Origin of the sequence: Halorhabdus amylolytica, from assembly GCF_004944975.1 — an archaeon.
Lineage (GTDB): Archaea > Halobacteriota > Halobacteria > Halobacteriales > Haloarculaceae > Halorhabdus > Halorhabdus amylolytica.
On the sequence record NZ_SPQG01000004.1, the window covers coordinates 114796 to 162558 of the forward strand.

At 63.6% G+C, this 47763-nt stretch carries 47 protein-coding genes and 1 pseudogene (1 of these 48 only partly in view); 29 read left to right on the forward strand and 19 right to left on the reverse strand.

Annotated elements, in window-relative coordinates:
• From E3374_RS07435 to E3374_RS07445, 3 genes are all read right to left on the reverse strand, one after another.
• Positions 1-144 carry the 5' portion of a zinc ribbon domain-containing protein gene (locus E3374_RS07435; protein ID WP_136688447.1) on the reverse strand. 75 nt of this gene lie to the left of the window's left edge, so only the first 144 of its 219 coding nucleotides appear in the window; it begins with the start codon at positions 142-144; its stop codon lies beyond the left edge, outside the window.
• 150 nt (positions 145-294) lie between these two features.
• Positions 295-747, reverse strand: a complete 453-nt coding sequence (locus tag E3374_RS07440) for a hypothetical protein (RefSeq protein ID WP_136688448.1) — start codon at positions 745-747, stop codon at positions 295-297.
• A gap of 20 nt (positions 748-767) precedes the next feature.
• Positions 768-1964 carry a phospholipase C/P1 nuclease family protein gene (locus tag E3374_RS07445; RefSeq protein WP_136688449.1) on the reverse strand — a complete coding sequence of 399 codons (1197 nt, stop codon included), beginning with the start codon at positions 1962-1964 and terminating at the stop codon, positions 768-770.
• 404 nt (positions 1965-2368) lie between these two features.
• On the opposite strand from E3374_RS07445, the gene E3374_RS07450 reads away from it, so the two are divergent.
• From E3374_RS07450 to E3374_RS07460, 3 genes are all read left to right on the forward strand, one after another.
• Complete coding sequence (locus E3374_RS07450; protein ID WP_136688597.1) at positions 2369-3253, forward strand: IS1595 family transposase; 885 nt, start codon at positions 2369-2371, stop codon at positions 3251-3253.
• Between the two features lie 178 nt (positions 3254-3431).
• Positions 3432-4058 carry a GTP-binding protein EngB gene (gene engB / locus E3374_RS07455; protein WP_136688450.1) on the forward strand — a complete coding sequence of 209 codons (627 nt, stop codon included), beginning with the start codon at positions 3432-3434 and terminating at the stop codon, positions 4056-4058.
• A 158-nt stretch (positions 4059-4216) separates the two neighbouring features.
• A complete protein-coding gene (locus E3374_RS07460) occupies positions 4217-5128 on the forward strand; it encodes an NAD(P)/FAD-dependent oxidoreductase (RefSeq protein WP_136688451.1) in 912 nt (303 codons plus the stop codon).
• Positions 5129-5210: 82 nt separating this feature from the next.
• Here the strand turns inward: E3374_RS07460 and E3374_RS07465 are convergent, their stop codons facing one another.
• Complete coding sequence (locus E3374_RS07465; RefSeq protein WP_136688452.1) at positions 5211-5756, reverse strand: hypothetical protein; 546 nt, start codon at positions 5754-5756, stop codon at positions 5211-5213.
• Between the two features lie 128 nt (positions 5757-5884).
• Here E3374_RS07465 and E3374_RS07470 point away from each other — a divergent pair, with 128 nt between their 5' ends.
• Positions 5885-6295 carry a helix-turn-helix domain-containing protein gene (locus E3374_RS07470; protein WP_136688453.1) on the forward strand — a complete coding sequence of 137 codons (411 nt, stop codon included), beginning with the start codon at positions 5885-5887 and terminating at the stop codon, positions 6293-6295.
• Positions 6296-6400: 105 nt separating this feature from the next.
• Here the strand turns inward: E3374_RS07470 and hisG are convergent, their stop codons facing one another.
• Positions 6401-7249 (reverse strand): ATP phosphoribosyltransferase, encoded by an 849-nt coding sequence (gene hisG / locus E3374_RS07475; RefSeq protein WP_136688454.1) that lies wholly within the window; start codon positions 7247-7249, stop codon positions 6401-6403.
• Between the two features lie 147 nt (positions 7250-7396).
• Here hisG and E3374_RS07480 point away from each other — a divergent pair, with 147 nt between their 5' ends.
• Complete coding sequence (locus E3374_RS07480; RefSeq protein WP_136688455.1) at positions 7397-9025, forward strand: sensor histidine kinase; 1629 nt, start codon at positions 7397-7399, stop codon at positions 9023-9025.
• A gap of 85 nt (positions 9026-9110) precedes the next feature.
• A complete protein-coding gene (locus E3374_RS07485) occupies positions 9111-9269 on the forward strand; it encodes a ribbon-helix-helix protein, CopG family (RefSeq protein WP_136688456.1) in 159 nt (52 codons plus the stop codon).
• 62 nt (positions 9270-9331) lie between these two features.
• On the opposite strand, the gene E3374_RS07490 is transcribed toward E3374_RS07485, so the two are convergent.
• Positions 9332-10543 (reverse strand): MFS transporter, encoded by a 1212-nt coding sequence (locus tag E3374_RS07490; RefSeq protein WP_248299412.1) that lies wholly within the window; start codon positions 10541-10543, stop codon positions 9332-9334.
• Between the two features lie 89 nt (positions 10544-10632).
• Here E3374_RS07490 and E3374_RS07495 point away from each other — a divergent pair, with 89 nt between their 5' ends.
• From E3374_RS07495 to E3374_RS07505, 3 genes are all read left to right on the forward strand, one after another.
• A complete protein-coding gene (locus tag E3374_RS07495; protein WP_136688457.1) occupies positions 10633-11922 on the forward strand; it encodes an amidohydrolase in 1290 nt (429 codons plus the stop codon).
• A gap of 154 nt (positions 11923-12076) precedes the next feature.
• The gene (locus E3374_RS07500; protein ID WP_136688458.1) at positions 12077-13012 is read left to right on the forward strand and encodes a hypothetical protein; all 936 of its coding nucleotides are present in this window, start codon (positions 12077-12079) and stop codon (positions 13010-13012) included.
• 58 nt (positions 13013-13070) lie between these two features.
• A complete protein-coding gene (locus E3374_RS07505; protein ID WP_136688459.1) occupies positions 13071-14348 on the forward strand; it encodes an adenosylhomocysteinase in 1278 nt (425 codons plus the stop codon).
• 17 nt (positions 14349-14365) lie between these two features.
• Here E3374_RS07505 and rdgB read toward each other — a convergent pair whose 3' ends face one another.
• Both rdgB and E3374_RS07515 read right to left on the reverse strand, forming a co-directional pair.
• Positions 14366-14938 carry an RdgB/HAM1 family non-canonical purine NTP pyrophosphatase gene (gene rdgB / locus E3374_RS07510; RefSeq protein WP_136688460.1) on the reverse strand — a complete coding sequence of 191 codons (573 nt, stop codon included), beginning with the start codon at positions 14936-14938 and terminating at the stop codon, positions 14366-14368.
• Positions 14939-14986: 48 nt separating this feature from the next.
• Positions 14987-15277 carry a DUF5808 domain-containing protein gene (locus E3374_RS07515; protein ID WP_136688461.1) on the reverse strand — a complete coding sequence of 97 codons (291 nt, stop codon included), beginning with the start codon at positions 15275-15277 and terminating at the stop codon, positions 14987-14989.
• A gap of 296 nt (positions 15278-15573) precedes the next feature.
• Here E3374_RS07515 and E3374_RS07520 point away from each other — a divergent pair, with 296 nt between their 5' ends.
• From E3374_RS07520 to E3374_RS07550, 7 genes are all read left to right on the forward strand, one after another.
• Positions 15574-16734: an extracellular solute-binding protein gene (locus E3374_RS07520; RefSeq protein ID WP_211194928.1), complete on the forward strand. Its 1161-nt coding sequence runs from the start codon at positions 15574-15576 to the stop codon at positions 16732-16734.
• Positions 16731-18368, forward strand: a complete 1638-nt coding sequence (locus tag E3374_RS07525) for an ABC transporter permease (protein ID WP_136688462.1) — start codon at positions 16731-16733, stop codon at positions 18366-18368. The genes E3374_RS07520 and E3374_RS07525 overlap by 4 nt, the downstream gene beginning before the upstream one ends.
• The gene (locus E3374_RS07530; protein WP_136688463.1) at positions 18365-19504 is read left to right on the forward strand and encodes an ABC transporter ATP-binding protein; all 1140 of its coding nucleotides are present in this window, start codon (positions 18365-18367) and stop codon (positions 19502-19504) included. Before E3374_RS07525 ends, E3374_RS07530 begins: the two co-directional genes overlap by 4 nt.
• Positions 19504-21531 (forward strand): DUF7846 domain-containing protein, encoded by a 2028-nt coding sequence (locus E3374_RS07535; RefSeq protein ID WP_136688464.1) that lies wholly within the window; start codon positions 19504-19506, stop codon positions 21529-21531. The genes E3374_RS07530 and E3374_RS07535 overlap by 1 nt, the downstream gene beginning before the upstream one ends.
• Positions 21528-22073 carry a gluconate 2-dehydrogenase subunit 3 family protein gene (locus E3374_RS07540; RefSeq protein WP_136688465.1) on the forward strand — a complete coding sequence of 182 codons (546 nt, stop codon included), beginning with the start codon at positions 21528-21530 and terminating at the stop codon, positions 22071-22073. The genes E3374_RS07535 and E3374_RS07540 overlap by 4 nt, the downstream gene beginning before the upstream one ends.
• Positions 22070-23695 (forward strand): GMC family oxidoreductase, encoded by a 1626-nt coding sequence (locus tag E3374_RS07545; RefSeq protein ID WP_136688466.1) that lies wholly within the window; start codon positions 22070-22072, stop codon positions 23693-23695. Before E3374_RS07540 ends, E3374_RS07545 begins: the two co-directional genes overlap by 4 nt.
• 63 nt (positions 23696-23758) lie before the next feature.
• Entirely contained in the window at positions 23759-24508 is a 750-nt protein-coding gene (locus E3374_RS07550) for a dolichyl-phosphate hexose transferase (protein WP_136688467.1), read from the forward strand.
• 105 nt (positions 24509-24613) lie between these two features.
• Here the strand turns inward: E3374_RS07550 and E3374_RS07555 are convergent, their stop codons facing one another.
• Both E3374_RS07555 and E3374_RS07560 read right to left on the reverse strand, forming a co-directional pair.
• Positions 24614-26233: a methyl-accepting chemotaxis protein gene (locus E3374_RS07555; protein WP_136688468.1), complete on the reverse strand. Its 1620-nt coding sequence runs from the start codon at positions 26231-26233 to the stop codon at positions 24614-24616.
• A gap of 3 nt (positions 26234-26236) precedes the next feature.
• Positions 26237-26545 carry a hypothetical protein gene (locus tag E3374_RS07560; protein WP_136688469.1) on the reverse strand — a complete coding sequence of 103 codons (309 nt, stop codon included), beginning with the start codon at positions 26543-26545 and terminating at the stop codon, positions 26237-26239.
• Between the two features lie 389 nt (positions 26546-26934).
• Between E3374_RS07560 and E3374_RS07565 the strand changes: the two genes are divergently transcribed.
• From E3374_RS07565 to E3374_RS07575, 3 genes are all read left to right on the forward strand, one after another.
• Positions 26935-27681, forward strand: a complete 747-nt coding sequence (locus tag E3374_RS07565) for a helix-turn-helix domain-containing protein (protein WP_136688470.1) — start codon at positions 26935-26937, stop codon at positions 27679-27681.
• 179 nt (positions 27682-27860) lie between these two features.
• Entirely contained in the window at positions 27861-28631 is a 771-nt protein-coding gene (locus E3374_RS07570; protein WP_136688471.1) for a creatininase family protein, read from the forward strand.
• 118 nt (positions 28632-28749) lie between these two features.
• Positions 28750-31245 (forward strand): heavy metal translocating P-type ATPase, encoded by a 2496-nt coding sequence (locus tag E3374_RS07575; RefSeq protein ID WP_136688472.1) that lies wholly within the window; start codon positions 28750-28752, stop codon positions 31243-31245.
• Here E3374_RS07575 and E3374_RS07580 read toward each other — a convergent pair.
• The 3 genes from E3374_RS07580 to E3374_RS07590 all read right to left on the reverse strand — a co-directional run bounded on the left by E3374_RS07580 (position 31208) and on the right by E3374_RS07590 (position 34465).
• A complete protein-coding gene (locus E3374_RS07580; RefSeq protein ID WP_136688473.1) occupies positions 31208-33196 on the reverse strand; it encodes a PAS domain S-box protein in 1989 nt (662 codons plus the stop codon). The two genes, E3374_RS07575 and E3374_RS07580, sit on opposite strands and share 38 nt — an antisense overlap.
• A gap of 137 nt (positions 33197-33333) precedes the next feature.
• Positions 33334-33969, reverse strand: a complete 636-nt coding sequence (gene thiE / locus E3374_RS07585) for a thiamine phosphate synthase (RefSeq protein WP_136688474.1) — start codon at positions 33967-33969, stop codon at positions 33334-33336.
• A gap of 61 nt (positions 33970-34030) precedes the next feature.
• Complete coding sequence (locus E3374_RS07590) at positions 34031-34465, reverse strand: GIY-YIG nuclease family protein (protein WP_136688475.1); 435 nt, start codon at positions 34463-34465, stop codon at positions 34031-34033.
• A gap of 162 nt (positions 34466-34627) precedes the next feature.
• On the opposite strand from E3374_RS07590, the gene E3374_RS07595 reads away from it, so the two are divergent.
• Genes E3374_RS07595 through E3374_RS07610 form a run of 4 tightly spaced genes read left to right on the forward strand, consistent with a single transcriptional unit; the run spans position 34628 to position 37630 of the window.
• Entirely contained in the window at positions 34628-34858 is a 231-nt protein-coding gene (locus tag E3374_RS07595) for a FeoA family protein (protein WP_136688476.1), read from the forward strand.
• 2 nt (positions 34859-34860) lie between these two features.
• Positions 34861-36765 (forward strand): ferrous iron transport protein B, encoded by a 1905-nt coding sequence (gene feoB, locus E3374_RS07600; protein ID WP_136688477.1) that lies wholly within the window; start codon positions 34861-34863, stop codon positions 36763-36765.
• Positions 36762-36974, forward strand: a complete 213-nt coding sequence (locus E3374_RS07605; RefSeq protein ID WP_136688478.1) for a hypothetical protein — start codon at positions 36762-36764, stop codon at positions 36972-36974. The genes feoB and E3374_RS07605 overlap by 4 nt, the downstream gene beginning before the upstream one ends.
• Positions 36975-37015: 41 nt before the next feature.
• Entirely contained in the window at positions 37016-37630 is a 615-nt protein-coding gene (locus E3374_RS07610; RefSeq protein ID WP_136688479.1) for a rhomboid family intramembrane serine protease, read from the forward strand.
• On the opposite strand, the gene E3374_RS07615 is transcribed toward E3374_RS07610, so the two are convergent.
• Positions 37631-38386 carry a ribonuclease H-like domain-containing protein gene (locus E3374_RS07615; RefSeq protein WP_136688480.1) on the reverse strand — a complete coding sequence of 252 codons (756 nt, stop codon included), beginning with the start codon at positions 38384-38386 and terminating at the stop codon, positions 37631-37633. It lies immediately after the preceding gene.
• A gap of 91 nt (positions 38387-38477) precedes the next feature.
• Here E3374_RS07615 and E3374_RS07620 point away from each other — a divergent pair, with 91 nt between their 5' ends.
• Both E3374_RS07620 and E3374_RS07625 read left to right on the forward strand, forming a co-directional pair.
• A complete protein-coding gene (locus E3374_RS07620; protein ID WP_136688481.1) occupies positions 38478-38705 on the forward strand; it encodes a DUF7557 family protein in 228 nt (75 codons plus the stop codon).
• The gene (locus tag E3374_RS07625; RefSeq protein ID WP_136688482.1) at positions 38702-39112 is read left to right on the forward strand and encodes a type II toxin-antitoxin system VapC family toxin; all 411 of its coding nucleotides are present in this window, start codon (positions 38702-38704) and stop codon (positions 39110-39112) included. The genes E3374_RS07620 and E3374_RS07625 overlap by 4 nt, the downstream gene beginning before the upstream one ends.
• A 134-nt stretch (positions 39113-39246) precedes the next feature.
• Here E3374_RS07625 and E3374_RS07630 read toward each other — a convergent pair.
• Positions 39247-39788, reverse strand: a pseudogene (locus E3374_RS07630) (hypothetical protein).
• A 6-nt stretch (positions 39789-39794) separates the two neighbouring features.
• Complete coding sequence (locus E3374_RS17145) at positions 39795-39968, reverse strand: hypothetical protein (RefSeq protein WP_169051796.1); 174 nt, start codon at positions 39966-39968, stop codon at positions 39795-39797.
• A 562-nt stretch (positions 39969-40530) separates the two neighbouring features.
• On the opposite strand from E3374_RS17145, the gene cas6 reads away from it, so the two are divergent.
• Genes cas6 through E3374_RS07650 form a run of 4 tightly spaced genes read left to right on the forward strand, consistent with a single transcriptional unit; the run spans position 40531 to position 43515 of the window.
• Entirely contained in the window at positions 40531-41343 is an 813-nt protein-coding gene (gene cas6 / locus E3374_RS07635; RefSeq protein ID WP_136688483.1) for a CRISPR-associated endoribonuclease Cas6, read from the forward strand.
• A complete protein-coding gene (locus E3374_RS07640) occupies positions 41330-41551 on the forward strand; it encodes a hypothetical protein (RefSeq protein ID WP_136688484.1) in 222 nt (73 codons plus the stop codon). Before cas6 ends, E3374_RS07640 begins: the two co-directional genes overlap by 14 nt.
• Positions 41552-41590: 39 nt before the next feature.
• Positions 41591-43108 carry a hypothetical protein gene (locus E3374_RS07645; RefSeq protein WP_136688485.1) on the forward strand — a complete coding sequence of 506 codons (1518 nt, stop codon included), beginning with the start codon at positions 41591-41593 and terminating at the stop codon, positions 43106-43108.
• Between the two features lie 38 nt (positions 43109-43146).
• Complete coding sequence (locus tag E3374_RS07650) at positions 43147-43515, forward strand: hypothetical protein (protein ID WP_136688486.1); 369 nt, start codon at positions 43147-43149, stop codon at positions 43513-43515.
• A 29-nt stretch (positions 43516-43544) separates the two neighbouring features.
• Here E3374_RS07650 and E3374_RS07655 read toward each other — a convergent pair whose 3' ends face one another.
• The 3 genes from E3374_RS07655 to E3374_RS07665 all read right to left on the reverse strand — a co-directional run bounded on the left by E3374_RS07655 (position 43545) and on the right by E3374_RS07665 (position 47651).
• Positions 43545-43991 (reverse strand): TIGR00725 family protein, encoded by a 447-nt coding sequence (locus tag E3374_RS07655; RefSeq protein ID WP_136688487.1) that lies wholly within the window; start codon positions 43989-43991, stop codon positions 43545-43547.
• Positions 43992-44240: 249 nt separating this feature from the next.
• Positions 44241-45887: a thermosome subunit beta gene (gene thsB / locus E3374_RS07660; protein WP_136688600.1), complete on the reverse strand. Its 1647-nt coding sequence runs from the start codon at positions 45885-45887 to the stop codon at positions 44241-44243.
• Positions 45888-46106: 219 nt separating this feature from the next.
• Positions 46107-47651 carry an alkaline phosphatase family protein gene (locus E3374_RS07665; protein WP_136688488.1) on the reverse strand — a complete coding sequence of 515 codons (1545 nt, stop codon included), beginning with the start codon at positions 47649-47651 and terminating at the stop codon, positions 46107-46109.
• Between the last annotated feature and the right edge of the window lie 112 nt (positions 47652-47763).

The following is a 47763-nucleotide window of genomic DNA, read 5'->3' on the forward strand; positions in this document are numbered from 1 at the left end:
GGTACAGGAAACGACCTTGAAACTGTTCGTCTGGATATCGAACATCTTGCTAAGCCCGCCGCCGGTCGTCGAGATTTCACCGACCTCGGTCTCTTCGTGACCACACTTCGGACAGCCGCGTTCGGAATCTGATTCGGGGACCATACAGGGGCGTATTCAACGGTCCAGCAAAAACTTTGTCACCTCCCAAGGCCATATCGACGCTGCTTCCGCAGAGCTACGTGGCGATTTCGCTCGATCACGATCACAGTATCACAATGGTCTCCACCAAGTGCAAGTGGGGGGAAAAGGCTGTCAGGTATCCACGATCGTGACGTTGACTGTATCGATGACGGCATCCGATCCGTTCAGGGCCTCGACTCGGTACCGGTATTTGTCAGTACTGGGGTAGATGGGGGTTTCTAGACCGAGCGTGTCGTCCTGGTCGAAATCTGATCGATGGGTTACGTCATGTACTTTTGTATCATTCTCTTGAGTTTTGACTATTCGTATCGAAGCCAATGCTTCCGTTTGATTCGGTAACTTGAATCCTACCTCTCCGCCAGTTTCGTGGATGCTTCCGATCGAATATATCCCCTCGAAGATCTCGCCAGTCGTCGGTTCGCCGATGGTGAGATTATAGCCCCCCAGTTCCTGTGGGCCAGGTGATTCATCCACCTCCATCTGGACTCCTGCACAACCAGTCAGGGCGACCACACTACAGATCATGGCGGCGATTACCAATCCCCTCCATCCAATTGTGCTCATAGTATTCATGATCTGAACAGTTACGCATACAGCGGGTGAATCTCCCCAATCAATCCCATGGAGTATGTCGTCGTTTTCTCGAGGACTGATTGGGTATCGGTGACTAACTCATCACTGTTTGCCAGCGGGTCTTCACCCTCATGTTCCATGATGATGGTAAGGAAATCAGATGCATAATTTGCAGAGAATGTCGCTAATTGGTGTCCATGTTCGCCCCACTTCGAGCCTTCCCATGGGAGGGGATCCGGGACAGGATTGTAACCCTCTAAGTTCTCAACATTTTCCGTGAGTATATGTCCGTCTTCAAGATACTCCGCAACTTTCCGTTCGTATTTATAGTGGACCCACTCATTCAGTTTTTGTTCCAGAAACATATTAGTGTGTAATGGATTTCCGAGATCTTGGAGAAAGTGCATAGCATAGCCGACTTCTTGATACCGTTCGGTACTCTCTTCAGCGTGATCTACCGCATTGTTCATTCGCTCGTCTAAGAAATGATCAGCATGACCGATCTTTGTCAACGGATTCCAGGCATGTGCATATGAGTGGGCTCGGTCATTTCCAGTCGGTGGATCTTCGAATCTCTCTGGGATCTTCGGGAAATCATAGTCCCACCCATCCGGCTTTGGGGCATTGTTAAATAACGCATCAGATAAATCGTCGTCAATATTCATATTCTTTCCCGCCCAACGCGCGAGATAATTGTGCCCCTCATGCTTATCTTTGGTTCCACGCTTCCATTGAGGTGATATGTTTTCGGAACCTTCTTCGTTTTCACCAGATGAGGTCGCACCCGATTCAATCACGCTTGATAGATTTGCCAGAGATTCTGCGTCCTGGGTTGTAGCCACAGAGACAGCTCCGGTTTGACGGACTGTTCGTTCGGTATCTTCCAACACCGTCCTTACCTTCTGTTTGTCTCCTTTCAATTTGTAGACTGTCGTTGTATCATCACGCCGGATTTGGGGCTTGGCGTTGCCGCCTTTCTGGGACTTCTGTCTCTTCTTGTGGCCTTGCCCCCCTCGTCGGTCGCTGTCGTGTGTATTCGGTTTCTCTCGTCGCTCTTTTTCACGTTGTTTCTGGATTACATGCCAGGGCTTGGTCTTGGATTTGATCTCAACTTCTGCCCAGATGTCTTTCAGAGATTCGCGGGCCGTCCGTTTCTGTTCCCGGCTAACTGTGGCATCGTCAACGTAGCCGGTGAGTGCGTCGGCCATCGAATCTCGCTCGTTCCCAAGGAGGATCGGCCAGTTGAACTCGCGGAGATCTGGCGCGATGTGAATAGCAGGTGCAGGCGCAGGCTCGGGATCACTGACGGGCTGTGGACGCGATCCCTCGGCACCTCGACCGAGCGGTGCCAGTGAACTCACTCCTGAGAGCCCGGCGATCGAAGCCGCAGTTGTCTTGAGGACCGTGCGTCGACTCGTTTCGCGGGACCAATTCTGTTCAGACATTCTGAACAATCAATCTTCCATTCCAGATATAGGTATTTATATTTTGATGTTTGGCAGTCCTAAACCTTCGAAATAATAGTAAACGCTCTTGCGAAGTAGATTGTTGATAGCGAGAGTTGCGGCTGAAAGTCGAAGAGGGCAAGGGCACCGCGCCAGCGGTGCCCGATATGTTCCCAATAAGCCGGTTCGTGTCGGAATCGGCTGCAGCGGACCTGCTCCAACAGGTTCGCTGGCGTGATGGCGTCGAGTGCCCCCGCTGCCGTTCTGACCTGACGGTCAGAAACGGCAGCTATCGGGAGTATCAACGGTATCTGTGTAAGAATTGCGGTCGGACGTTCAACGACAAGACCGGCACGATCTTTGCTCATTCGAAGCTCTCACTGAAAGAGTGGTACTTCACGATCTACGTGTTCTTACGGTTCAACACGAGTATTCGGCAGATCGAGGCGGAGCTCGATCTTTCGTACAGAACGGTGAGACGGCGCGTCGAGCGCTTCGCCAGCGCGCTCGACGCGCCTTCGATCACACTGTCTGGACCGGTCGAAATCGACGAAGTGTACGTCTCGGCCGGCCTGAAAGGCCGCGAGCGCGACCAGGAGTCGCGCTCGCGTGGCTTATCCACGCGTGGACGAGGTTCGTACGACGGCGACAAACCGCCGGTGTTCACGCTGGTCGATCGTGGCTCGGACGAGCGCTATGTCGTGCCAGCGAAATCCGCTGACGAATCGACGATTCGACTCCTGCTTGCTGACCACGATGAGGAGTCGCTGACCGTCTATACGGACGGATTTCGATCGTACGAACCGCTCGAAGAAGACGACGCATTCACCCGCAAATACGTCGTCCACGGCGACGGCGAATACGCTGACGGCGACATCCACGTCAACACCTGCGAGAGCCACGCGTCGCTGACGCGACGGTGGCTCTCGCCCCACCGAGGAGTGTCAAAAGACAAGCTAACACCGTATCTTAGAGCCTTTCAGCTCCGCCGCGAACTCTACAGAAAACCTGGTGACGAAGCACTCAAACATGCTCTCGACGCCGCTCTCTGAAAATCAACAACGTGCTTCACAAGAGCGTTAGTAAAAATCATCCTCAAATCACGTGAGTGGTTCGATCTGCACGCTGGTTCGAAATGTCGGAAACAATCCGAACCGAGTCACCTCTCCGGCCAGAACGGTTCTGCCGAGGGATCGCGATCCCTTTCCCGCCCCACGTTGTAGCCCGGGTATGTTCGAGACGCGGCCGGATCGCGATAGTGAGGTCGTCCTCCTCGGGCGGTCGAACGTGGGCAAATCCACGCTCATGCGGGAGTTGACCGGCCACACCTTCGACACCGGCCAGCGCCCCGGCGTGACCCGCGAACCCAACCACTACGACTGGACGAGCCAGGACTTCGTCCTGACGGATCTGCCAGGGTTCGGTTACATGGAAGGCGTTCCCGACGACGCTCGCGAGGAGATCAAAACCGACGTTATCCGTTACGTCGAGGAGTACGCGGAGAATATCTTGGTCGGCGTGCTCGTCGTCGACGGCAAGAGCGTCATCGACATCATCGATCGCCATTCCGGTCCCGACGAGATCCCCCACGACGTCGAACTGTTTCACTTCCTTCGAGACGTGGGTATCCCACCAGTCGTCGCTGTCAACAAGATGGACAAGGTCGACGACCGCGACGACCGCCTGAACGATCTCTGTGATCGCCTCGGCCTGCATCCGCCCTGGAAACAGTGGCAGGACACCATCGCGCCGATCACTGCCAAACGCGGATCGATCGATTCACTGAACGAGGCCGTCCGGACGCACCTCCACGAGGCCGAACGCGACGACCTCTTCCAGTTCTTCCCCGTCGGGTGAGGCTTTGTCTCCCGGATCCGATGCGGATTGTATTTCATTTATTGTCCATTACTGTTCGTTCGGCTTGGTGGGATATACGAATCAATTGCAGCACGTGAGTGACACACTTGCGTGGATCGAGGCGTTTATATCCCGTAGTATTGTACAATAGGCACACAATGGCAGATGTTGCAATCATCGGTGGTGGGCCGGCCGGCCTGGCCGCTGGCGTCTACACCGCACGCGCAGATCAGGAGACGCTCGTCTTCGACAAGGGCGACGGAACGACCAGGGACGTCGACTGGATGGAGAACGTCTATGGCTTCCCGGAGGGTGCAAGCGGTCCGGAACTCGTCGAGGCGGGCCAGGAACACGCTACCAAGTTCGGCGCGGAGATCGTCGCCGAGGAGGTCGTCCGCGTCGCCGAGGAGGGCGACGGGTACGTCGTCGAGACGGAAGCAGGCGAGTACGAGGTCCGCGGGATCGTCCTCGCGACCGGCGCATCCTACGAGAGTCCGGCGATCAAGGACGTCGACGAATACGAGGGCGGGGGCGTCTCCTACTGCGTCGAGTGTGACGCATTCTTCTATCAGGATTCCCCGGTCGCAGTCGTCGGCGCCGGCAACTACGCCGCCAAGGAGGCCGAGATGTTGCTGGACTACACCGACGACGTGCGCGTCCTGACCAACGGCAACGACCTGGAGATGGACGACGCACTGATCGAGCGCTTGGCGGAGCAGGGCATCGAGATCATCGAGGAGCCGGCCAAGCGAATCGTCGGCGACGACGTCGTCGAAGGCGTCGAGTTGAAGTCCGGCGACGTCATCGAGGTCGAGGGCGTCTTCGTCGCACTGGGTGCCGCGGGCGGAACTGACATCGCGGACATGCTGGGAATCCCCCGAGACGGCGACTATCTCGACGTCGACAGCGAACAGTACACCGGCGTCGATCGGGTTTACGCAGCGGGCGACATCACGGGCGGTCAGCGTCAGGTCAACGTCTCCGTCGGCGAGGGCACGACGGCGGCGATCAACTTACTCGAGGACTTTCGCGGCGGCGAGTACGTCGACTACAAGAAGATCGAAGCCTAGGACGGACAGCGATCGGTTCGGGTCTTGAACTGAGACAGGATTTTCGACGGCCAGCAGCCGATCTCCGGACGGGACCGCGATCTCAGGGGAGTGACTCCCCAGCACTGACGAGTTCGTCCTCGGTTCGCCAGCGGTACAGCCGTCCCTCGTGCTCGAACAGTTCGAAGACGCCGTCCTGCATCCAGCCGAACGGGTGCTCTGTGTCGTCGTACTCGCGTTTGAGGACATGACTCTTCGAGAAGTACTCCGTCGTGCCGACAAGCAACCCCTGCTCGACGAGGAAGTCACTTGGCTCCTTCTCGGCGACGCCGACGAGAAACGTCACGATATCCGCGATCAGACAAAACTTCTGAATGCTGTTGTCCCACTCGCCCCTGACATCGACCATCCGGAAGGCGTAGGCGTCTTGCCGGCGGTTGAGGCGGTCCACGACCAGGTTGAGTCGCCGGATCGGCTCTCGATCGTAGTTCCCGAGCACGAAGTACGATCGGTCGTTCTCATAGATGGGCGTCAGCTCGCTCAGCGCGTGGAGAATCTCTTCGTTATCCGAAAGCGAGAGTTCTTCCTCGTCGAGTTGCTCCGTCGCACTCGTGAGGGCGTCCGCTGAAACTTGTGGTTCTTCGGACATACCCCACTCTCTCGACACCGGAAAATGTAGTTTACGGATTAATTAACTAACGACATCAGGATGTTGTTTATCCTGGAGTAGTTTACTTGAGAGTAAACTACTTGTCGTCAGGGCACGAATTGTGACGTATGAGTACAGACCTGGAAACCGGGGAGGAGATTGAAACCCGCGAACTCGTCCACTTCGTCACTCAGAAGACTCGGTTCGCGCTCGTCAATAACATCCTCCAGCATCCCGAACAACTCCCCTCGATGTACGAACTCGAGGAACTCAATCCCAGTGTGAGCGAAGCCACTGTCTATAAGCACGTCCAGAAACTCATCGACTCCGGCGTCGTCGAGGAAGTCGTCCTTGCGGACGACCGGCGACGGCAGGGGTATCCCTGGAAGTTCTACGGTCTGACCGAGGAGGGTCAAGCATTCCTCGAGGAGCACAACCTGCTCGCAGCCGAGGTGACGCTCCAACGAATCTACGAGACCATTTCCGACAAACCCGAGAAGATGGTTAAATACGAGAACGCACCACGTCCTGGGACGTGACGTACAGCACCGACGGCGATTAACTTGCTAGAGGACTTTCGCGGCGGCGAGTACGTCGACTACAAGAAGATCGAAGCGTGAGCAGGCTGGAGGACGACCGGTAACTCACTCGACGAGCCGTTCTATCTCCGTGACGAGCACGTCGCTGGCACCGAGTTCTTTCACCCGGTTGATGGTCTCGAAGACCGCCCCCTCCTCGACTACGGCGTGGACAGCGACGTCTTCGGTCCCGGCGATGTCCATCACTGTCGGGCCACCCATCCCCGGCATGACGTCTTTGACCGCTTCGAGTTGGGATTCGGGGACGTTCATCATGAGGTAGCGTTTGTTCTCGGCGGTCAACACTGATTCGAGTGCCATCCGGATCTGTTCGACCTTCGGGTCGGCGGCGACATCCTCGCGGGCGACGAGCCGGACGGAACTGTCGAGGACATCGTCGATGATTTCGAGGCGGTTCATCCGCAGGGTCGTGCCCGTCGAGGTGATGTCGACGATACCGTCGGCGATGTCGACGTGTGGCGTGAGTTCGGTTGCCCCCGAGACTTCGGTGATCTCGGCGTCGATACCTTCGTCGTCGAGATAGTTCCGGGTCACGTTCGGGAATTCAGTGGCGATGGTGCCACCGTGGAGGTCGGCTGGTTCCTCGACGTCGCTGTCCTCAGGGGCGGCGAGGACGAGCTTGCACTCGCCGAATTCGAGGTCGAGCAGATCGACGAGGTTGTCCCGATCGGCCTCCCGTATCTGGTCAAATCCCGTGATACCGACGTCCGCGGCGCCGTCCGAGACGTATTCCGGGATGTCGGCGGCGCGGGCGTACAGCACGGTCACGTCCTCGTCGACAGTGTGCGCGTAGAGCTGTCGGTCCGCGCCGTCGACGAGGTGAAGCCCGGCGCGTTCGAGTACGTCGACGCTCGGGTCGTGGAGCCGGCCCTTGTTGGGCAGGGCAATGCGCATACCTCCCCTGGGAACGAGAGCCGCAACTGTCTTTCGACACGCTTCGGCCTTTCGACACGACTCGACGGACCGTTCCGCCGGAAGATACATTCATTACGATGGCTACGGAATATTTCCCATGGGAAGGACAGGTGAGTCGAATCACCGATGATCGACGGAGTTCCGGCGATCGGCGGGCGGTTCTGGTACCTGGCGATATTCGGGCTTTCGGCCGTCGCTACGTTCCTCAGTGCCGTCCGGGTCAACCGGATCGCCGAAGGCGACACCCGGCGCGGGCTGGTCGCCCTCCTGCTCACCAGCGGGGGATGGGCGCTGGCACATGTCGGCTACCTGGCGACGACGAACGAACAACTCGGCGTTCTCCTGTATCAGATCGGCCTCGTCGTCGGCCTGAGCACGATCGGCGGATGGCTGTACTTCTGTTCGGCCTACACCGGTCGGTCGTTGCACCGTGATCCGAGGATCCGATGGACGGCGATCGTCGTCTTTCTCGCCATCGTCGCCGTAAAACTAACCAACGGCGTCCACGGACTGTACTTCACGAGCGAGGTCGTCTCGACGCCGTTCACCCACGTCGCGATCGAGAGTACCACCTTCCACTGGACAGTCATGGGGGCCAGCTACGCGCTGGCGACAGTCGGGTATTTCATGCTCTATGAGCGTTTTCGGCAGGTGAGCCACGACGCGCGTCCGCTGTTGGTTTTACTCGGGCTGACGGCCCTGCCGATCGTATTCGACATCCTCGGGCTGGTCGTTCCCGGACTGATGGAGATCACCTACGAACCGATCGGCGTTGGGACGTTCGCCGTCGGCCTGACGTTCGTCTACTTCGAACGCTTCCGGACGATTCGACTGGCCGGCGATCGCGACGATCCAGTCATCGTCCTCGACGACAGCGGCCGGATTCAGGACTTCAATCGCGCGGCGGCACGGCTCGTCCCGGCACTGGCCGACCGATCGGTTATCGGGGAGAAGTTCGCGTCGATCGCCCCCCAGTGTGCGGAAAAGATCGAGGCGGACGAGCCACTCGTCATGGTCCATCGGGACGGAGAGACGCGCTACTACCGCGTGACCGAACAGCAGTTCTCGGCGTCCCAGGCCACTCTCGGACGTGCGCTCGTTTTCACCGACGAGACCCACCGCGAGCAGTACCGCAACGAACTCGAACGCCAGAACGACCGGCTAGATTCGTTCGCCAGTATGCTCTCTCACGACCTCCGGAACCCGCTGAACGTCGCCCAGGGACGGCTCGAACTCGCCAGAGACGAACACGACAACGAACACCTCGAAACCGCAAGCGAGGCACTCGACCGCATCGAGGCCCTCATCGAGGACGTCCTCCAGCTGGCTCGCCAGGGACAGCCAATCGAAGAACGCGAACGCGTCAGCCTGGGGGCGATGGCACGTGACGCCTGGGGGATGGTCGAAACCGCCGACGCGGAACTGATCGTCGACGGCGATCGTGACCTCCTCGCCGATCCGGAGCGCTTCCAGCGACTCTTCGAGAATTTTTTCCGGAATTCGGTCGAGCACGGAGGCGAAGACGTGACCGTCTCCGTCGGCACTCTCGACGACGCGGCGGGGTTTTACGTCGAAGACGACGGCGCCGGAATCCCACCGGAAGAACGCGAAAACGTCTTCGAATCGGGATACAGCACGGCAGAGGACGGAACCGGGTTCGGACTCGCGATCGTCGAGCAGATCGTCGCCGCCCACGAGTGGGCGATCGACCTCGTCGACGTCGAGACGGGGACGCGTTTCGAGATCCGTACGTGAGCCAGTGAGCATTCGAATCTCGTGCCGGGCGTCGGACGACTGGCTGACGAACCTATTAGTCGGTGCCGTCCCCCGGTTATGGACAATGAACGATGTCCTTGGGGACATGGAGGAAGTGACCGTCGCGTTCGACGAGGAGACCCTCGAGGCCCTCGATGCGAAGGCCTTCCGGGACCACCGTGACAACCGCGAGGCGGCGATCCGGGAGTGTCTGGATCAGTGGCTGAAGAGACGGGAGGGGTGAGGGGAGGATAGTGGCTGAAGCAGACAACCGCGAAACGGGGGGAGTGAGGGACAGTCGAGGCGTCAGCTCGCGCCGCTCGGCCGGGCGCGGGCTGGCAACGTCAGGAAGATAACGGCCGCAAGCACCGTCAGGGCCGCCAACAGGTAGAACGCTTCGTCGAACAGCGCCATCGTCGCAAGGACGCCAACAACTGTCGAGCCCAGCGAGCCGATCGCGAAGAACCCGGTCCGGAGCAAGCCCCAGGCGGTCCCCTCGACGTCGTCAGGCAGTGTCCCGACGATGTAGGCGTTGATAAGGGGGCCGACACTCATCCGGACGCCCGTCAGCGAGCCGACGACTGCCAGTGCCAGACGTCCGTCGAGATTCGGCAGGGCGAGAAGCGGCGGCACGCTTACGATCGCGATCGCCGCCAGTGTCCGGGACTGGCCGAAACGATCGGCGACGAGGCCCCCACCGGCCTGGGAGAGAGCCCCGACGACGAACAGCCCGCTGAGGATCGCCCCCGCAGTACCCGTCGAGAGGTGCTTTACCTGGTGGAGATACGTGACGAGAAACGCGGTCAACGCTTGAAAGCCGAACAGCATCAGTGTCGCCCCAGTGACGGCGAGGACGATCCGTCGGTCGTGAAACGACGCCACGAGTCGTCGAACGGTCCGCCGGACGCCTGGTCCCTCGTGGGTACCGTCGTCCCGTGGCGGGACCGTCATCCACAACACGATGGCGACGAGGGCAAACAGTGGGACGACCGCGACCATGGCCGCCCGCCAGCCATAGACTGCGGCGACGAGCGTGGCGAGCAGCGGCAGTGCCGCCGCCCCGACGCTCCCCGCACCCAGCACGGTTCCGAAGGCCGCCCCTTCCCGGTCCGTGAACGTGCGAGATAGCAGCGTCCCGCGAGAAGGCCCGTAAAGCCCGGTCCCAAGGCCGAACAGACCGGTCGCAACGAGCACGAGCGTGAACGTCGGGGCCACCCAGTAGGTCAGCAGTGCCAGCCCGGAGAGGACCGCCGAGGCGACCAACAATAGCCGCTCGCCGACGCGGTCGACGGCAAGTCCAGTCGGGAACTGCATGGCCGCGTAGGTCACCCACAAAACCGTCACGGCGAATCCAGCCGAGGCTTCCGTGAGATCGAATTCGTTGCTGATCGTCGGCAACAGCGCCGGCAGGACGAACCGCATCCCCAGGACGAGAAACCAACCGACAGCGACGGACAACAACAACCGTCCGCGAGAGCCGCCTACCAGAGACCCGTTGGCACCCGATCGTGTGCTCATCGCGTTGTCCTCGTCGTCTCGTTGTCAAAGCGCTGGCGAAGTAGGCTGAACCCGTCACCGACTTAGGCCGGACACGCGAAGTGTCGGATATGAGCACACTGGTGGTCACCGGTGGCGAGGTATTGCGCCCGGATCTGACTGTCGAACGCGCTGATGTCCTGATCGACCAGGCCGACGGCGAAATCAAAGCGGTTGGCGACGTCGGTTCGGCAGACGACGAACTCGACGCGTCGGGCGGACTGGTCATCCCCGGCCTCGTCAACGCCCACACGCACGTCGCGATGACGCTGTTGCGCGGGTACGCCGACGACAAGTCCCTTTCGGCCTGGCTCCGGGAGGACGTCTGGCCGGTCGAGGCCGAGTTGCGGGCCGACGACGTCCGCGCCGGTACCGAGCTTGGCCTCGTCGAGATGATCAAGTCGGGGACTACCACCTTCGCGGACATGTACTTCTTCATGCCCGAGGTCGTTCAGGCGGTCGACGAGGTGGGGATGCGCGCCGTGCTCGGGTACGGATCGATCACCGTCGGCAACGACGACACCGACGCCCGACAGGAGATGGAAGACGGGCTCGCGTTCGCCCGCGAGTACGACGGCGCGGCCGACGGCCGCGTCCGGACGGCCTTCATGCCCCACTCGCTGACGACCGTCGACGAGGAGTACCTTCGAGAGTTCGTCCCGCGGGCGCGGGATGCCGGCCTGCCGATTCACCTTCACGCCAACGAGACGGAAGACGAGGTCGACCCTATCGTCGACGAACACGGCGAACGACCGCTGGAATACGCGACTGACGTGGGACTGCTGGCCTCCAAGGACTTCCTCGCCCACGGCGTCCACGTGGACGAACGCGAGATCGACCTGCTGGCCGAGCGCGGGACGGGCGTCGTCCATTGTCCGGCCTCGAACATGAAACTCGCCAGCGGGATGGCCCCGGTTCAGGATCTGCTCGACGCGGGGGTCCCGGTCGGTCTCGGCACGGACGGCGCAGCCTCGAACAACGATCTGGATATGTTCGACGAGATGCGCGACGCGGCCATGCTCGGGAAGCTCGCCGCCGAGGACCCCCGTGCCGTCGACGCCGGCTCCGTCGTCGAGATGGCGACCGCGAACGGCGCCGAGTTGCTCGGATTCGACTCCGGCCGGATCGAACCGGGCGCGAAAGCTGACCTCGCCGTCCTGGACCTGGCGGTTCCCCATCTCACGCCAGCCCACGACCTCGTTTCCCATCTGGCGTACGCGGCGCGTGGATCTGACGTCCGACACACCGTCGCCGACGGCGACGTGTTGATGCGCGACCGCGAGGTCACCGTTCTCGATGAGTCACGGGTACGTCGTGAAGCCGAGGTACACGCCGAGGAACTCGTCGATCGCGCCACGTAATTTGTTCGCTTCGATCTTTATTTTATAAAACCCTGAAAAACAATTTTGAACGGTAACGATCGATTTGCGACCGTCTTGTCGATCAGTAAATCGAGCCGAACGGAATGAACGGCCGTCGGAGTATTTCACCCTGTCGTGCGGACTATCGAGTGCAATGAATCAGAAGTTGATCGCCGTCGCCGTGGCCACACTCCTGGTCGTCTCGACGGCAGCCCCGGCGGTGGCTGCCGAGGACGGCCTCGCGGTCTCGGTGACACAGGCCGGAAACGACGCCGACGTTACGATCAGTGTGACGGACAACGGGAGCGCTGTGCCGAACGCTTCCGTCGACGTGGAAGCCCTGACGGTTCTCCGAGACAGTGACGGGGAGACTGAAGCGAACGAGACGGAAGACAGGACCGAGGACGTGACCATCGGCGGGACGTACGAGACCGACGCGAACGGCACGGTCACGCTCGACGCTCCCGAACGGAACGTACGCGTCAGCGTGACTGCGACAGTCGACGATCGGACCGCCTCGACGACGACCGTTCTGGAGGGTGACGACGTCGAGGAGGCGTTCGGTCAGCAGGTTCAGGCGTTCGTCCATCGCCTTCTCGCCTCAAGCGGCCCCGGGATCGGGCCAGCCGTCTCCGAGTTCGTCACGGAGAACAACCCCGGCGCCGACAACCGACCGGATCACGCCGGTCCGCCGGCCCATGCCGGTCCCGGCGAGAACGTGACTGATGACGATGACCGCGACAAGCGTGGCCCGCCCGAACATGCGGGGGCGGGCGGGAACGAGGCTGATGACGATGACCGCGACAAGCGTGGCCCGCCCGAACATGCGGGGGCGGGCGGGAACGAGGCTGATGACGACCGCAGTCCATCCCAGGCCGGTGATCGGGAACAGGATCGTGACCGCGATAAGGTCGAGGAGCCGGATCAGGACCAGGATCGTGACCGAGAACAGGACAGGGATCTCGATTCCACGGACGAGGAGCCGGATCGCGACCGGGACCGTGACGGGTCCGACGAGGACGACGATGACGAGCAAGATGATGACGGTGAGGAGCGCGGGCCGCCGGACCACGCCGGTCCCCCGAACTGACGCTCCGGTTCCGTGACGCTTCGGTAGCGTTTTCCCGACGTGCGTCGATGATCCGGACATGAGTCAACCGATCAGCGAGCGGGTCGAGGATCCCGCCGCGAAGGAGGCGTCGGGTCGCCGGAAGATCGACTGGGCGCGCGAACACATGCCGATCCTGGAGTCGCTCCGCGGGGAATTCGAGGCCGAACAGCCCCTGGCGGGTGAGACCGTCGGGATGGCAATGCACGTCGAAGCCACCACGGCGGTTCTCGCCGAGACGATCGCCGCCGCCGGGGCGGAGGTCGCCATCACCGGCTGTAACCCACTCTCGACGCACGACGACGTCAGTGTCGCCCTGGACGCCCACGAGTCGATCACCTCCTACGCCGAGCGTGGCGTCGACGACGAGGAGTATTACGGCGCGATCGACGCCGTCCTCTCTCGGGAACCGACGATCACCATCGACGACGGCGCGGATCTCGTCTTCCGCGTCCACGAGGAGTTCCCCGAACTCATCGATTCGATCGTCGGCGGCTGCGAGGAGACGACCACCGGCGTCCACCGCCTGCGATCGATGGATTCGGACGGCGCCCTGGAGTACCCGATGTTCGCCGTCAACGACACGCCGATGAAGCGGCTGTTCGACAACGTCCACGGGACTGGCGAGGCCAGTCTGGTCTCGATCGAACTCACCACGAACCTTTCGATCGCCGGCAAGACGATCGTCGTCGGCGGGTACGGCCAGTGTGGTAAAGGTGTCGCAAAAAAGGCACGCGGGATGAACGCCGACGTGATCGTTACCGAGATCGAGCCCCGACAGGCACTGGAGGCGTACATGGAGGGATTCCGGGTCATGCCGATGGCCGAGGCCGCCACGGAGGGTGACCTATTCGTGACGACGACGGGCAATCGGGACGTGATCACCCGGGAGGACTTCGAGAAGATGGACGACGGTGCCGTACTGGCCAACGCCGGTCACTTCGACGTCGAGATCAACCTCGAACACCTTCGAGACATGGCCGAGGAAATCGTCGACGCGCGTGACGGCGTCCGCGGATACGTCATGCCCGACGGGCGCCAGCTGAACGTCCTCGCGGAGGGGCGACTCGTGAACCTCGCGTCGCCAGTCGCCGAGGGCCATCCCGTCGAAGTCATGGACCAGAGCTTCGCCATTCAGGCCGTTTCGGCCCGCGAAATGGTCGAGAACGGTGCCGAGTACGGGGCTGGCGTACACACCGTCCCCGACGAACTGGACCGGGAGGTCGCCGAGGTCAAACTCGACGCCGAAGGCGTCGAGATCGACGAGTTGACGCCCGAACAGCGCGAGTACATGGACGACTGGCAGCACGGGACCTGATCGGGTTCGATCCCTCGTCAGCGATCGGCGCCGTACCACGCGGCGAAGGCATCGATCGCCCGCCCGCGGTGTGAGTACTCGTTCTTCTCTTCGGGCTCCATCTCGGCGAAGGTGCGGTCGTCGTACTCGAAGATCGGATCGTAGCCGAATCCCCCATCGCCGCGCGGCGCGACGATTCGTCCCTCGACCCGTCCCTCGAAGACCGCGACGGGCGGGTCGCCGTCCCGGACGGTCGGGGCGTCCGCGAGATCGGAACCCTCACAGTAGGCGATCACCGACCGGAACGCTGCAGTGTCGTCGGTCTCCGGTTCGGTCAGTCGCCAGACGCGTTCGATCCCGAGTGTTCCCTCGACGTACGCCGAGTAGGGGCCGGGGAACCCGTCGAGTGCATCGACGAACAGCCCCGAGTCTTCGACCATGATGGGTTCGCCGACCTCGCGGGAGGCCTCACGTGCTCCGTGGGCCGCGATCGTAGCCAGTTCGTCACTCTGGATCTCGGGGTAGTTGTACTCGAACTGTTCGACACGCGCGTCCAGGGCCGCCCGCGCCTCACGGACTTTCCCCTCGTTGCCGGTCACGAACCGGATCATGGGGACACCTCGCTCCCCCCGTCAAAAGGTACGTCGGTGTAGGCCGGACTACTCGACCATGACCTCGACCGGGCCGTCGTCGTCCGACCCGTCCTCGGCGTCGGTGTCCCCCTCGGCGTCCTCGTCCGACTGCTGGTGCCACAGCAAGGCACCCGCGACGCCCAGGACCACCCACGACCGCCAGTTCGCCAGGTTGAGCGTGTACCCGACGCCGAAGGGCTTCTCGACGAGCATGCTCTCCCCTGGTTGCCAGTACGAGGACAGCAGCCGTTTCATGCTCGGTCGCTCGAAATTGTACGGCACGCCGAAGATCTCGCCCGATTGCGGTCGATCTGTCATACCCCCTGCTTCGTTCGGCGTCACTAAGTGGTTTGTCCCTGCACTGGCTGGCAACTGTCGCGGTCGCTTCCTGTCGCTCGCGCGAACTCTGGCGATCTTCGAGTGTGCCGGATTACCACTGTGATCGGAACTGTCGATTCTCCTGACGGGCCGATCGATCGTCCGCTTCGCGTACGCCGCGGTCGCTACATGGCCGATATCCTCATCGAGACAACGGCTGTCCCACTTCCACACTCGCTGACAGTCCGAGCCCGATCCATGAGGTTTATATGGATTTAGGCTAACCTAAAATCAGAATGACCGAGCGATCGACGAGTCGACGGCGGTTTCTGGGGGCGGTCGGTGCAGGGACGCTGGCTGGCCTGGCGGGTTGTATGAGTTCCTTCGGTGGCGAGACCACGGACAGTGGCGGGGAGATCTCGATCCCGTCGCTCGCACAGTTCCGCGGGTCAGGCGCGCTGACCGAGGGACGACCAGCCCCGGGCGGTACCTCGATCGCGGATCTCCCGGACCTCTCGGGGACGTTGAACCTCTATATCGGCGGCGGCGAGGGCGGCATCTACCAGCGGTTCATCACGATGTTAGAGAGCATCTATCCGGACTTCTCCGTCTTCGACAGCGATTCACCCTCGGCGTCGCTGGCCCAACAGATCGTCGAGGAAGTGAACGCCGGGACGAGTGAGGCGGATCTCTTCTGGTCGATCGACGCCGCCTCGCTGGGATACGTCGCCGAGAACGACGCCTACGAACCACTCGCCAACGACGCGCTCGAACCCGTTCCGTCGGACTTTCAGGGGGCAGACGGTTCGTGGGTCGGCGTCGCCGGCCGCGCACGAAGCGTTCCATACAACACCGAGACGATCGACGAGGGGGCGATTCCGGAGAAAGTCCAGGAGTTCCCCCAGACCGATGCCCTACAGGGAACGATGGGCTGGGCCCCGACCTACGGCGCGTTCAAGTCGTTCGTGACCGCGATGCGCCTTCAGGAAGGCGCCGAGACGACCCGCGAGTGGCTGACAGCGATGCGCGAGGTCGGCACCGAGCGCTATCCCAACGAGTACGTCGCCACACAGGCAGTCGCCGACGGCGATTTGACCGCCGCGTTCGCTAACCACTACTACGCGATGCGCGTCAAGAACCAGCGCCCGGACGCTCCGCTCGATCTGGCCTTTACGAGCGGTGACGCCGGCGCGCTGGTCAACGTCGCGGGGGTTCTCCAGATCGAGGGGACCGAGAAGGACGAGTTGATCACGGACTTCGTCAGGCACCTGCTCTCTGCGGAGGCCCAGGAGTTCTTCGCCACCGTGAGTTACGCCTACCCGATGATCCCCGGGGTCAAACCGGTCGGTGGTCTGCCGACTGTCGACGAGTTGAACCCGCCTGATATCGATCTGGCCGACCTTGCGGATCTCGAACCGACCCTCGAACTGATGTCCGAAGCCGGCGTTTCGGGATGAGTCGCGGGAGTCGAGTCGGTGCGCTCCGGAAGCGCCTCTCCGGAGTCGCCGGTCTCGGCCGCCCCTCGGGACTGACACTGCTCGCTATCGCCATCGCCGTTTCGCTGGTGGCGCCGCTGGGCTGGCTGTTCGTCGAAGTGTTCGACCTGGGCCCGCGCGCACTCGAACTCGCAGTCGACCCCCGAACGATCGAAATTCTCCTCCGCAGTGTCGCCTTGGTCGCTATCGTCACGGCGGCAAGCGTGCTCGTCGGTGTCCCCATCGCGCTGCTTACTGCCCGGACCGACCTTCCCTTCGCCCGACTGTTCACCGTCCTCGCAGCGCTCCCGCTGGCCATTCCAAGCTATCTCGGGGCGCTTGCGGTCCTCTCGGCGTTCGGCTCCGGCGGGATTCTGACCGGCGTCCTCGCACCGATCGGGATCGAACAGATCCCCGAGATCAGCGGGTTCGCCGGTGCGGCGATCGTCCTGACGCTTTACACCTACCCGTACGTCCTGCTGACCACGCGGGCGTCGCTGCTGTCGCTGGATACTTCGCTGATCGAGGCCGCACGGACGCTCGACGCGGGTCGGCTGGAGGCGTTCCGGCGGGTGACGCTACCACAGATCGCGCCAGGGATCGCCGCCGGCGCGCTACTGGTCGCGCTCTACACGCTGGCGGACTTCGGGACGCCGAACTTCATGGGCGTCGAGGTGTTCACCCAGGCGATCTACGCGCGCTACCGGTCGATGATGCGACCGTGGGCCGCCCTGCTGTCGGTCCAGTTGCTCGGCGTGACGGCCGCGATCCTCTACCTCGAATCGCGGACCGGAGCCGACGATGAGGGTGCCTACCAGAGCCGAGGGACGAGCGGTGGCGCAGTGATCGAACTCGGCAAGTGGCGATACGTCGCCGCGTTGTTCCCTGCTATCGTGGCGGGCCTGGCGGTTGCGCTCCCGGTGATCGTCTTCGGACTGTGGCTTTCGAGCGATGCAGGCGGCTACACGGCCGGCGGGATGGCTTTCTCCTGGACCTACGGTTGGAACTCGGTGTACCTCGCCCTCTTTGCCGCCGGGGCGTCGCTGCTGGTCGCGCTGCCGGTGGCGGTCGCGGCCGCACGCGGTCGATCCCGGCTGGCGAACCTGGCCGATCGGCTCTCGTACGTCGGCTACGCGACGCCGGGGATCGTCCTGGCCTTTGCCCTGGTCCTGTTCACCCTGTACGGCCTGCCGGCGTCGCTCTCGAAGGCGGCCGACAACCTGCTATTGATTCTCGTCTTCGCGTACGTCGTCCGGTTCGTCCCGCAGGCGATCGGTGCGATCCGAACTTCGACGATGCAAGTCGACCGCCGCCTGATCGAGGCCGCACGGACGCTCGGGCGCACCCGGACGGGAGCCTTCCGGGCGGTGACGCTACCGCTGATCGCGCCCGGGATCGCGACCGGCGCGGCCCTGGTCTTTCTGACGACCATGAAGGAACTGCCGGCGACGCTACTCTTACGACCGTTCTGGTTCGAACATACACTCGTGACGTATATCTGGCGCGTCCGGGAAGCTGGCCTCTATGGCCGGGCCGCCGTCCCGGCTCTCGCGCTGATCGGCATCTCCGCGCTCTCGATGGCCGTCATCCTCAGCCAGGAGGGTTCGAACACGTGACTGCCTCACAATCGTCTCCCCTTGCCGACGGACAGCCCCAACCGACCGACATAGCCGAATCGGCCGACGAAAGCCGGGAAGCGGTTCTCGAACTCGAGGGCGTTACCCGCCGATTCGGATCCGAGACGGCCGTCGCCGACCTCTCGCTGTCGGTCCGTGACGGGGAACTGCTGACGCTGCTTGGCCCCTCGGGCTGTGGGAAGACGACGACGCTACGGCTGCTCGCGGGACTGGACGAACCCGACGCCGGAACGATTCGCGTCGCCGGCGACCCCGTTGCAGGCGAGGACACGTTCGTCAAGCCCGAAAGCCGAGACGTGGGCCTGGTCTTCCAGGAATTCGCACTCTTTCCCCACCTCACAGTGGGGGAGAACGTCGCCTTTGGCATCCAGGATCGATCCCCTGACGAAATCGACCAGCGGGTGACGGAACTTCTCGAACTCGTCGGACTCGGCGAGTACGCGGACGCGAGTCCGGAGGACCTCTCGGGCGGCCAGCGCCAGCGAGTCGCCCTCGCCCGCTCGCTCGCGCCCGAACCCGACGTGCTCCTGCTGGACGAGCCGTTCTCGAACCTCGACGTGGGGTTGCGCGAGGAAATGCGCCGAGAAGTCCGCCGCATCATCAAGGAGACCGGCGTCACCGCCGTCTCAGTCACTCACGACCAGGAAGAGGCCCTCTCGATCAGCGACCGGGTAGCGGTCATCGACGACGGTCGGGTCGAGCAGATCGGCCGCCCGGAAGTGGTCTTCCAGCAGCCAGAATCTCGCTTCGTTGCGGAGTTTCTCGGCCAGGCCGGGTTCGTCTCGGGCACCCTGGCCGACGGGAGCGTCGACACGCCGCTGGGGGCGCTGTCGGCCGACCGGATAGAGGGACTGGACGCCGAGTACGAGGGCGCCGAGATCGACGTGCTCGTCCGCCCGGACGACATCCGGGCGGTGCCGGCCGATCCCGCGGGCACCAACGGTCGGATCGTCGATCGCCAGTACACCGGCCCCTCCTTCGTTTACACGGTCGAGCTGGATTCGGGTGCCGTCCTGCACTGCGAGCACAACCACGCCGAGGAACTCGGGATCGACAAGCGCGTCCGGGTCCGCCTGGCAACCGACCACCCGCTGGCCTGGTTCCCCGCCGAGTGATGGACCGACGCCGCTTCCGGATCACGACGCTGGCGATCGCACTGGCCGGCGCACTCGCCGTCTGGCTCGTCTCGACGAACCTCTTTCCGTATCACTCGCTGAACCACGACGAGGGCGTCTATCTTCAGCAGGCCGCGATGTTGCTGGAGGGGAACCTCCATCTCAAGCCACCCGTCGAGGGCGTCTTCCGGCCGTGGTTCTTCGTCGAGAGTGCCGACGGACTCTTTCCGAAATACGCCCCCGTCCCCGCAGCGATGTTCGCGCTCGGGGAACTGCTGGGGGGCTACCGGCTGGCACTGCCCGCCATCGCGGCCGGTATCCTTACGGGCGTGGTCGGCGTTGTAAGCGAGGTCTTCGACCGTCGGAGTGGCCTGCTCGCGGCCGTCTTCGTGCTTGGCTCACCGCTATTCCTGATGGACACGGCCGTCTTTCTCCCATACGCGCCCACGACGCTGCTGAACCTCGGGTTCGCCTACGCCTACCTGCGGGCCGACCGGATCGGCGACCGGCGGTGGGCAGCGGGAGCAGGGGCGGCGGTCGGCCTCGCCTTCTTCGCCCGACCGTACACTGCCGTCCTGTTCGCCGCGCCGTTCGTGGTCCACGCGCTGTGGACGCTCGCCCGGGACTGGCAGAGTGTCCTGCCGAGACAGACGACGACGGCCACCCTCGGCCTAGGCGGCGTCGCGCTGACGCTGGGGTACAACGCGCTGGTAACCGGCTCTCCCCTGACGTTCCCCTACGAAGCCTTCGCTCCGCTGGACGGCCTCGGGTTCGGGCACCGCGAGATCCTGAACCACGCCGTCGAGTACACGCCCGCACTCGCATTCGAGGCCAACTGGAACGTACTGGCCGCGTTCGTCGACCGCTGGATCGTCGGCGGGATCCTCGGTGCGGGCCTCGCGCTTGCAGGACTGGCCGTTGCCGTCCGTCGGGAATGGTCGCCGCGCGTCGCCGTCCTTGCCGGCCTCGGCGTCTCGATCCCCGTCGGGAACCTCTACTTCTGGGGGAACTACAACCTGCTCGGCGACCTCGGGACGGCCGGGGATGGCCTGATCGCCGCACTGGGACCGTACTATCACTTCGACCTGCTGGTTCCGGTCGCCGCGTTCGGGGCCGTCGGTGCCCTGGCCGCACTCGACGCGATCCGTGACGCGGTCGCGACGCGGCTCGACCGCCGGGCAGCGCTGGCTACCGTCGCGGCCGTCGCCCTGGCGAGTACGCTCGTTCTCGGCGGTATTACCGCCAATCAGGCCGCCCCACCCGTCGAGCGTAACGACGTCGTGACCGACTCCTACGAGCGGGCCTACGCGCCGTTCGAACCCGAACCGCCGGCCGAGGCAGCCGTCCTGATGCCGACACCCTATGGTCCCTGGCTCAACCACCCGTTCCAGGCGCTGCGGAACGATCCGGGCTACGAGGGCCGGGCAGTCTACGCGATGGACGACCGGCCGTTCGCGATCGCCGATGCGTTCCCCGATCGGGAGCTCTACCGCTTTGGCTATCGCGGGGTCTGGGATCCTCTCGGCGGATCGCCGGAAGCCAGCCGCTTGCAACGCGTCCACGAACGATCGGGCGAGTCGGTCACGTTGAATGCCAGCGTCGGACTCCCCGAGCGCGTCAGGAGTGCGACCGTCAGCGTCGAGACCGACGCCGGGACGGCCCACTACGTCGCGAGCGAGATCGACGATGCCCTGCAGTTCCGGCTGGCCATCGGAGACGAAACGGTGCGGACTGGCGGCCCGCTCGAACCCGCGAGTGGAGACCCGCCCGCGATCGACGGCCGTGAGGACGTCGACGTGACGGTCTTCGCCGACGACGGCGTCGGCGGGTTCGAGTACCGACTATCGGTTCCAGTCGAAATAGGGGACGGGAACGTTCGCGCACTGACTCCCCGGACAGAGTACTGCTTCGACGCCCAGGCCTGTGGCGGTGCCGCGACGTACGTGCCATCTGACTCGCCTGCGGACATCTTCGTCCGGACAGAACTACGAGGAACAACCGGGATACAGGAGGAATCTGACCGATGAGCCACGAACTCACCAGACGGGACGCGATGGCAGCGCTGTCAGTTGTCGGGGCATCGCTAGCTGGCTGTGTCGCACCGTCGACCGATAGTGACGGGGGGACCGACGACGGTGAGCAGTCCCTCACCGACCACGACCGCGAGACGCTTTCGGCGGTCGCCGAGGTACTCTATCCCGATGACGTGACGGAGATCGAGCCGTTCGTCGCCCGCTACGTCGCGGGGCGGACGAGTGATCGGCCCGAACACGCTACCGGGATCGAAGACGCCGTCGCCTACCTCGACGAGTACTGTCGGGCGTGGTTCGACAGCGAGTTCACAGCGCTGTCGGCCGACGACCGCGACCAAGCACTCCGGCGGATGGGAGTCGACGAGGTCGACCCCGATCCAGCGGGGGGCGACGTCGAGCGCCTTCGTTACTACCTTCTCAACGATCTGTTGCTCGCACTGTACGCCTCGCCGACTGGCGGTGAACTGGTAGGAATCGAGAACCCACCGGGCCATCCGGGCGGACTTGTGAGTTATCAGCGGGGGCCCCAGTCGTGAGCGAAGATCGAACGCCGAGCGATCGGGCGGACGTCTGCGTGATCGGGGCGGGACCGGCGGGTGCGTTGATCGCCCACCGACTGGCCGCCGCGAGCCAGGAGGTGGTCGTGCTGGAAGCCGGCCCACGGTTCGACCCCGAACGGCGGATCGAACAGATGGAGGACGCCCTGCGGCCGTCCCACGGTCGACCCGATGTTTGGGGGATGGGTGGCGAGCGGGACGCTTTCACGTCGAGTGGCGAGCGCCACTATCCGCTCAATCACTCCCGCGTGAAGGGCGTCGGCGGGTCGACGCTGCACTGGCAAGGGATGGTGATGCGGCTTCACGAGCGCGATTTCGAGGTCGAATCCCGAGACGGCGTCGGGACCGACTGGCCGATCGACTACGACGAGCTCCGGCCGTACTACGCGGAGGCGGAGGCGGCGCTGGGCGTCGCCGGTGCCAGCGACAACCCCTTCGCGCCGCCACGCGAGAAGCCCCACCCGATGGCCGCGTTCGAACCCTCACACAGCGACTCGATCTTCGCTGAAGCCTGTGAGTCCCTGGGAATCACGACTCACTCGGTTCCAAACGCCCGCAACTCCGAACCCTACGACGATCGCAGTACCTGCGTGGGATATGGCACCTGCAAGCCGGTCTGTCCCTCCGGCGCGAAGTACGACGCCACGAGTCATGTCGGGAAGGCCGAAGCGGCGGGGGCGCGAGTGATCGATCGGGTACCCGTCCAGCGTCTCGAACACGACGACGCGGGCGAGCGCGTCACCGCAGCGGTTTATGCGACGCCCGACGGCGCGACCCATCGCCAGGAAGCCGACCAGTTCGTCATCGCGGCCGGCGGGGTCGAGACGCCGCGATTGCTCTTGCTGTCGGATTCCCCGCAGTATCCCGACGGCCTTGCGAATTCGAGCGGTCTCGTGGGCCGGTACTTCACCGAGCACCTCTTTGCAGGGACGGGTGGCGTGATCGAGCGCCCGACGCGACAGCACCACGTCGGGTTCAACACGACCGAGTCCCACCACTTCTACGACGATCCGGCGGCCGGCACGGACAGCGGTGTTCCACCGGCCGAGGCCGACTCGGCAGACATCGGGGCGATCAAACTCGAGTTCCTCAACTACGCCGGCCCGTCACCGGTCGAGACGGCGCTGACTGACGGCGGATGGGGCGACCAACTGCGAGATCGGATCGCCGATACGTACGGCAATAGCCTCGCCGTCGGGGCCCTGGTCGAACAGACACCACGCCGGGAGAACCGTGTGACCCTCGACCGCTCACGGACTGACGATCACGGCAATCCCGTCCCGGAGATCCACTGGGGACTGGACGGCCGAACCCGGCGGACGATCCGCCGGGCCAACGAGATCCAGGAAGCGATCCTCGAGGAACTCGGCGCGGAGATTACCTGGCAGGTCGGCCCCGAAAACACCGGCCCGGCGTCTCACCACATGGGAACGACGCGAATGGGATCTGATCCGGGGGCAAGTGTTGTCGACCACCGCGGCCGAACCCACGACCTCTCGAACCTCTGGATCGGGGGGTCCAGCGTCTTTCCAACCGGTGGCGCGATGAACCCGACGCTTTCGATCGCTGCACTGGCCTTGCGGACAGCCGATCGAGTGTGACACTCGATCATCTGTTTTAGGCCAACCTAAAGACTCAAGTGTCCCCCGACGAACGGGGACGTAATGAGCGACGAGAGGGACAGCGAGGGCGAGTACACGTTCGCGGACGTCAGCGTCGTGATGGGGACGTACAACGAGCGCGAAGCGATCGGGACCGTCCTCGAAGACATCGATCGAGTGACCGACGGGCAGGCTGAGGTCGTTTGCGTCGACAGTTCCAGCGACGGCACCCCAGAGGTCGCCCGCGAGCATGGAGCCACAGTGGTCGAGCAGGAGCCACAGGGCTACGGCGTGGCCGTCCACGAGGCGATCACGACGCCCGACCGGCAGGTGATCGTCACGACCGACTGCGACGATACCTACCCGATGGAGCGCCTGCCAGACTTTCTGGCGGCGATCAACAAGGGCTACGACGTGGTCAGCGGCGACCGGCTTTCACGGGGCGCCGAGACGATGCCCCGGTTTAACCGCCTGGGGAATCACGCTTTCGCGTGGCTGGCGAGCGCGCTGGTCGGGCAGCGCGTCCACGATACGACCACGGGGATGCGGGCTTACCGACGCGAAGTGATCGAAGCGATCGAGTGGACCGAGAACACCGGATTGTCGGCGGAGCTACTGCTTCGGCCGCTGCTTCGGGGATATCGAGTGGCGGAGATCCCGATCGACTATCGGGAACGCGTGGGAGAGACGACGCTGGACCCACTTTCGGGCGGGGCAGCGATCGCGAAGTCGATCGGGAAAGTCGCGCTCGAAGAGCAACTCGGGCGAGAAGCGGCCGGTGAACGCGTCCGGTCGGAGCAGGCGATTGAGTGAGAATCAGTCACGGCGGGGACGAGCGACCGTCACTGACGCCAATCTGCGTTTGTTCCGGGTGGCGAAGTGACCCCCAGAACTGGGGCATCGAACGACCAACCGCAGTCACTCGGTACCGGTCGACCCGCCATCGACGGTCGCGTCCGACGGCTTGGTGTCGATAGCCAGCTGTTCGTCAGCAGGACCCTGGTTGGCCTCGACCCTGAACATCTCGAGGCGTTCGCGGAGAGAATCAGCCTGATCAGCCAGGGCCTGTGCGCTCCGGGCGACTTCGGTCAGCGAGGAGGTCTGTTCCTCGGCCGCCGCCGAGACGTTATCCGATTCTGCGCTCACCTGTTCGGCTGATTCAGCGACCTCGTCGATCATACTCGCGACTTCCTCGGTCGAGGAAGCCTGGTCGTCGGTGGCGTCGCTGATCTCCTGGATGCTCCGGTTGAACTCCTCGACGTTATCCGCGACTTCATCGAGCGCGCCCAGGGCGTCTTCGATCGTTTCGGACCCCGAAGCGACGCTGTCACCCATCTCCTGGATGTCCGTGACCGCGTCTCTCGAGGTCGACTGGATGTCCGCGATCCGCGTCTCGATGTCGGTGGTCGCTTCGCCGACTTCCCCGGCGAGCCCTTTGATCTCCTCGGCGACGACGGCGAAGCCCTCCCCCGCTTCCCCGGCGCGGGCGGCCTCGATCGAGGCGTTCAGCGCCAGGATGTTCGTCTGCTCGGCGATGTCGGTAATGAGATCGACGATCTCGTTGATCTCCTCGATCTCTTCCGCGAGTGTCTCGATCTCCTCGACCGTCTGCTGGGACTTCGACTCGATCGTGGACATCTCGCTCATCGCCTCGGTAGCCGCTTGCTGCCCGCGCTGTCCGATTTCGGAGGTCTCCTGGGACGTCGTCGCAATCTCGTCCGCCGATGAGGCGACCTCCTCGACGGTACCCGAGAGGCTCTGCATCTCCGAAGCGACCTCCTGGAGGTTCCGCGACTGGTCCTCCGCATCCGCGGAGATTGCCTGAATTGACTCGCCAACCTGTTCGCTCGCATTCTGGCTCTCCTCAGTGCTGGCGGTGACCTCCTCGCTCGAGGCGGCGACTTCGTCGGCGAACGAACGGATTCGGGCGAAGGTCCCCTCAAGTTCGTCCATCATGTCGTTGAACGCCTCGGCGATGTCGGTCATCGCGTCGCTCCGACTCTCGGAATTCATTCGCTGGGTGAGGTCGCCGTCGGCTGCCCTGCCCATCGTCGCGCTGAACGACGAGGCCTTCTCCTGGAGGTGTGCGTTGAGTTCTTCGGCTTCCTGTTTGGCTGCCTCGGCTTCCTCTCTGGCTGTCTCGGCCTCCGCTCGGGACTGTTGGGCCTCCGCCTGGGACTGTTCGGCCTCCTCGCGTGCCTGTTCGGCCTCCCGACGCTGGCGCTCGGTCTCGGACTGTGACTCCTTGAGGTCCTGGACGACTGCCATCGTCCCGATCGAGCCGATACCGAACACACCGATGACGATGGCCTGTAGCGTCGTACTGAGCGTGTCCATGAGTTCGCCCTCGATACCGAGCCACTCGACCGTCACGAGCCCCATCCAGAGGAACCCAGCAATCGAGACGACGGCGAACGTCGCCCAGAACGTTCGTTCGAGTTCGCTATCTCGGTAGTTCTGAATTCCCACTGCTGTGGCCACCAGAAATCCGAGCGTCCCGATCACGTCGAATAACGGAATGATCGCTTCTGCAACCATCGATTATGCCTCCGGGGCCTCCCCTGTTTCGGCGTCTGCGGTGATGGTCTGGCGTCTGTACATGTACGCCGCCACGGCGAACGCGATCCCGGTGCCCATGTTGCCGACGATGTGCTCGACAAGGTTGAGCACCTCCGGGAGCAACACGTTCTCGAAATTCGTCGTGAATGCGGCGACGAACAGGAACGCGTACGCAAAGAGGAACCAGCGCGAGGTCTTCGTGCGGTACAGCAGAACCGGCGCGAGTCCGACGACTGCGATGATCAATACGACGAACGCTTGGGCATCAAACACGCCGAAGATCGTCGTCATTCTGGCCCTCCATGACGGGGGTGGTTGCTTTCAGTAGCCATACGCTATGTCGCTAGTTGATCGGTTTCCTTACAAATATTCGGCCCCAGTTATCACACGTGAGACTATATCCTATTCGGATGTTTTTGTTTGATGGGCAGGACAATTCGGAAATCATAAGAAGAACACCCCCAAGCGAGTGAATTATTGTACGTCCAATTAACACAAATAATCATCATAGTTTCGATTAGTATTTTCCTATCCGAAAGAAGATATAACCGCCAACTTTGCTTTGTTCCGGAGACCCACCGGGTGGTTGTTCTTTCCGAACTCACCGCTCTCCTGATAAGGAAGACGTGTAGTAAACACCGGACCGGGAACTGATATTCGGTGATCCCGTAGTGATCGCTATGCGTGAACTCGTCTTCGCCCTGGCCTACGAGCCGGGGTGCAACGCCGTCGCGGATACCCTCGCGGAGTATCCCGATGCGCACATTCGCTCGCTGTCGTTACACGCCACCGACGAGCGACTCTGGCGGGTCGATCACGCCAGCGGGTCGCCCGACGCCCTCGACGCCATCGAAGCGGCCTTCAAATCGACGGACTACTACGCCGACTGTCTGGCGACCGACGACTGCGGCGCGACCCAGACGACTGACGTGCTGGACCGAAACGACGAAACGCTCGTGCTGTATTCCTATTGGGAGCGTTCGCCGGTCTGTGTCTCCGTGCCTCACCTCGCGCTGGATTACCTCGGCGATGGCCTGCTCTTTGACACCCGTCACGAGGGCCGCCACTACACCTGGCGGCTCATCCACTCGGGGACCGGCGACGTGGGGCGGTTCTTCGACGCGCTGGAGGCCGCCGTCGGGGACTGCGCCGAGATGGAGATGCTCCGGACGGGCGCGACGGCCGACCCCGGCGAGGGGGTGGTCGCGGAATCGACGGGCCTCACAGCCGAACAGGAGGCTGCCCTGCGGGCCGCGGTCGAACACGGCTTCTACGAGAATCCACGGGAAGTGGACGTGGGGGAGTTGGGCGAGCATTTGGACGTGCCCCGCTCGACGCTGACGTATCGATTGCGACGTGCCGAAGAGCACCTGGCCAAGGAGTACGTGGCGAGTGAGGCGCGACCGGAAGGGGCGCCGACGGGCTGAGTATGGGGTTGGTTCGGGTTCCCACCGAGTACGGCGACGCTCGGTAGCTGAGGAATAGTTGCAGCATGCTCCCGCGGGGACGTCAAGGGCGTAGTGTGGACTGTCCTTCCGCGATTGGCGGATGCTCACGTTCCGTCGTGCGACAGGGTTTTCACTCCCGTCGTGGTTCCCTGAAACGCATGTGTTCTCGCCGGTCAATACGCCTTGAGGAGATGGTATGGCCAGCAGTTGAGTCGGCTCTCGAGCGCGGGACACGGACGGTGATCGTCTCGGTCGGTTCGATCGAACAGCACGGCCCACACCTCCCGTTAAATATGGATACGTTGGACGGGGACGAACTCGCGGAACGGATCGCAATCGCGTTGGGCGATGCGCTGGCCGCCCCGACGATCCGGCCCGGGTGTTCGGGCCATCACATGGAGTTCCCGGGAACAATCACTGTTCCACCGGAAACGTTGATGGACGTCGTGGAATCATATTGTCGGTCGCTCGACCATCATGGCTTCGAATCCATCGTCCTCGTTCCAACCCACGGCGGTAACTTTGGGCCGGTCAAGACGATCGCCCCCGAGGTCGCCCGGGAGATCGAGGCGTCGGTGATCCCGGTCGCTGATCTCGACGAGCACATGGAATTGCTGAACGAGGGACTGTCCGAGGCCGGCGTCGAGTACGAACAGGATGTCATTCACGCCGGCGCCGCCGAGACGGCGATGGTGCTAGCGATCGAAAACGACCTGGTCAGAACGGAGCAGCTCGAACGCGGGACGGAAGGCGAACTGTCCACGGCCCGGCTGCTCAGTGAAGGATTCAAATCGATCACCGAGAACGGCGTCCTCGGTGATCCGACGGAAGCGACCGCAGCGGCGGGCGAAATGATCATCCAGACGGTCGTCGAGGCCTACGTCGAACACATCGAATCCGAGCGCCGTGCCGTCCGATCGAGTCACTAGCCGCGTGCGGGATCGAGCCTAGTGATAGGAGCCACAGCCGCTGTGCGTGCCACCGAATTGGCGGCGGTTGGAATATTCCAACTAAGGCTTATCGAACTCCCGGCACTACGTCACGGTAATGAGCGACGACGAGACGACGGGGCGATCAGACGACCGAGGAGGAGCCACAGCACAGGAACGCGGCGGCGAGGCAGGCCAGACGGTCACGGCACGAATGACCGTCCCGGAGATGGACTGTCCGTCGTGTGCGAGCAAGGTCGACGGGAGCCTCGACCGTGTCGATGGCGTCACGGAGGTGTCGCTGTCGCCCACCAAAGGAACGGCGACGGTCACCTACGATCCCGGGCAAACGACCGAAGACGACGTGATCGCCGCCATCGAGGGCGCAGGCTACGAGGTTCCCCAGCAGGATGGCGAGGACGACGAAACGGGCAGCGACGGCCCCGAGGTCGCCCCGCCGACGGAGGTATGGACCAGCCCACGCGCGATCAAGACCTGGATCGGCGCGGCCTTCCTCGTTGCCGGCCTGGCCATCGAGTTCGTTCTCACCGGCGCGAACGTCGAGATCGCTGCCGTTCTGGACTACCCGATCGGCGTCGCTGACGCGCTCTTCCTCGTCGCGATCGTCGTCAGCGGCGCGCCGGTCGTCCGCAGCGGGATCTACTCCGCGCGGGCGCGGAGTCTGGATATCGACCTGCTGATGGGCGTGGCCATCATCGCGGCGACCGGGATCGGCTATTTCGTCGAGGCCGCGACGCTTGCGGTCCTGTTCTCCATTGCCGAGCTACTCGAAGACTACGCGATGGACCGGGCGCGCGATTCCCTGCGGGAGTTGATGGAACTGTCGCCCGACGAGGCAACGGTCAGGCGGGAGGCCGCAGCGACCGACGGGAGCGAGGCCTCCGAACGAGCGAGCGGTGAAACCGCGAGCCGGGATGGGGAGGAAGTAACCATCCCAGCCGAGGAGGTCGAAATCGGCGAGATAGTCCTCGTCAAACCCGGTGAAAAGATCCCGCTGGACGGCACCGTGATCGAGGGTGAGAGTGCGGTCGACGAGTCGCCCATCACTGGCGAGAGCATGCCCGTCGAGAAGAGTGAGGGCGACGAGGTGTTCGCCGGTTCGATCACCGCGGAAGGCTACCTCGAGGTCGAAGTGACTTCGACGGCCGGGGATTCGACGCTCTCCCGGATCATCGAATTGGTCCAGGGAGCGGAGGAGAACCGGACCGAGAAAGAACAGTTCGTCGACCGGTTCGCGGGCTACTACACACCCGTCGTCGTCGTGCTGGCGATGCTGACCGCCGCGATTCCGCCGCTGTTGATCGCCGGGAGTGCGACCGTCGGCCTGGCCGGCTTCGAGGTCGTCCTGCCCGGCGGCTGGCGGCCCTGGTTCGTCCGCGGGCTGACGCTGCTGGTTATCGCCTGCCCGTGTGCCTTCGTTATCTCGACACCCGTCTCGGTCGTCTCGGGGATCACCAGCGCCGCGAAGAACGGCGTTCTGATCAAGGGGGGCAACTACCTGGAGGCGATGGGCGAAGTCGACGCGGTCGCACTGGACAAGACCGGGACGCTCACCCGGGGCGAACTTACCGTGACGGATGTCCTCCCGGTCGGAGATCGCGACGAGACCGAGGTCCTCCGACGGGCGGCCGCGCTGGAACGCCGGAGCGAGCATCCCATCGCGGCAGCGATCCACGAGCGCGCGGACCGTGCCGGGATCGGCGACCTGCCCGAACCCACTGGCTTCGAGAGTCTGACGGGCAAGGGCGTTCGCGCCGAGATCAGCGGGACGACCGCCTACGCCGGTACGCCCGCGTTGTTCGAGGAACTGGGCGTCGATCTGGCGGGGCTCGGACTCGATCCGGGCGATGCCGGCTCACGGACGGATGGCGGCAGCGTGCGGGAGCGACCGCGCGAAAAGACGCTCACGGAGACCCTCGCTGCACTCGAAGACGAGGGCAAAACGATCGTCCTTGTCGGCACAGAACGGGAGGTGTGGGGGGTGCTCGCGATCGCCGACGAGGTGCGTCCGGGAGCCCGCCGGACGATCGCGCGACTCGGTGATCTCGGCGTCGAGCGCGTCGTCATGTTGACTGGCGACAACGAAGGGACCGCACGGGCGATCGCCGAACAGGTCGGAGTCGCCGAATACCGCGCGGAACTCCTGCCCGAGGAGAAGGTCGAGGCCGTCGAGGAGCTACAGGACGAATACGGCGAGGTGGCGATGGTCGGCGACGGGATCAACGACGCGCCCGCGCTTGCGGCCGCAGACGTGAGCGTCGCGATGGGTGCCGCAGGGACAGACACCGCCCTGGAGACCGCCGACATCGCACTGTTGGGTGACGATATCGGCAAGTTGCCCTACCTGTACTCGCTCTCGAACGAGGCTGTCGGCGTGATTAGACAGAACATCTGGGCAAGCCTGGGCGTGAAAGCCGCCCTCGCAGTCGGCGTCCCCCTCGGATACGTCAGCGTCGCGATCGCGGTCGTCGTCGGTGACATGGGAATGAGTCTGGGCGTCACGGGCAACGCGATGCGACTGGCCCGGATCGAACCGGACACCGACGCACCTTCCGTCACTGGTTCTCCCCAGGAGTCTGCAGTCGAACGGTGACGACGCTTCCGCGTGGGTCGTTCTCAATGAACTCGAGGGTGCCGTCGGAATATTGCACGATGAGGTGAACCAACCACAGCCCGATACCCCGTCCGTGAAACAGCGGCTCGATGTTCCGTTCGCCGGTCAGCACCTGTCGTTCCATCTCGGGGATTCCCGGTCCGTCGTCCGCGATGGAGATCTCGATGACCTCGCCGGTCCGTCCGACCGAGACCGTGATCGACGGGATCGAGCGGTCGGAATGAACGATAGCGTTCTCGAGGAGTTCTTCGATCGCCCGGTCGAGATACTCGACCGCGAGGACGGACTCGTCGGCCGGTGCCTGGAGAGTCACGTCGGCCCCGGGATGTCGCTCGCGGATCTCTGTGACGACTGACTCGGCTACCGAGACGGCGTCGATCTCGACTGTCGGACGGGGTTCCGCGAGGAAGTTCGTTATCTCCCGCTCCTTTCGAACCGTGTCCTGGAGCCCTTCACCCGTCCGGATGATGCGTTCCGCACACGCTTTTAGATCGTCAGTCTCTCCCCTGGCGATCACTTCCGCGTTGCCCAGAATGACAGTCAAGTCGTTGGTGAGGTTGTGTCTGAGGACCCGATCGATCGTCCGGATCTGCGTCGTCCGCGCAACGCGATCGGAAACGTCCCTGACGAGACCGATGAACCCGGTCACCTCGCCGTCCCGGTCCCGCAAGTAGAAGACGTTCGTCTCCCCCGGGAACGTCTGTCCGGATTTCTTCTCGTAGTGGACAGTCTGGACGAACGTGGGGTCGTTCATGTGCCGTCCGAGCGATTCTTCCATCGCTTCGAACTCGGCCTCGCTCTCGTAGATGAATTCCGTCGACTTGCCTTCGATCTCTTCGAGGCTGTACCCGAACAGCTCGGTGAACGCCGGATTGCAGTCGATTATCCGTCGGTCGGTGTCTGCGACCAGAATGGCGTCCCGGATACTGTCGAATAGCGACTCGTAGCGCTGGCGACTCTTGCGGAGGTCCTCGATCATCTCATTGCGATCGGTCACGTCCCTAAGGGAAGCTCCCACGCCGTGGATTTCGCCGTCATCGTCCCGGAGCGGAAAGTACCTGATGTCGAGGATTCGCGTCCCCTGGGCTGCGTGTGTCCACGTCATCTCGAACTCCACTCGCTCGCCTTCCAGGGCGTCCAGGAGTTGCGGCTCGATCTGTTCGAACGCCGCCTGCCCGATGGTGCTTTCGAGGGTCTGTCCGCGGACTGTCTTCGCCTCGAGTCCGTGAAACCGACAGTAGGCGTCGTTGGCGAAGAGGAATCGAAGATCCAAATCGACGGCGGCCAGCAGATCACGGGAACTCTCGACGGCCTGCTTGTAGTGGGTGATCCGTCGTTCGCGCTCCTTACGCTCGGAGATGTCTCTGGCGATCGCGATCCGGTAGGAGTCCCCGCCGATTGTGACGTCCGACGCGGAGATCTCAACCGGGAACGTGGTCCCGTCGGCACGGACATGTGCCGTTTCGTAGTACTCCAGCGTCCGCCCTTCAGGCGAGTCGAGAAACTCCCTGAATGCGGCCGGATCCTCGAACTCGGGATTGAGTTCGGCCACCGACTTCCCGACGAGCGTCGAGCGATCGTATCCGAGGACGTCACAGGCGGTGTCGTTGACGTCTGTGATCACGCCCGTCTTCGGATCCATGACGAAGACGCTGTCGGTCGCTTCGTCGACCAGTCGCCGGAACAACGTCATGTCCCGTTCACGTTCGCGCATCCCTTCGACCAGCCTGGCGACGACGATCCCGAAGACCACGAACACGACCAGGATCAACGATCGGATGTACAACTCGTGGGGCGGCACGCCAGTCACGAGCAGCGCCAGGAACGGCGTTTCGTCGTAGAACAAGAGAGCGTCGAACGCCGCGTCGAGAACCCACACGCAGACCCCGAGCCCGGTCGCGAGCGTGAGGATCTTCCGCGTGATCCGCATGTCGGGTACTGAGTCGCGGCACGGCCTTAATTGGCCCGGCCTGGACAACCGGCGACGACGAGGTTCGAACGGTCGATCATCCGCTGCTCTCGACGTCCGGGACGATCCAGTGTGTCACCGTCCCGACGTCGAGAACGTCACCGCGCCCCGACGACGACATCGCTCAGTTCCCGGGTCGCCGTCTCCGGATCGTCGGCCCCGGTGATCTCGGTAATCACGGCCACGCCGTCGGCCCCGGCCCGGATCACCTCAGCGGCATTGTCGGCCGTGACGCCGCCGATTCCGACGACCGGGATGTCGACGGCGTCGACGATGTCGGCGAGTCGGTCGGTCCCGATGGCGTACTCCTCGTCGTCGATGTCGTCTTTCGATCCGGTGGCGTAGATCGCCCCGACGCCGAGGTAGTCCGCGCCGGCCTCTTCGGCCGCCCGGGCGTCCTCGACGAAGGACACGGACCGGCCGATGATAGCGTCCTCGCCCAGTAAGTCGCGGGCGACTGGGACGGGCAGGTCCTCGTCGCCGAGATGAACGCCGTCCGCGTCGAGGGCGAGCGCCAGGTCCACGCGATCGTTGACGATCAGCGCCACGCCCGCCTCCCGGGTGATCTCCCGCACCTCCCTCCCCATCTCGTAGCGTTCGCGGGCACTCATGTCCTTCTCCCGGAGCTGGACCACGCTGACGCCGCCGTCGATTGCCCCTCGAACGACCTCTGGAGTGGTTCGATTGCCCGAGAGTGACTCCTGTGTGACGAGGTAGACATCCCAGTCCGTCATAGGCACAGGTCGGGCTGGCAACGACGAGTGCATTGCGGTTCCGGGGTTGGGAACGGGCGCGTCACGTCCCACGATCCCGCGCTCGCTCGTGGGCGCGTTCGATCGCCTCGATGAGTTCGGCGGGCCCGGACGCGGCTGCGAGATGAGTATTGCAGTCACAGTCCGAAGCGCCGATCCCCTCGATCGGCGTGCAATCCGTGGCGATCGCCCGGGCAACGGTACACTCGATGTCGACTCCTTCGGTCGTCACCACCTCCAGGATGCACGTCGCCGGATGCCCGAGGAGGTAATCGACGTGCCAGTGGCTGGCGTCCCGTTCGCCCGCGGCGAGTTCGCGATGGCGGTCGATCCGGGCGAACCCACCCCTCCCGAACGCGCTACCGGTGTAGGCGTACGCGCCCGCCTCGAGGTCGTACTCGCCCGCCGCACCGAAAGTGATCGTCGCCCGCTCGGCGAGTTCGATCACGAGCGTGTAGGTCCCCTGATCGGCTGTCACGACCCACCGTTTGTTTCGGTGCCCGAAACGTCCAGCGATCGCGCCCGCGAGAAGATAGGTCGGCCTAATCCCTCACGTTTGTCCACATCTGTTTTCAGGTACCGGGAACACCCACCCTCTCTTTTTGGTAGACCTAGCTTACACCTACTTAGGTGAGACTAAATGAGTGACGTACTGGCCGACGTGGGCTCTGGGGAGGCCGTCCGGTTGGTGGAGGTACCGGACGGGGACACCCGGGCACGGTTGTTACGGCTCGGGTTCCTGGACGGTGCCGTGGAGTGTCGCCACCAGATCCGCAGCGGGCCGGTGATCGTCCGTCGGAACGGGACCGAGCTGGCGTTGGGGTCGGCGCTGGCCGAGGAGATCCAGGTCGATCGGGAGGGCGGTGAGTGAGCATGGACGGGTGTCACGACACCGGGTGTGACGCGAGCGAGATCGAGGCCGAGGATACGCTCGCGCTGGTGGGCTGTCCGAACGTCGGCAAGAGCGTCGTCTTCGGCGAACTCGCCGAGGAGTACGTCGATGTCTCCAATTACCCCGGCACGACCGTCGACACCACGCTCGCGGAGTTCGGCGACTACAAACTGACCGACACGCCCGGCGTCTACGGCATCTCGGCGTTCGACGAGGAGGAACGGGTCACCCGCGAGATCGTCCTCGAGGCCGACGCTGTCGTCAACGTCGTCGATGCCACCCACCTCGATCGGGACCTCTTCCTGACGCTGCAGCTGCTGGACATGGGCATCCCGACGGTCGTCGCCCTGAACATGATGGACGAGGCCGAGGCCGGCGGGATCGACATCGACGTCGAGGCATTAGAGGACGCGCTTGGCGTCCCTGTCGTCCCGACCGTCGCCGTCGACGGCGAGGGGATCGACGACCTGCGCGAACGGATCCCCGAGGCAACCGCGCCCGAGGAGACCGCCGTCGAGGAGTATTACGACGAGCTGCCCGAGGAACTCGAGGCCACTCGCGCCGAGAAGACGCTGCTGGTCGAGGGCGACGAGCCACTGGCTCGGGAGGTCGACGTCGGCGGCGTGATGGCTGACGGCGGATCGGCGGCGCTGGTCGAGCCCGGCATGCGCGAGGTAGTCTACGGGGACCGGCGCTCGCGGGTCCAGTCCATCGCCGACGAGGTCCAGTCCGTCACGGAGATCGACGGCGGGATCCGCGAGACGATCTCGGATCTCATGGTCAACCCCCTGACCGGGACGCCGATCGCCCTGGCGATGCTCGGAGTTATCTTCTACGTCATCGGCGGGCTGGTCGCCCAGCGGATCGTCGGCTACACCGAGGGGCTGTTCTTCGGCGAGTACTACAACCCCGCCGTCAACGAGTTCGTCGGCGGACTCATCCCCGCTACGGGCTGGGCCGAGCCCATCGAATTCCTGTTGCTCAACGACAACCTCGGTCTGCTGACGATCACCGTCCAGTACATCGTCGGCGTCCTGCTGCCGCTGGTGATGGCCTTCTACCTCGCGATCGGCCTGCTCGAGGACTCGGGCATCCTGCCCCGCCTGGCCGTGCTGACCGACCGCGGGCTCAACCGGATCGGCCTCAACGGCCGGGCAGTCGTCCCGATGATCGTCGGTGTCGGCTGTGTGACGATGGCGGTCATCACCACCCGGATGGTCGGCTCCAAACGCGAGCGCCTCATCTCGACTGCACTGCTGGGTCTGGCAATCCCCTGTTCGGCCCAGATCGGCGTCATCATGGGACTGCTGGCCGGCCTCGGGCTCGTCTGGTGGTTCGGCTACCTCGGCGTACTCGTGGCGGTGCTGGGCGTCGCCGGGCTCGCCCTCGATCGCACGCTGCCCGGCGAAGGCCAGGCACTGGTAACGGAACTGCCGCGGCTGCGCGTCCCCCGGCCGGGGAACATCCTCCGGAAGACCTACAACCGCACGAAGATGTTCCTGCGGGAGGCCGCACCGCTGTTCGCCGGGACGGCGCTGGTCGTCTCCCTGCTCGATTACGTCGGCGGGCTCGAGGCCATCATGAACGGCCTGCGGCCGCTGACCTCGCTGATCGGCATGCCCGCGGACTTCGGGCAGATCCTCGTCCTCGGGTTGATCAGGCGGGACTTCGCGGCCGCCGGCATGACCAACATGGCGTTGAGTCACGCCCAGATCTTCGTCGGACTGATCGTCATCACGCTGTTCGTCCCCTGCATCCTGACGATGACGATGATACTCAAGGAGCGCGACAAGAAAACCGCGATCCTGATGTGGCTTGGCTCGTGGGTCGCGGCCTTCACCGTCGGCGGACTCGCGGCTGCCACCCTCGGGGTGCTCGGGCTATGAACTGTCCGACCTGCGAGTACGAGTTCGATCCCGCCGCCGTCGGGATGCAGTGTCCCCGCTGTGGCGCGTCGGTCAGTTGCTCGACGGCCACCTGCGCGGAGTGTGACGCCTGCGCGGGGTTCCTCGAACAGCTCCGCCGGAAAGGTGTCGATCGGTTGCGGGCCGACGGTGGCGCACAATCCGATTCGGTCCAGTCCGACAGCGACTGATCCGACCGACCGTTTTTGATCGTTCGGTTCCACGATGGCGTATGGAAAGGGCCACGAGTCCGACCACGACACTGATCGGCGTGATGGTGGTCGTCTTTCTGCTGCAGACGCTGCTTGCTGTCTTCGGGACGCCCCTCGTGTTCGCCCTCGCCTGGCCGCTCTCTGACCGCCCCTGGACGCTATTGACGAGCGTCCTCGCCCATGGCAGCGTCCTACACCTCGCGACGAACGTCCTCTTCCTGTTCGGACTCGGACTCGTTCTCGAACGCCGGACCGAACCCTGGCGGTTCTACGCGTTCTTCCTCGTCGTCGGCGCGATCGCCGGGACGATGGAAGTAACTGTCAGATACGCTCTCGGGGAGATCGTCCCGGTTCTCGGGGCCAGCGGTGGGATCTTCGGTCTGCTGGGCTACCTGCTTGCGGGCAATCGACTCACCGACGCCGTCGCCGATCGGATCACCATCGATCCACGGGTCGCGATCCTCGTCGTGATCGGCGTCGCCCTCGCGATCACGTGGCTCACCAGGGGTCGTCGGGTGGCGCTGATTGCCCACTTCACCGGGCTCGTGGTCGGACTGGTGGCCGGTCGGGCGCACGTTCTCCGATCCAGCGAGTCGGGTGCGTCGCCGACCAGTCCGGCGCGACGGGGGCGTTGATCAGAACTCGCAGTCGTCGGGCACCGTTCGCTCGTGGAGGCGCGTGACGACCCGGTCGGCGACCGTTTCCAGGTGATCGACGTCCTCGCGGTTGTACGAGATCAGCGTCTCCAGGGCCGCGTCGTCGCCGCGCTCGGCCTCGTACCACAGTCTGACGGCGTCTTTCCCCGAAAGATCCGGCCGATCCCGTTCGATGCCCACGTCTTTCTCGATCTGTTTCAGCCCGCCCGTCAGATCGAGTTGCCGGCAGGGGTACATCAGGTCGAGGTGCGGTCGTTCGAGGACGCCGTCGAGATCGAACGACTGCTGGAGGAAAGGGACGTCGAAGCGCTTGCCGTTGAACGAAACCAGTAGATCGGCGTCGGCGAAGGTTTCCCGGAGGCGCTGGGCAGTCAGATCGCGATCCCTGACGAAGGTCGTCGTCTCGCCACCCTGACGGACGCTGACGGTCGTGACGGCGTCGTGGCGCTGATCCAGGCCAGTCGTTTCGATGTCGAAAAAGGCCGCGCCGTCCTGGAAACTCTCGTATAGCCGCCACTGGTCGCCGCTGGGGAACGCCCGGCCGAAGAACCCGGTGTTGCGATCGGTCAGGTGCCGGCGCGCGTCGTCGATGTACGCCTCGATACGCTCGGCGGTGGTCTTGCCGACGGCGTCTGGATGGAAGTCATCCCAGTGGGTGATCCCCTGCTGCCACAGCGATCGTTCGGTCTGCTCACCAACGCCCCGTACCGGGATGAAGCTCTGCTCGACGCGCACGATACCATTATTCCACTGCGGATGGTCCTAAAGGTCGCGATGCGTCGCGATCGCCGAAACGCCTATTCACTCTCGTACACACTGTATACGTATGAGTACGATTCGCGTTTCGGATGACGTCAAAGAACGGTTGCGGGATCTGAAACACGACGACGAGTCGTTCAACGACCTGCTGGACCGACTGAGTCGCCAGGAGAAAGACATCGAGGAGATTGCCGGTAGCCTCGCCTTCCTGGACGAAGACGGGACACTCGAAACAGACATGGACGCGGCCCACGAGGAACTGAACGAGTCGCTGTCGCGTCGAGCCGAGCGATGATCGTCCTCGATCGGGATGTCCTCGCAAAGATCACCAAGCACGACACGGATCAGGGCGTCCTCTCTCATCTGCAGCAATACAGCAACGAAGAGTGGACGATCCCCGCCGTCGTCGCCTGGGAATCGTACAAGGCTGGCTCCAGCAGAACGGAGATGCTCCGGACACAACGCGTCCTCGACGCCCATTTCGATCGTGTCCTCGATTTTACCGACGAGTGTGCCCTTGAGGCCGCGTATCTGGACGAACAACTGCGCTCACAGGATGTCCGACTCGATCCTGCCGATCTGCTCAATCTCGCCACTGCTCACGCCGCCGGTGGCACGTTCGTTACCCACAATGCGACGGACTTCGATAAGCCACCGCTGTACGACCTTGTCGATCTGGATGTCGTCGTGACTGACTCGTAGGGAAGTGTTCCCCACGCGTTCGGCGTCGTTCAGTATCGAATTTCGAGACGAGTTTCGATCTGCCGTTACTGGTGCCGTCTGATCCGCCCATTGGCTCCGGCTACGGCTTCACGTCGGGGCGTCCCATAGAGATATCAGAGCGTCTCCCGGACAGCCTTGACGTACCTGTTCGTTTCCCAGCTTCGATGTGGGGCGATGGTATCGATCAAAAGTCGAGCCTGGTCGGATCGGAGATACCCGTTTCGGGTGTAGTCCCGCAACAATCGGGGTGTCGGAACCAACTGGACGCCCTCAACGCGTGAACACGCGCCAGGTTCCGGAACTCGTCGGTCAGGAACGCGTCGACATCGAGCGCGTTCGCCAGGACGATCCCGGCAGTCTCCCCGCCATCGAGACCGTGGTCCGGTAGTTCCGCTGGCGTATCGGTCCGATTCAGTGGATCGATTCGCGTGTAGTGCTCACTCGCAGAGAGGACGTTCGTCGTTGCCGCGGCGCGGATGTCGTCGTATCCAGCCATCTCGTGGAGTTCGCGTTCCACCTGTAGCGGGACCAGCACCTCGGCCCCGGTGAGGAAATATTGGAGGGGGTCCGGATCGACGGTCGTCTCGTAGTTCGCGTCGGCCGTCGGGATCGCGAGGCTGACCAGCGCACAGGTGTCGGCGACGACAGTCTCCATCGGTGGCTATTCCGCGGGGTCGACTTCGGCCGTCTCGCCATCGTAGACGCCGACGATGTCGTCGGGCTCAGGCACGTCGAGGGGTTCGGATTCGAGGTCGGCCTTGAGGAGTGCGAACGTGCGGGCGCGTTCGGTCCCAACGAGGAAGTGGACGCGTTTGCGGTCGGAATCGGCGGACATCTGTATCTATTGTGTCCGATCCTGAAAGAAAGGTGTGCATAGTATGCGAGTTGAGTTCAGATAAGGACTCGAACTGAATGAGTCGGCTCTGATACGGATTATTGTCGTGATGTACCGGTATCCGTCGACCCCGGGTCGGCGTCATCCGGAAATAATCTACAATAATCCGTATGAAAGCCCTCTCCAGTTTCGGTCCCGCGACTCTCACGGGTCGCTTCGCTCCCCGTTCGAGCGATCCGAGACGCTCACTGCGTTCACGTCTCGCACTCGCTGCGCGCTTCGGGCGCTTCGCGCCCTGCAGTGCTTGCGTCGTCGGGGTTCCCGAAACTGGCTCGCCCTTTCATTCCGCCAGGATTCGGCTGATTAGTGGGTGGGAACGGGCGGTTCACTCGGTGCATATTTGAACACCACCGACATATCCATATGGAGATATTCTCTCGAATACATTCACTGCTCGTCTCTGTTTTAGTTTCACGATGGTCTGGCAACCTTTATCGGTCGTCCGTATGATTACAGGTGCGCAATGATGACAACCAAACGACGAGAGATGGGGTGACGCGGGATGCGTGTACTCGCCCGGTTGCGGGCACGAGCCGACGCGGCATACGACAACGCGTATCACCACAAACTCCGCGGGCGACTCTGGGGAGCCCTCGACGGGACCGACTATGGCGAAAGCCACGACGAGAACCGCCCGAAAGCGTTCACGTACTCGAATCCCTTCCCGCCGGGCGACATGGAGGAAGGTGACGAACGGACGCTACTCGTTGCCTCGCCCTACGAGGATCTGCTGGCTCACGTCGCCGCCGACCTGAAGGACGACCCCGAGTTGAACATCGGCGAGATGCCCTTCACCGTCGAGGAGATCACGCCGCTCGCGCCCGATGTCGGCGAACCCGGAACGAGCGGGACCATTTCGACTGGAACCGGTGTGTTAGTTCGGATTCCGCCCTGGCGTTTCGATGAGTACGGGATCGACACCGAGCACGAGGAGGCGGAGTTCTGGCGACCCGAGCATTCGATGGAGCCGTTCCGCAACCAGATCGAGTCGAACCTGGATCAGAAACACGACCTATTCTGTCCGGAATATCTGCCCGGCCCGTCGGCAGTCGACGGTGAGTTGTTCGACGGCTACGAGTTGCTCAAGACCTTCGCGATCCCGGTCACGCCGACGACTGGCGAGACGGAGACGTGGGTGTTGAGCAAGTGGCGCTTCGAGTACACTGTCCGGGACGACGACCATCGACGGCACCTGAACCTGCTGCTGGATGTTGGCATCGGCGAGCGGAACAGCCTCGGGTTCGGGTTCGTGAATATCGTCGACAAGACGGAACCGGGCGAAACGGAACTGGAGGGCGAGAATGCTTTCGCCTGAAGAGTTCCGCGAGGAGTACGACGACGAGGAGTTGGCCGCGGAACTGCCCAACTCACCGATCTCGTCGCTCCGGAGCCTCGTGGGGTTGAAGCTGCTCGACGTCGGCCATGTCCCCCACGAGACTCATTTGTTTCAGACGGACCCTCGTGGGGTTGAAGGAGGTCTTCTCGCGTCAAGTCCTGATCGTCAAGGCCAGATATGCAACTGACCCACCACGTTCAAGGGGTCCGCCACGTAAGCCGGGGGCATGTCAGCCTCGGAGCTCGCCGCCGCAGTTCGGGAGGCACTGTCGGTCGATCGAGAGGGGTTTCTGGCGCGGGCCGAAGAAGAGGCCACAGAGCTCAAGGCAGAGGTCCGGGAGGGGACGTTCGACAACAGCCAGGCTATCGTCGGCCTGGAGTTCGAACTGTACGCCGCCGACAACCGGACTGATGCCCTCCGGCGCGTTCCCAGGCAGTTACTCGAACGCATCGGTTTCGAAAAGGAACTCGGCCTGCACAACGCCGAGATGCAGACCAGTCCACAGCCGCTGAACGACTATGGCCTCGAAGCCCAGGAGCGTGAACTCCAGGCCAACCTCGCGCCGGCCATCGAACGAACCAAGTCCGAGGATATTCGGCTACTCAGTGACGGCATGTGGACGGTCCCACCCAACGGCGAGACCGCCATCGAGTACCTCTGTGACTCCGTCGAGCAGGACGGAATCCGTATCGGGACCAACATGTCCGACAGCGTCCGGTACCACGCGATGGCCAACACGGACTATCCCGCCGGTTTCCGCCTCGACGCCCCGAACGTCTCCATGCAGGCCGACACCGTCATGCCAGAGAGCCTCATCACGTCGATCCAGCCACATTATCAGGTCCCGCACGCGCCGGACCTCCCGGAGTATTTCCGGTACGCACTCCGGATCGCGGGGCCGCTACTCGCCCTTGGGGTCAATTCTCCGTTCTTCCCGCCGGAGTGTTACGGCGATGCCCACGATCGGGAGATAATCGCCGACGCTCACATGGAACACCGGATCGGCGTCTTCGAGTCCGTCCTGAACCCGCCCGCGGGAAGCGACGTCGAACCGAAAGTGCGCTTTCCCCGGGATCTCGAGTCCGTTGAGGCGGCCATCGATCGGATCGTTGCCGATCCGTTGATCGTCCCGATGGACGTCGAAACGGGCGAGCGCTTCGACGATCGCTTCGCGCACGTTCGGCACAAACACGGCAGCTACTGGCGGTGGATACGGCCGGTCTTCGACGGCGCGACCCGCTCTTCTGCGAACGCCCGTATCGAGTTCCGGCCGCTGCCCGGACAGCCGACGATCCGGGATGCCGTGGCCTTCGAGGCCGTCTTCGCCGGGTTGCTGGAAAGCCTCCACCGCCGGGAACACCCGGTCCGGAACCTCGAGTGGGAACGGGCCCGGGAGAACTTCTACGCCGCCGCGCGCAACGGCCTCCACGCCGAGATGGGCTGGCTCACGGGCAGCGGCGAGACGTCCGCGATCGACGAGATATACGGCGACCTCTTCGAACACGCCCGGGACGGTCTGGAGCTTCGGGGACTTTCGACGGAGGAAGCACGTCGGTACATAAGGCCGCTACGCGAACGTCTCGACCGGCGAATGACGCCCGCACGGTACAAGCATGATTTCGTCCGGCAGCAGGTCGAGGAGGGCGTCCCGCTCGCCGAAGCGATCTGGGGGATGCAGTCGCAGTATATCCGTGAACAACGCGAGACGCTGCTGGAAGGGACGTTCGCCGACTGGCTGGCGTGAGGGGAAACGCACTTGCCATCGCCCGCCGGTGTTGGGGTATGGCAACGACAAGGCTCGCCGTCGATCCCAGACGGATCGCCGTCAGGGGCGGCTTATTAGTAACGACGGCATTGTTCGGCGCGTTCGTCGTCGGGGCCTGGCGGGCGATCGCGGGCGGCGGGACCCCAGTCACCGAGATCGTCTTCACGCTGGCAGTCTTTTCCGTCGCGGCACTGTTCTTTCTCTCGACCGTCGAGGACCCGGCAAGCGGCGAGACCTACGGCCCGATCGCGGTGGGTGGTGGTCTGCTGGGTGCCGGCGTGGCCCTGCTTGCCCCGCCCGCCTGGAGTGACCTCGCCGTGATCCAGTTGTTCACCTACCCGTTTGTCCTGCTGTGGCTCCTCGCACTCGTTGCAACTGGCGAGTGATCGCCGGGGCGAGAGGCCGGCCCGAACACTCAGCCTCGTACCATCGTCTCGACGTACTCGACGGCCGCCTCCGGCGACCCGACGGGTTCGACGCCAGTGACGTCGTACGTGTCGATACCCGCCACCGCCTTTCCAGCGTCCAGTGCTAGCGCGATCTCCGAGAGCGTCCCCGTCGAACCATCGATCGCGATCGCCGCGTCCCCGTTGCCCACGACCAGGGCGTTGCGGGCGTTGCCCAGCCCCGTTGCGATCGCTGTCTCCACGTACGGGTTCGCTGCTTCGCGATCCTCTCCGGGAAGGATCCCGATCGTGTGTCCACCCGCCTCGACCGCCCCGCGACAGACCGCCTCCATGACGCCCGTACGACCCCCACAGACGACTTCGTGGTCTCGCTCGGCCAGCAACCGACCGACCGCCCGTGCCTGCTCGGAGTGCTCCGCCGAGGCCGTACTTCCGCCGAGGACGCTGACGCGCATGGCTCCTCCTCGTCGAGGGGACGACGTAGCCCTGTCGGTTCCATCCCTCCGTCGTCGTTGTCCCTGTCGGTTCCATCCCTCTGCCGTCGGTGGGCTGCAGGACGGCGACTCGGACTTGCTACTTCCGGTAATGGCCGAACCGCCTGACAAGGGAAACGAGAATCAGAGACGAGAGGTGGAAAATCCGTTCGTTTTCGGGTGAGCGCGATCACTTCGACCCGACGGGTGGGAGTGCGTGGCCGACGGCCGTCACATCATGCCGCCCATGCCGCCGCCCATCCCACCGGGCGGGCCACCGCCGCCGCCGAGGTCGGGCTCGTCACCGCCGCCCTCGCCCAGACCGGAGGCCTGGATGATGTCGTCGATCTTCAAGACCAGGTTAGCGGCCTCCGCGGCGCTGGAGATCGCCTGGGTCTTGGCGTGGGCCGGCTCGACAACGCCTGCCTCGTAGGTGTCGACGACGTCGCCAGTGAAGACGTTCAAACCGGCGCGCTGCTGGCCATTCTCGTGGGCCGAACGGAGCTCGACCAGCGTGTCGATCGGATCCAGACCGGCGTTCTCCGAGAGGACGCGCGGGACGAGTTCGAACGCGTCGGCGAAGGCCTCGACTGCCAGCTGTTCGCGGCCGCTAACGCTGTCGGCGTAGTCCCGGAGTCGCCCGGCGAGTTCTACTTCGATCGCACCGCCGCCGGCAAGGACGCGCCCGTCGCTGACCGTCGAGGCGACGACGTCCAGGGCGTCGTTGATCCCGCGCTCGAGTTCGTCGCTGACGTGCTCGGTCGATCCACGGACGAGCAGCGTCACACCGTGACCGTCACTCTCGACGGTGAACCACTCCTCGTCCTCGTCGCGGGCGACGTCGCCGGTCCCCAGGTCGTCGGCGCTCAGCGAGTCCAGATCGGAGACGATCCGCGCGTCGGTGACTTCACGGAGGAACTCGATGTCGGACTTCTTTGCGCGTTCGATCGCGAGAATGCCCTCACGAGCGAGGAGGTGCTCGACCATGTCGTCGATGCCCTTCTGACAGAAGACGACGTCGGCGCCCGAGTCCGCGATCTGCTGGACCATCTCACGGAGCTGTTCCTCCTCTTGCTCGATGAAGTCCTGAAGCTGGCTCGGATCGTCGACGCTGAGCTGGGCGTCGGCCTCGGTCTCGTCGAGTTCCAGCGCGGTGTCGATCAAGAGGACCTCGGCGTCATCGACCTCTGTGGGCATGTCCTCGTGGGCAGGATCCTCGTCGACGACAGCGCCGTGGACGAGCTTCGAGTCCGAAGCGGGCCGACCCGCTTTGGATTCGATGTCGATGTACTCCAGATCGACGACTGTCGAGCCGTCCTCCCCCTCGACGGTGACCGCCTGAACGGCCTCGACGACCAGATCCGAGAGGAGGTCGAGGTTGAGTTCGGCCCCTTTGCCGGTCATGCTCGTCTCGGCGACGGACTTGAGAATCCCCTCGTCGTCGGGTTCAACTGTCTCCGCGATGTCGTCGATCTCCTCGCGGGCCTGCTTTACGGCCATGTCGAACCCGCGGATGATCGCCGTCGGGTGGATGTCCTGCTCTAAGAGGTCCTCGGCGTTCTTCAGAAGTTCACCGGCGATCGCGACGGCCGTCGTGGTACCGTCACCGGCCTCGTCCTCCTGGGTTTCGGCGACCTCGATGATCATCTCGGCCGTCGGGTTCTCGATGTCCATCTCCCCGAGGATCGTGACGCCGTCGTTCGTGACAGTGACGTCGCCGATCGAGGAGACGAGCATCTTGTCCATCCCTTTCGGCCCGAGCGTCGAGCGGACCGACTGGGCGACCGCCCGCGCCGCCGCGATATTGTGGCTCTGGGCGTCCTCGTCTTTCATCCGCTCGGACTCGTCGCCGAGAATGATCATCGGCTGTCCCTGCATGCGTTGGCTCATAAGTCGGTAGGATGTTTGTCTGTGGTTCTATATAAGTGTGTGGGTTTCCGATGCGACCGCCCGAGCCCGTCGACCGCCGCCTGCGCCACGTAACCTCCGGATCGCGGCCGGTACCGACCGTAAGTGGGAACGAGTGACATACTGGTCCGTCGGGGGTCCCTTCCCGACCATCCCCGGTGTTTATAAGCACGATAGTCACGCGTCGACTCATTCCATATACCCGAGTTGTTTCAGCCGGTCCTCGACGCCGCCGGTGTCACGCTCGCCGGCTGACCGTCCGGACGGGAGGGGTGCACGCGTCCCGGGTTCCGGGTCGCCGACGACGATGGGCAGGGCCTCGCCGTCGATATCGGTCGGGATCGCACAGTCGTGGGCGAGCAGGATCGTCGGCGCAATGTCGAGGATGGACACCTGGGCGAGTTCCCCCTCCGCTTCGAAGTCCGGGCCGCCCGCGATGAAGATCCCGTTGCGCGTGTTCTCGGCCGCCCAGCGATCCGGTTCGGTTCTGGTCCGTCCGCCGCCGACGCCGTCGTTGACGTGGACCCCGTCCCGCTGATCGAGGACGACCCTCGGCCCTTCGTCAGTGAGGGGGCCGCTGTAGACGTCCTCCCCGCGATAGACGCCGTCGAACAGCGGGCCGTCCTCGTCCTCGACATCCCGCAGGTCCTCGATCAATTCCTCACGGATGGCTTCGACGTCGAACTCGGGATTGAGGTAGATCGGCCCCTGGGCGCTGGCGACGGCCTTCGTGTTCGGGAGATCGATCGCGTCGAGTTTCCGGCCACGCTTGAGCCCGGCTCGCTGGGGGACCAGCTGTTGGAGCCGCTCGGGGACGACTCGGGCGAGCAGATCGACCATACCCAGTCGCTTGGCGATCGCGAGGGCGTTCTCACGGTCGAATCCGACCTGCTGGAAGACGTTGTCGACGCTGGCCGTACGGGCCTGATAGCCGTTCTCGGCCAGCCACTCGTTGATATAGAACTCCGTCGTCGTCGGCCCACAGCCGTGATCGGACATGATCACGAGATTGGTGTCCGGAAGCTCTCGGAGTCGACCGATCCATTCGTCGATCAACCGGTAGGCCCGCAGCGTCGGTTCGTCGTTCCAGAAGAAATGCTGGAGGACGTTCAGGTAGAACAGGGTAACGTGGACGAACTGGAGATCCTTCTCCTCCAATAGCGTCACCGCAACGTCGAGACGGGCCTCCAGTACGTCGAGGATGGCATCGACTTCGGCCCCGCGTTCGTCGTTGCTCGATAGCAACGGTTCGGGGTGGACCTGGTAGTCGAACCGTTCCTCGAGTTCGTCTTCCAGTTCCGCGGGCGTCGCGTAGCCGCCTTCGATCGAGCGATACTCGCCCTCGACGGCGTCCGGGCCGCCACAGACGATCGGGCCGTCGATCTCCCGGGGCGGGTACATCGTCGGCATGTTCACCACGCCCGCCCGCTGGCCGTCGTCGTTGAGGTAGTCCCACAGCTCTGCGGTCCGGAAGTCCCCGCCGTTGGTCACTTCGATGGTCCCCTCGGCGAGGTCGACGCGTTCGAACCAGTAGACGCCGAACTTTCCGGGGTTCTTCCCCGCGGAGTAGCACTTCCAGTTGGGGAAGGTCACGGGCGGCAAGCAACTCTCGGTCTCGGCCCAGGTACTCTCTTCGCGGAAGGCAGCGAAGTTCGGTAACTCGCCTGATTCCAGCCACGGATCGAGCAGCCGCCAGCTGGCACCGTCCAGCCCGAGGACGACGGTCCTGGTCATCGCCGGAGGGGACGGGCCGGGTCCATTAAGACCCTTCCATGCGCGCACGATCGCCCGGGACCAGTCACTGTCCGGCGCTTTCCCCGGAACGTCCCTGCTGAGACCAGTCACT

Excerpts from the sequence above, each read along its gene's own strand:
- rdgB (WP_136688460.1), bottom strand. The coding sequence starts at position 14,938 with ATGATCCGGTTCGTGACCGGCAACGAGGGGAAAGTCCGTGAGGCGCGG.
- feoB (WP_136688477.1), top strand. The coding sequence starts at position 34,861 with ATGGACGGGTGTCACGACACCGGGTGTGACGCGAGCGAGATCGAGGCC.
- E3374_RS07525 (WP_136688462.1), top strand. The coding sequence starts at position 16,731 with ATGAGTCGCGGGAGTCGAGTCGGTGCGCTCCGGAAGCGCCTCTCCGGA.
- cas6 (WP_136688483.1), top strand. The coding sequence starts at position 40,531 with ATGCGTGTACTCGCCCGGTTGCGGGCACGAGCCGACGCGGCATACGAC.
- E3374_RS07650 (WP_136688486.1), top strand. The coding sequence starts at position 43,147 with ATGGCAACGACAAGGCTCGCCGTCGATCCCAGACGGATCGCCGTCAGG.
- E3374_RS07465 (WP_136688452.1), bottom strand. The coding sequence starts at position 5,756 with ATGTCCGAAGAACCACAAGTTTCAGCGGACGCCCTCACGAGTGCGACG.
- E3374_RS07620 (WP_136688481.1), top strand. The coding sequence starts at position 38,478 with ATGAGTACGATTCGCGTTTCGGATGACGTCAAAGAACGGTTGCGGGAT.
- engB (WP_136688450.1), top strand. The coding sequence starts at position 3,432 with ATGTTCGAGACGCGGCCGGATCGCGATAGTGAGGTCGTCCTCCTCGGG.
- E3374_RS07580 (WP_136688473.1), bottom strand. The coding sequence starts at position 33,196 with ATGCGGATCACGCGGAAGATCCTCACGCTCGCGACCGGGCTCGGGGTC.
- E3374_RS07480 (WP_136688455.1), top strand. The coding sequence starts at position 7,397 with ATGATCGACGGAGTTCCGGCGATCGGCGGGCGGTTCTGGTACCTGGCG.
- E3374_RS17145 (WP_169051796.1), bottom strand. The coding sequence starts at position 39,968 with ATGTCCGCCGATTCCGACCGCAAACGCGTCCACTTCCTCGTTGGGACC.
- E3374_RS07500 (WP_136688458.1), top strand. The coding sequence starts at position 12,077 with ATGAATCAGAAGTTGATCGCCGTCGCCGTGGCCACACTCCTGGTCGTC.
- E3374_RS07560 (WP_136688469.1), bottom strand. The coding sequence starts at position 26,545 with ATGACGACGATCTTCGGCGTGTTTGATGCCCAAGCGTTCGTCGTATTG.
- E3374_RS07610 (WP_136688479.1), top strand. The coding sequence starts at position 37,016 with ATGGAAAGGGCCACGAGTCCGACCACGACACTGATCGGCGTGATGGTG.
- thiE (WP_136688474.1), bottom strand. The coding sequence starts at position 33,969 with ATGACGGACTGGGATGTCTACCTCGTCACACAGGAGTCACTCTCGGGC.
- E3374_RS07470 (WP_136688453.1), top strand. The coding sequence starts at position 5,885 with ATGAGTACAGACCTGGAAACCGGGGAGGAGATTGAAACCCGCGAACTC.
- E3374_RS07490 (WP_248299412.1), bottom strand. The coding sequence starts at position 10,543 with ATGAGCACACGATCGGGTGCCAACGGGTCTCTGGTAGGCGGCTCTCGC.
- hisG (WP_136688454.1), bottom strand. The coding sequence starts at position 7,249 with ATGCGCATTGCCCTGCCCAACAAGGGCCGGCTCCACGACCCGAGCGTC.
- E3374_RS07440 (WP_136688448.1), bottom strand. The coding sequence starts at position 747 with ATGAGCACAATTGGATGGAGGGGATTGGTAATCGCCGCCATGATCTGT.
- E3374_RS07450 (WP_136688597.1), top strand. The coding sequence starts at position 2,369 with ATGTTCCCAATAAGCCGGTTCGTGTCGGAATCGGCTGCAGCGGACCTG.
- E3374_RS07535 (WP_136688464.1), top strand. The coding sequence starts at position 19,504 with ATGGACCGACGCCGCTTCCGGATCACGACGCTGGCGATCGCACTGGCC.
- E3374_RS07640 (WP_136688484.1), top strand. The coding sequence starts at position 41,330 with ATGCTTTCGCCTGAAGAGTTCCGCGAGGAGTACGACGACGAGGAGTTG.
- E3374_RS07625 (WP_136688482.1), top strand. The coding sequence starts at position 38,702 with ATGATCGTCCTCGATCGGGATGTCCTCGCAAAGATCACCAAGCACGAC.
- E3374_RS07550 (WP_136688467.1), top strand. The coding sequence starts at position 23,759 with ATGAGCGACGAGAGGGACAGCGAGGGCGAGTACACGTTCGCGGACGTC.
- E3374_RS07520 (WP_211194928.1), top strand. The coding sequence starts at position 15,574 with ATGACCGAGCGATCGACGAGTCGACGGCGGTTTCTGGGGGCGGTCGGT.
- E3374_RS07555 (WP_136688468.1), bottom strand. The coding sequence starts at position 26,233 with ATGGTTGCAGAAGCGATCATTCCGTTATTCGACGTGATCGGGACGCTC.
- E3374_RS07605 (WP_136688478.1), top strand. The coding sequence starts at position 36,762 with ATGAACTGTCCGACCTGCGAGTACGAGTTCGATCCCGCCGCCGTCGGG.
- E3374_RS07515 (WP_136688461.1), bottom strand. The coding sequence starts at position 15,277 with ATGACAGATCGACCGCAATCGGGCGAGATCTTCGGCGTGCCGTACAAT.
- E3374_RS07540 (WP_136688465.1), top strand. The coding sequence starts at position 21,528 with ATGAGCCACGAACTCACCAGACGGGACGCGATGGCAGCGCTGTCAGTT.
- E3374_RS07645 (WP_136688485.1), top strand. The coding sequence starts at position 41,591 with ATGTCAGCCTCGGAGCTCGCCGCCGCAGTTCGGGAGGCACTGTCGGTC.
- E3374_RS07460 (WP_136688451.1), top strand. The coding sequence starts at position 4,217 with ATGGCAGATGTTGCAATCATCGGTGGTGGGCCGGCCGGCCTGGCCGCT.
- E3374_RS07570 (WP_136688471.1), top strand. The coding sequence starts at position 27,861 with ATGTGTTCTCGCCGGTCAATACGCCTTGAGGAGATGGTATGGCCAGCA.
- E3374_RS07505 (WP_136688459.1), top strand. The coding sequence starts at position 13,071 with ATGAGTCAACCGATCAGCGAGCGGGTCGAGGATCCCGCCGCGAAGGAG.
- E3374_RS07445 (WP_136688449.1), bottom strand. The coding sequence starts at position 1,964 with ATGGCCGACGCACTCACCGGCTACGTTGACGATGCCACAGTTAGCCGG.
- thsB (WP_136688600.1), bottom strand. The coding sequence starts at position 45,887 with ATGCAGGGACAGCCGATGATCATTCTCGGCGACGAGTCCGAGCGGATG.
- E3374_RS07495 (WP_136688457.1), top strand. The coding sequence starts at position 10,633 with ATGAGCACACTGGTGGTCACCGGTGGCGAGGTATTGCGCCCGGATCTG.
- E3374_RS07665 (WP_136688488.1), bottom strand. The coding sequence starts at position 47,651 with ATGACCAGGACCGTCGTCCTCGGGCTGGACGGTGCCAGCTGGCGGCTG.
- E3374_RS07655 (WP_136688487.1), bottom strand. The coding sequence starts at position 43,991 with ATGCGCGTCAGCGTCCTCGGCGGAAGTACGGCCTCGGCGGAGCACTCC.
- E3374_RS07485 (WP_136688456.1), top strand. The coding sequence starts at position 9,111 with ATGAACGATGTCCTTGGGGACATGGAGGAAGTGACCGTCGCGTTCGAC.
- E3374_RS07565 (WP_136688470.1), top strand. The coding sequence starts at position 26,935 with ATGCGTGAACTCGTCTTCGCCCTGGCCTACGAGCCGGGGTGCAACGCC.
- E3374_RS07595 (WP_136688476.1), top strand. The coding sequence starts at position 34,628 with ATGAGTGACGTACTGGCCGACGTGGGCTCTGGGGAGGCCGTCCGGTTG.
- E3374_RS07575 (WP_136688472.1), top strand. The coding sequence starts at position 28,750 with ATGAGCGACGACGAGACGACGGGGCGATCAGACGACCGAGGAGGAGCC.